Source organism: Lentibacillus halophilus, from assembly GCF_039522485.1.
GTDB classification, from domain to species: Bacteria; Bacillota; Bacilli; order Bacillales; family Amphibacillaceae; genus Lentibacillus; species Lentibacillus halophilus.
This window is the reverse complement of record NZ_BAAADM010000020.1, coordinates 1-57,671: the sequence shown is the minus strand read 5'-3', so window position 1 is coordinate 57,671 and position 57,671 is coordinate 1. Positions and strand designations below refer to the sequence as shown.

Here is a 57,671-nt window from a genome sequence, read left to right as displayed (position 1 = left end):
GGCCAAGCAATAGCGCCGACATCGAAATGAACATGGTTGTTGGTGTGCATGGACCAGTTAAAGCTGTTCATATTATCGTGTTAGACGCGTAATCGTACCAGTGCCTGGCACTCAAACAATTCTGAATAGTTTATGTGCCAGGCACCTTGTTAATTGAAATTGTTTGAAAATTATAATACAATAGACATAGAAAAGAATCTCGTTACAGGGGCGGTAGAGAAAATGTGAAACCAAAAATCGCCATGCATGAAAACCGGTAAAGATAGATAAAAATGTCATATTTTTAACGCTTTCATTATATACCTTTAGTAGCACATGTTAGCGTGTTCATTTTAGCGTTATATCGTTGATTTTAAAAAAGGGGTAATTTGTATGAAGACTGATATTGAAATCGCTCAGCAGGCGACGTTAAAGCCGATTGAGGCCATTGCGCAACAGCTGGATTTGACCACGGATCAATGGGAACCATACGGCCACACGAAAGCGAAATTATCCGATTCCCTTTTGAAGGATTTGGATGACACGTCAGATGGAAAAATTATCTTAGTAACCTCGATTAATCCAACGCCTGCTGGGGAAGGAAAATCAACGGTAGCAGTAGGACTGGGGCAAGCCTTTGATAAAATTGGAAAAAACGCCGCTATCGCATTACGGGAGCCTTCGATGGGGCCGGTTATGGGCTTGAAAGGTGGCGCAGCAGGTGGGGGTTACTCGCAGTTGCTGCCAATGGAAGATATCAACTTGCACTTTACTGGTGATTTGCATGCGATTACGACGGCAAATAATGCATTATCGGCCATGATCGACAACCATATACACCGCGGTAATTCATTGAATATCGATCCAAGAAGGGTCGAGTGGAAACGTGTCATGGATATGAATGATCGGGCGTTGCGTCAAATGGTTGTGGGACTTGGCGGCCCGACACGCGGTGTGCCAAGGGAAGATGGATTTAACATTACCGTTGCTTCAGAGGTCATGGCTATCCTTTGTTTGGCAACAAGCCTGGACGATTTAAAACAACGGCTTGCTCGTATTGTTATCGGCTATACACGTGAGGAGGAGCCGGTAACGGTAAACGATTTAAACATGGAAGGGGCTTTAACGCTATTACTGAAAGATGCCTTGAAGCCTAATTTGGTACAAACCACTGAAAATACGCCGGCCATTATTCATGGCGGGCCTTTTGCTAATATTGCTCATGGTTGTAATAGTATGATGGCGACAAAAACAGCTGCTAAACTGGCTGATTATGTTGTAACAGAAGCGGGATTTGGCGCCGATCTTGGGGCGGAAAAGTTTTTGGATATTAAGTCCCGTGTTGGTGGGTTTGATACCTCGACCGTCGTCATTGTAGCGACTGTCCGTGCATTAAAAATGCATGGCGGCGTGTCTCAGGACGATTTAAAGCAGGAAAATGTCGATGCTTTAAATGGCGGCATGGCCAATTTGCAAAAACATATCGAAACGATCGAACAGTTTGGTCTATCATATGTTGTCGCCATTAATAAATTCCCGACAGATACCGATGCGGAAACGGAATTTATTACAACATGGTGTCAAGCACGGGGCGTTGATGTCGCATTGACCGATGTGTTTGCCAGTGGCGGTGCAGGAGGAACGGAATTGGCTGAAAAGGTTGTCCAAAAAGCCGAAGAAACGCCTGAAAACGTTCAATATGTTTATGACACAAATGATTCGATTGAAAATAAAGTCCGTAAAGTCGCCCAGAACGTATACGGTGCTGACGATATTGCGTTATCGGCTAAAGCACAAAAACAATTACACTTTTATGAGAAACAGGGATGGGGGCATTTGCCGGTATGTATAGCAAAAACACAATACTCGTTATCGGATGATCCATCGCTCTTGGGCAGACCTGAGGGATTTACCATCACCATCCGTGAGTTGCGCCCGTCTATTGGTGCTGGTTTCATTGTTGTGTTGACCGGTGATATGCTGACAATGCCCGGTTTGCCAAAAGAACCGGCCGCTTTAAAAATGGATATAACGGAGGAAGGAAACGTTACCGGGTTGTTTTAATGGTTAGTCAATGGAAGGCATTCATGTGTTCGTTTGAATCGTATAAAATTAATCATCTCGTACCAAAATTTTATGGTATGAGATGATTAGTGTGGTCAGAGACATAAAAGGAATAACCCACATAACGTTTGAGCGCTGGAAATGAGTTGGATAACCGCAGCGTTTTAAAAGCGGCCCGGCTTGTACGTCATAGGTGGTATGGTTAGTCACCTCCCACGTTTTTAAGGGTGTCCAGTTCGTTAAACGTGTACGTGTGAAAGCCCGCGATACCATAATCTGATTCGTTTAAGTACGGGGTGTAGGCGTTCACCAAATCGCTGGGATCATAGCCGCGCAACAGTTTCCTCGACAATTTCAGGTTTTTTCTGAGGAAGCGGAGTGAATCCGTGACACCAATACGGGGTGCGATCCAAAGCAATTTGTCCAATTTCACGGGACCGGGAATGCCCAGATAGCACGGAAGTTTCAGACCGGATGCGCGCTGCTGTTGCAGCCAGGCGAGAACCTGATCGGGATCAAAGCACATTTGCGTCACGGCATAATCGGCAAGCGAGGCTTTTGTTGCCAAATCCTGATTAAGTGTGTCGGTATCGATATGCGGGTGGCCTTCGGGATACGCAGGGATACCGATGCGCTGCGGCCTGTTGTCGCTTGCAGCCAACGACTGCACTAATTCTGAGCCATGGTGATATGGCCCCAGCGGTTTTTCCTGATCGCCACCAATGATAAATACGTCGTTGATATCATGCTCAGCAAGGCGATCAAGTACTGTGTTAAGGTGGTCGTCACTCCGGATCATCCGCGCTGCCAAATGAGGAATAACATGATCGAAATGAGGCGCTAATGCGATTGCCTTGTCGATCGTAGCGTCAATCCCATTTGTCGGTGAGCAGGTGATGGTCAACGTGGCATGAGAAGGAAGCGCCGCCGTGGCCCGTTCAACGATGTTGTCAGCGGGTATGATTTCAAAGCGGGGGCCACCGGTTTGGTTGAACAGAGTCGCTGACGATGACTGATCCATCATAGTCATCCCTTCTTTCTTATAAATATGATTATGGCACTGACATCTGTCATAGGTGTCATGATTGTGTCAATGCTTCTGACAATCAATGGCCAAAACGTCTAAAACATGATTCTATTATCAGACAGCGATATAACCGTGCAGCGAGCCTGTCTGCCAACAGACCCGCTGCCTCGCGTATGATTACGTCTCAAGCTTTCGGCCGGTCCGGCTATATCCCGTCCCAGGGTTTTCGGAAGCCTTGAATGGCGTCTGCGCAACCTCCGCCGGAACAAGCCCGCCGGCATATGGTTCGGGCAGGTATATTTCGAGCTCGGTTCCAACTGTCGTGAACGCGTTGGGCAACATGGCGTACCCAATGTTGCAACCCTGATTTGGCGAGTAGAAGGCTGAGGTGACATAGCCCACTGGTTTCGTACCGTTTTCCGCGTAGGCCATGTAGAAATCGGCCGGGTACCAGTCAATCATCTTGCCGCCAAATTTCATCCCGACAAGCTTTTCAGAGACGCCGTCGTTCTTGATGCGGGTCAGGGCTTCTTTGCCGATAAATTCGGATTTACTCAAGTCCACTTGCCAGCCTAAGCCGACTTGGTATGGGTTGGTTTCCTGGTCCATATCCTGCCCGTAGGAAAGGATTCCTGCTTCGAGCCGCCGAATATGGCCCGGTGCGATTACTTTTAGATTGTATGGTTCCCCTTCATCGAGGAGATAATACCAGAGCTTTTCGGCATTGGCGCTGGCATTGTATAGATAGATTTCAAAGCCATCTTCGCCTGAGAAACCTGTGCGGGACACGATGACGGGACAACCGTTCACGTCTCCCTCCATCAGCCCGTAGTAAGGAACGTCATTAATGCGTTCGCCGAATAAATGGATCATGAATTTTTTGGATTTTGGCCCTTGAATTTGCACGGGCGCCACATCGATTTCGCTTACTGTGCAATCAAAGTTTTTCATCATTTTAAGCGCCTGAAGCCACAGCGATGTGTCACTGTCGGATAACGAGAACCAAAATTCATCCTCATGCGGACGAAGGAGAACCGGATCATTGATGATACCGCCTTCCTCATTGCATAAAATAACGTAGCGGCCTTTTCCGGTCTTGACTTTTTCGACGGAGCGTGTGATCACCAAGTCCACTAGCTTTGGAGCGTCGGGGCCTTTCACCTGGATCTGCCTTTCTACCGCGACATTCCAAAGCGTGACGTGTTCGGTGAGATATTCGTATTCTTTGAGGAGACCGCCTTCCTCCATCGGGACATAAGCGCGCGGGTGGTACATATTGTTATAAACCGAATAGCACCATGCCCCGGATTCTTCAGAAAGGTGCCAGTATGGGGACTTGCGTACGCGTTGCGATATCAGCATGCGTGAGCCATTATCCCCGCTTTGACGCAGATTGACCGGAACGTGTCGTTGCACGTTCATTGCCTCGAGATCGTTAGACGTTTTAAACTCTGATAGAGGTTTTCCTTCCATAGTCATACCGATTGCCTCCTTAATGTTATAAAGGGATATGATTCCCATTGTCGTTAAAGGCACTTGACTGTTGATGATCGGCATTTGAATCCAGCCCTTGCTGCCGGAAGCCCAAACGTTCGATCTATCAGAGCGTTCGTAACAACCCGGACCACCCGCAATCGCCTCGTGTAAAACGTTATCAATGTTGATGAGAAGACGTCCGCTTCAATGTGTGAAGGGCAATGTCTAAACATAAGTGGGGGGGTAGATCGCTTGGCGGTTACGCTGGTGTTCACCGGAATCCGCCACTTAAGCGTTACGTCAGCTAAGTGGTGGGCCGTTTAATGATTTAACCCCTTATTATCAATGACTTCACGTATCATACCCCCTTTATTGGCTCATTTATTTTTGACGGACCAATCAACGGTTTAATAAAGCGCTTACATTATATCGTATGAAAATCAATACTCGTTGTGAGTATATCGACTAAGGATTTTGAATGCTTATAGGGTGTGTTCCAAGGCTGGATCGCACCATATAAACGTTTGCTCATGTTTATATGGTGCTGCATCGTCTGCAAGGCTCGTCGGAAGAGCTAGTCATTATTAAAATGGAGGCATCGGTGCGAAGCTGCTTCAAAGTAGTTCCGTATTGTTTTTGTTCTACTTTCATTTTATCGTAATAATGGTTGCGTTGTAAAAGGTTGTTTTTAGTTTTTTCTAAAAAATTTCAGTTATGGAACGTTGGACAAAGGCTTTTGCCAGCGTCATCGTCTTGATAACGGGAGATAGTTATGCATCACACAGGTATCACTAGAGGTTGCTGCCAATCCGGACGCCCTCGGCAATGGCATCGCTTAGACGTCTGGGTGCAATCGTGTCTCCGATCATTTGAACGTCAAGGTGCGGATCTGCTTGTTTCAATTGCTCGTAAAGCGCATCTTCTGCCGTTTGATAACCAACGAATATCGCCAGATCAGCCTCATCGACACGGCGTTCGTTTCCGGACCACACGTCTTTTAACAGGAGATAACCATCTCTTTGTCCTGCAAGCTGTTGGTTTGGTGAGAGAATGACCTGATTTTCCCCAAGCAGTCGATACAGCTCAGGCTTTTGCATGGCGTCGAGATCTTCACAGACAGACCACAACGGTGTGACCAGCTCAACCTGAGAAGCACCGGCATTTGCGGCGACATTGGCTATACTGGCTCCGCGGAACTTTCCTTCACGATCATAGACAATAACCCGCTCGCCTTGTTTAATGGATACGTCGTTTTCAAGAATGGCAATATCTGTCACACAACGCGTTGTGACGTCGCCGGTTTCAGCGTGAATGTCCGGGTAGGATCCTGTTGCGAGCACAACCGTATCGGGATCCGGGTTGATGAGGGCCTCAGACGTCGCTTCCGTTTTGAGCCGTACATCAACATCTAATCGCTCGAGTTCGCGTTTAAGCCATTCGATATGTCTGCCATAGTGCGGTCGTTCGGGAGCAGATACAGCGGCTGTCATTTGTCCCCCGAGCTGATCGCCACGCTCCAAAAGCGTGACGTCATGCCCGCGTTCAGCAGCCACACGTGCAGCTTCCATCCCTGCAGGTCCACCGCCAACGATGAGGATGCGCCGACTATGATCGGCCGGCTTGATATGGTCTAAAGAATCGTCACCAACGGCAGGGTTCACGGTGCAAATGATCGGCATGCCACTATACAATCGGCCAATGCATCCTTCCGTACACGCATTGCACGGGCGGATGTGAGACAGGTCTCCGTCTATCGTTTTTTGAGGCAAATCCGGGTCGGCGATAATGGCCCGGGTCATACCTACCAGATCACAATCATCATTGACTAGGGCATCTTCTGCTTGTTGGGGGTCAAGGATTCGTCCGGCAACCAATACCGGAGCGGAGAGATGTTTTTTCATTCGATGCGACGCGTGGTTATACGTCCCACGCGCAAACGTATCACCTGGCACAACCGCTGATTGGGCCGCATAGGTTGCAGCGTTTCCACCGGAGATATGAAATAGGTCAATGTGGCCCAGCGAATCAAGTCTCTCGGCTATATCGAGCATATCGTCCTGATCAAGCCCCAAGTCATCCGTCACAGGATCGCCTGTCATGCGAAACCCAATAATAAAATCATCGGATACGGCTTCAGCGACAGCTTCAATCACCTCTTCAGAAAAACGCATGCGTCCGTCAAAATCGCCACCATAGCGGTCGGTGCGCTTGTTGATGGTAGGGCTCCAGAACTGTTCAATCAAATGTCCTGAAAATGAGGTGATCTCAATCCCATCCCAGCCGCATCGTTCCAGCCGTGCCGCCGCATCAGCAAAGGCATCGATGATCGGCGATATGTCCTCAATGCGCAACACATGTGGTGTTTCACGGTGGATCCCTTCTGAAATAGCGGATGGAGCCTGCAGGGGACGACCGCTGATGGCTGAATCTCCACGCCGGCCCATGTGGGTGGCTTGCGACATGATCAACCCACCGTGGGCATGCACTCTATCCGCGAGATCCGTTAATAAGGGTTCATTATCAGAATTCCACAAACTGATGGATCCATATGAGGCTGAGGAATATTTGTACACACTTGCGGAGCCAAAGGTCATGATTAAACCAGCGCCGCCAGCTGCCTTGCGTACAAGGTAGTTAACATGGCGTTCGTTTAACAAACCCGAATCAAATCCCGACGCATGAGCCGTTGAGACGATCCGGTTTTTCACGTCGCGGCGACCAATCCGGAAGGGGCTGAACAACGTTTTAAAATCCCTTCCTACGTTTGCTGAGTGATCCGTAGCCATCGATTTTACCTCCCTTGAAAAGTTGGTTCCGGCCAAATACGGACCTGATACATTGACGAAACGGTAAGCGATGACATACTCTTTGAAACGGAATTGGTGTTACATGTTATGCTGCCATTTATCATAATGTTTTAAAAATTAGCATTTTATGTAATGAAAGCGTATTATAAACCTTTATGGATGTCAAGATAGGATTGATGGTTGAGGATCGGTCATTTAAGCACGATCTCATACAGAGCGAATGGTGTCTATTCGTCCCATATGAGCATATGTTGCGAAACGGCTGTCTTACCAAGCTATTTTTGTCAATTGACCCAGTAAGATACACCGGTTATGATAGTCATATGTTAGATGTTATTATTCTATGAAATCGCATTCATTTATCGTGTCATACGATGAAAAAATGGACCCATTTTGCAGCTCACAGCGAATCTGGACGGATATATCTGCTTAAAAGTTGTCCGGTTTGAGCAGGAGGCTAAACAAACGGTCATCCAATTTTCAAATAATGAGGGGGAGCGGGTCATGAAAACCGATTATGATGTTATTATCGTTGGCGCGGGCTCAATGGGAATGGCAGCGGGATATTACCTGGCACGGCAGGGAGTCCATCCATTGCTTGTGGATGCATTCGATCCGCCGCATGAAAATGGCAGCCACAGCGGGAACACACGGCTGATCCGCCATGCATGTGGCGAGGGTATCGCGTATGTCCCACTCGCTATAAAGGCTCAGGAACTGTGGGATGAGCTGCAGGACAAAACGAGTGATCCTATCTTTCGGAAGACGGGTGTTGTGAATTACGCGCCAAAGGGCTCGGCGTTTATCAATCAAGTCATCACGGGAGGTAACCAATACGGGCTGCATGTCGAAGAACTTAGCGGCAACGACATTCAAGAGCGCTGGCCGGGAAATACGGTGCCGGACGACTATTACGGCTGTTACGAACCGAATGGAGGCGTTCTGTTTGCCGATAATTGCATTCGCACCTACCGGAAACTGGCTTTGCAAAGCGGTGCTGAGCTCATGCCCCACACACCAGTGGCAGACATTGATATTTCCGATGATGCTGTAAGCGTGAGAACCGGGACAGCCACATACAGCGCGGATAAACTCATCGTCAGTGCAGGCGCTTGGAATAAGACGCTGTTATCATCACTAAACCTTGATCTGCCGCTTCAGCCCAGCCGCAGACCATTTGGCTGGTTTGATGCAGATGAAGAGCTCTATTCATCCGACGCGTTCCCGGGTTTTTTCGTGGAATGCCCATCCGGTGTTTATTACGGCTTTCCGAGTATGAGTGGCAACGGACTAAAAATCGGACGTTTTGATGCGGGCCAGGATGTGAATCCAACCTATATGGACCGCGAATTTGGCGTTTTTCCGGACGATGAAGGCGATCTCCGCCAATTTTTGGACGCATTTATGCCCCAGGCGGCCGGACAATTAAATGTTGGTGGTACGTGTATGTTTACGAACACCCCAGATGAGAATTTTATCATTGATCGGCATCCCGAACATTCTCATGTCGCCATTGCTGCCGGCTTTTCCGGCCACGGATTTAAATTTTCGAGTGTGGTGGGTGAGATTCTGAGTCAGCTGACGGTATCAGGCGCGACTGAGCATGACATATCGCCCTTTTCAGCCACACGACCCGCATTGCAAGGGCGTGCGCCTAAAAGCTGATAGACGATTTTCGGCCGCCGCTGAAAATCAACTGCCTTTAACGAACTCGCGCGGTTCAGCGCTCAACTCGCGCAACTCAGAGCCTAACTCGCGCAATAATGAGAAAAGTCGCGCAGAAATCGAGTGAGGTCGCGCAGTAATCGGGTAAGGTCGCGCGATTCGGGATGAAACTCGCGCAGTTCGAGCGATAACTCGCGCGACATGAAGCAAAACTCGCGCAGCTTGGCCCGCCAACTCGCGTGACAACCACTCGCACTCGAGCGACGCGCACTCCTACTCAACCGATAACCAGCTTTTCCGACAGATCGGATCGTCGTTTTGAAAAGTAAGAATGATAGACTCCCTTTTTAATAGACGGAATTCAGTCTTTTTGCTGTGTGGAGCTATCTTTCAAACGCCTATCATAGCTAAAACAATATAACATTCCAGAAATAGACGCATATCATGCTTCTGAACCATTTTAAAGAAAAGGGGCGAGGAGCATGATATCGTTTGGATCGTTTACGGGGAGAGTTATGGGAATCCGAAATGTTGCCAGCGGGAATGTTCGGGAAGGCTGTGTGCAAATGGTTGAACTCCAAAATGATGAAGGTGATTTGGCTCACTTTATCGTAAGTCCGGATACGTATGTTCTGGGGCAGGAGATGATGTCGGCCGGTGATATCGTCACTGGCTATTACGATGCCGGCGCGCCGATGATATTGATTTATCCACCCCAATATCCGGCCCTTGTGATGGTAAAAGAGACCGCCGGCCGACACGTGAAAGTGAGTTATTTTAATAAAGACCTTGTAAGCGAGGACAATCGATTAGTATTACATCCGGATGCCTATACCCGGATAGTGACAACCAATGGGCAAGCGTTTATGGCTCGTCCCGGTGACCATCATTTGGTTGTTGTCTATGGCCCTTCAACCAAAAGCATTCCAGCCCAGACGGTGCCTTATCAAATAGTGGTGTTATGTTTGTGAACCAAATAAGCTGGTGGGTTCGTTCGGCATAGGTGTCACTCCCTCATCCTGCTTACGCAACTCAATGATATCAACAAAATAGTCCTTTATTCGGTAGTCATCAACGACCGATTGATTGTCGATGACTGCCGATCATTGTTTATCGTAGAATGACGATTCCCTTGTTATGCCATTCTTCAAAACACCGTACATTTAAACGAGTTAGCCCAGCTGACACGCTCTTTTTTTCGTAAATACGTCTTGTTCAAAAACCGCCATACCTCTACACGCAACGAGCCGTAACCCCGCCGGATGCAGCAAGAATACCCGGTGGGATCCTGTTGTTAGCGCCATTTTACCGGATCCCATCCGACTATTGCTGTTTTGATTCGCGCGTCAACAGGGATATGGGCTATTGATGACTATGTCGGTGTTGGTGGCGTGAGACTTTTGAGCGATTGCCGCATATTTTCATGGAACACCATTTACGCCGTCCGCTTTTATCCATAAATAGTAAAACACAGTCGGGATTAACACAACGATGAAGCGTCTGTAAATCACCAGTGGTATATAATTGCAACGCATCCAATGCGGCCAAGGAAACAATGGCATCCACCGACGTCGTGACAGGGATGGGTACCAGTTTATCCGTTATCCGTTTAAAGGTTAGAGGCGTTTTTTCGATGATCGATTCCAGTTGTGATAGCCATTGCTCACCGGGCGGATGGCCGTCCGCTATTGATTCAAAGCCGTCCCGTAAAAATGCACGCAGATCGAGAAGCGTATCCAGTCCGTCCGTGATCACCTGTTCCTTGTCGTATTGCTCTTCCATCAGAATCTGTGATTGATGCATTGTTTCGATCCAATGGGCGAAATGTCCGTGGAGCAAGTCGTGACGGGTTTTGTTTTTTACGACTTCTGTATTGACCAAATTCAATGATAAATGATTGGACAGGAGCGGGAATATGTTACGTTCTGCCATGGTTCGTTCCTCCTGGTGGGTGTGGGTTGCCTAGTTTTTGACTCCTCAGATAGTAATTAACCTTATTATAACGCATTGACAGGTTAGTGAAAAGGAACTATACTAACCATTAAATATTACATTAAATAGTTAATGAAAGGAGCAGATCGCAATGGCTTCATCCATTAAACCCCCTTTTACACAGGAAACCGCTCGTCAAAAGGTGAAAGCAGCACAGGATGCATGGAATACGCGAGATCCTGAAACCGTTGCACCAGCGTATACACCGGATTCAGAATGGCGAAATCGAACTGAATTTTTCACGGGCAGAGAAGCCATCAAAGATTTTCTCAGACGCAAATGGTCGAAAGAACTGGATTATCGTTTAATGAAGGAACTTTGGGCTTACACGGATAACTGTATATCCGTTCGTTTCGAATACGAATGGCGGGATGCGGACACCAATCAGCGAATGCGTACACACGGAAATGAACATTGGGAATTTGCAGAAGATGGTTTGATGAAGCGCCGCGACATGAGTGCCAATGACTATCCTATATCCGAATCAGAACGCCGATATTAGTAAAAAAACAGCCCGACACCTCGTTAAGTAAAGAGGAAGTCGGGCGGTTTAATGGGACATGCTCATTTGAACTCGCGTGACAGCAGCCCCGACCCGCGCAACTCAACGCGAAACTTGCGCAACTCAGTGCGAGACTCGCGCAGCTCAAGGTGAAACTCAAGCAACTCAGCCCCAACTCGCGCAGCACTTAATCATCCAAAGGTGATTTTCGGCCTCCGCCGAAAATCCATCATCTCAAGATATCCCATTCAAGAAACAGCTACTGGAGCGAGAATGGTCCACTTGAACAACAACCAACGATTATTTTCAGCACATTTTTTATAAGAATCAAATTTAAAGTATTTTGCGCACTGAGCGTCACTGAGCGTCACTGAGCGTCACTGAACGTCACTGAACGTCACTGACGCTACTGAATGCCCAAAATCAGATTTGTCAGGATTCAGTCGTTCTTGTATACTGGACTCAGTTCTGTCCATGTCTATTTAAAACTTAACAAAAAAATGATCAATGCTTAATATCGCAAAAATCGAGTGAACATGGAAAGGAACAACGTCACATTTTCAACACAGATATCCATGAAAGAGTGACTTATGCTGCGTTCATTCCTCATTTCGATAATTCATGAAAATGAACAATCGTTTTTTTTTTAACAACCGTTATGTTAACAATCAGTCTGTTAACAATTGCTGGAAAAAGACGACCGTCTATATGGTTCCGTACATATGGCATTGCAGGATCCACAACAGGCGTGTTCGTGCGATTGAACGGGTCGGAATGTATCCTGGAATAGCTGCTTTTAATTTGACACAAGATCGTGGGAAAATCCAAATTTTCACCCTATTTTTGTGATAAGTTCTCTGACTTGTGTTATGATTATAGATGGTTTTACGCATTCCCCAGCATTTGATGAAAGAATAGATCAGCAGGATAAGAAACGTCGTCATGACATTCTTTGGGTATAACGGATGCCGAGTCGCATCATGCTGGATCATATTCGTTTTACAACACAACCCGTTGATGTATGAGGTGAACGTATGAAAGCGATGTTTATTAATGGCGAATGGGTTAAAGCCAGTTCTGGAGATACACGGGATATTATCAATCCTTACAATCAAGATGTCATTGCAACGGTGGCGGAGGGTAACGAAAAGGAAGCTCAATTCGCAATCGCAGCCGCCCGCGAGGCTTTTGACCACGGTCAATGGGCTCATTGGCCAGCTCGCGAACGCGGCAAAAAGATTCATAGTGTTGCGGCGTTAATCGAACGTGATCGCGAAGAATTGGCCGAGCTCGAATCACTTGATACCGGTAAAACCGTTGAAGAAAGCCGCGTTGATATGGATGATATTGCCGGTGTTTTCCGTTACTTTGCTGAAATGGCGGACAAGGACGGCGGCGAGATAATCGATTCGCCAATTTCAAATTCGACAAGCCGAGTCGTTCATGAACCTGTTGGCGTTTGCGGCCAAATAACACCGTGGAACTATCCATTGCTGCAGGCTTCCTGGAAATTGGCTCCGGCACTGGCGGCAGGTAACACACTCGTTATGAAGCCAAGTGAGATTACACCGTTAACATCGGTCAAAGTGTTCGAGTTAATGGAGGAAGCCGGCATTCCGGCAGGTGTTGTCAATCTAGTGCTCGGATCCGGCGGTTCTGTTGGTGCCGAGCTCTCCGCTAATGATGATGTCGATCTCATTTCGTTCACGGGAGGCATTGAAACGGGCAAACGGATTATGCAAGCGGCGAGCTCCAATGTAAAAAATCTGGCATTGGAATTGGGAGGCAAAAATCCGACGATTGTTTTTGCCGATGCTGATTTTGACACAGCTGTTGACCAAGCGATGAATGCGGTATTTTTCCATGCCGGACAAATCTGTTCAGCAGGTACCCGCCTGATTGTAGAGGAACGTCTTCATGATCCCTTTGTCAGTGCTCTGGTTGATCGTGTGAAAGACATTACGCTTGGCAGTGGGTTTAATGAATCAACCCAAATGGGACCACTCATTTCCAAAGAACATTTAACGAAAGTCGTCAATTATGTTGAAAACGGCAAAAAAGAAGGTGCGACGGTTGCTGTCGGTGGAGAAAAACCTGACGATCCGGAACTGCAAAATGGCTTTTTCTATTTGCCGACTGTATTGACGAATTGCACGACGGATATGAGCGTCGTTCAGGATGAAGGCTTCGGTCCTGTTATTACGGTGGAAACGTTCTCGACCGAAGAGGAAGCCGTCCGCCTTGCGAATGATTCCATTTACGGTCTGGCTGGTGGTGTTTTCACCAATGATATAGCCAAAGCTGAACGCTGTGTCGCAAAAATGCGAATGGGTACTGTTTGGATCAACGACGTGAACCTATATTTCCCGCAAGCGCCATGGGGTGGCTATAAACAGTCCGGGATTGGCCGTGAACTTGGCAAAACGGGGCTGGAGGAATATCAGGAAACAAAGCATATTTTTCAAAACCTCAAACCTGAGCCAACGCATTGGTTTTAGGGATGAACAAGTAATCAATCATTAAATGAAAGGGTGATAACGATGCAACATACCGAAGACACGAATCCGACTTCAGACAATACTTATATCTATGCGTGCGCCAGTTCTGAACTTGAGGAAGGTGACCTCATTGAATGTGAAGCTGGCTCGGATAGAATCGTTGTCGGCCGAGGAGAAGACAACGTTTATGCCGTTGAGGCAATATGCACGCATGAGCATTTCGAGTTAGTAGAAGGCGCATTGGATGGAAATTGCTTAATATGTCCACTGCATTTTGCCTGTTTCGATATTCGTGACGGCTCTGTGCTGGAAGGGCCGGCTGAGAAACCATTGAAATCCTATGAAGCTATTGAAGCTGACGGCTCTGTATGGGTTAGCTATGAAGGGGGAGATTAAGATGTCAGATGTTGATATGAAGACAACAGTGATTGTTGGAGCCGGGATTGCGGGCGTTCATGCTGCTGAGAACCTGAGAAAAGAAGGGGATCAAGGTCGAATTATACTTATGGATAGCGATCAGCAGATGCCTTATGATCGTCCGCCTCTGTCAAAAAAATTAATGACCGGCGAGACTGATGACACTAGTATTCTATTACGGGACCCTTCCGTTTATGACGAATTGGACATCGATTTGAAACTCGGTGTTGAAGTAACGGACATCGATCCCGAGCGTAAGACAATCAATACGAAAGATGGTTCCTCCTACGAATGGGATAAACTGATACTCGCGACGGGGTCCAAATTACGGACCTTGTCCATCGAGGGGGATGACCTCCAAGGCATTTTTTACTTACGACGAATGACCGATGCTTTAGCCATGAAACAACATATGCAAGACGTAAAAGATGCCGTTATTATCGGAGCTGGTTTTATCGGAGCTGAACTGGCGTCGTCATTGAAACAGCTGGGAATCAACGTGACGATTGTGGAACGCTCTTCGTACCCAATGGAGCCGATTGTTGGCCGGGATGTTTCAGAACATTTCCTGGACTTGCATCGCAGTAACGGTATCGACGTGATTACAGGTGATTCGGTTGCTCAATTTAACGGAGATACGATGTTGGAAGAAGCGGTGACAGCCGAGGGACGCCGCATCCCATGCCAAGCGGCCATAATCGGTGTAGGTGTGACGGCGAATACAGCGGTATCACATCCGCAATTACAGACAGAAAACGGTTATGTCGTTAATGAATACGGTGAGACATCGCTCCCTGACATTTATGCGGCAGGGGACTGTACGTCATGGCCATACAACGGGACGCCCATTCATGTTGAACATTGGGATCATGCCGTCAACCATGGCAAGACGGTCGCCCAAAACGTCATAAATCCGCAATCGGTCCCTTATGCCTATACACCGTACTTTTGGTCGGAACAGTACGACAGCCGTTTCCAATACTTCGGTCATGCGAAAGAGTGGTCCCGGACGGTTTTACGCGGATCGTTCGAATCGAATGCGTTCACGTATTTTTATCTGGATGATCAAAATATCGTCAAAGCGGCGTTTCTTTCCAATCAAGCGAAAAACGCCTTGCCGGTGAGGCGGATGATTCAACAGCAATCATCCGTTGATCCGGAAGCTTTGGCAGACGAAAGCATCGCACTGAAAAAAGTACAGCGCGCGAAGGTATAAAAACAAATAACCATTTTTTTGGGTTGGCTATTCTCGTTTGGAATGGCCAACCCTTTTTGATAGGACGTAAACGGTAACCTATTCCGGTGAAAGTCGCGCAGCTCGGATCCAACGCGCGCAACTCAAGCCAAAAGTCGCGCAATCCCTGCCCGCCTCCACTCAAAAGACGACTATCGACGGCCGTTGAAGATCTACTATACGGAATAAGCATTATCCTCACGGTTTCGCCCGCTATCAAAAATGTGCTATGATAGACTATGAACCAATCATATAGAAAAGGATGCATTCACCATGATTAGACGGATTAAATGGCCCGGATGGGTTATAGTGCTATTGGTCATTGCTGGCGCTATTCTCGGCATTAACCAGGTTCTGGCTCAGTATTCCTCTGCTGAAACCAACGAACCGAAAGAAAAAATAACAGATTCCAGTGTTTATCCCGGTTTGAATATCCAAACCAAAACAAATAAAACAGATCTTTATACAACATCCATCAGTCAACCATATACAAAAGTCTCATCTATTAATAAACCTATTAATCAATGGATCAATAATCAAAAGGAAATGTTCACAAAAAATGTAAAGCAGAATAAGCAAACACTTAAAAAAAACGATTTCCAGGCGCATTTAAATATTCAAGTTGACACACATAACGTTGCCGAAAAATTATACACATTGGAGTTCTCAGCCTATCAAATAGCTGGTGGGGCCAACGGAACAAATACAAAAAAGGCGTTCACAATTGATTTGACCGCGAACAAAATGTTAAAGCTCGAAGACGTCCTGAATATGGACAAGAAAACCATCGAACACATCCAAACATTGGCGAAAGAAATGTTATATCGTGATAAAGATGTCAAGCCATATATCATGGATGATTTGCTCGAAGAAGCGCTGCAAGATCCGAAAGACTGGGAGTGGTCCATCAACCATAAAAACATGACCCTTTTTTTCGATCAATATGACATTGCTGCTGGGGCAGCGGGCGCCATCAGGGTAGACATTCCAATGGAAGACATAAAACCCTATTTAAACAAAACATTTGCGGAAAAACTTGATGTCACGGTCCCGGAAAAAGATCATACGCAGGATAAAGAGGAAACAGACCATCACGAGTCAGCCCTTGATCCGGATGGAAAGTATATTGCCTTAACATTTGATGATGGCCCGGACCCCAACGTAACACCACGAATACTAAAAACGTTGAACAAGCATGATGCCAAGGCAACCTTTTTTATGCTGGGGAGTCAAGTCGAATACTATCCGGAACTTGCCAATAAAGTCGAAGAGGCAGGACACGAAATCGGCAACCATACGATGCACCATCAAGATTTGACGACCGTTCAAAAATCTGCCATCAAACAGGAAGTCCAACAGTCAAGCGACATAATTCAACAATCTACCGGACAAGCACCATCCTTATTCCGTCCGCCATACGGAGCATCAGATAAAACGGTGGAGACGGTTGCCGAAAAGATGGGTACACCAATCGGCATGTGGTCTGTTGATTCGCGCGACTGGAAAAGCCGCAATGCTGATACGGTCTACAAGAAAGTAATGAACAACGCAGCATCAGAGTCTATTGTACTCATGCACGACATTCATCCGTCGACCGCCGATGCATTACCAAAAGTATTAACCTCGTTGGAAAAGAAAGGCTATCAAATGGTAACCATATCCCAGCTCATTCAATTGTGGGATGAACAAGGCATTGGCCCGTATTACGGAAAAATTGGTTAAGGGCGCTTGTGGTCCTTTCGACTTTATTAAGAACTCGAGCGGCGCACATGCCCCGTTTAAACACCGTGCAGCTGGTGTGATTCTACCCGGTACTGTTTTGTCATTGCCGTCAACCAACCAAAAACGAAAGCAGACGCTGCTGAATAACAAAAAAGCCCACTCGATTGGGGCTTTTTTTATTTGGAAACACCAAAAACCGCCTAACTCGAATGACAGACCGCGCCACGCGAACGAACACCCACCCGCGCCTCGGTTGACCGAAAAAAGAAGTGATCCGACCGAATAACGACACCATTTGACCGAATAACAGCCCCATCCGATGATTGTCGGCAGCGGGCGAAAATCGACCCAACCGACCCATTTCCGTATATTTTTTCAAAAAATGCATAAAAGTAATTGACACCGATTTCTGCCCCAAGCCGAGCGCGGTGAACAGGGTACGCAACTTGCTGAGAAAAGGACAAACGCATCCTATTGAAAATACATCCTAAATCCGATAATAATGAGCAGGACGGAGAGCATTTGCATAACCATTTTGCTGGAGAGCCGTTTTGATACGATAACGCCGATGTTGGCGCCAACAATGATACCGGTACCTCCGAAAACAACAGCCATCCAATCGATATTGCCATAATAGATTTGTGAAATGACCCCCACGGTTGAATAGAGACACAGGGACAAAAGCGATGTCGCAGTTGCCTGATGTGTGGGCACTTTAAATACGTACACAAGGATCGGTACCAACAGCCATCCGCCACCGATGCCCAAATAGCTGGACAATACTCCCATGAGAAGGCCGAGCGGAACGAACCATTTATCATAAATGGCTGGCTGTTTGTGGGTAGATGTGTCAGTAGATGCGTCCTTTCTTTTAGTCGATCCATTTTTGCTGAGCAGAAATAACCCCAGTCCGACCAGGATAGTTGCGAAAACAACGTAAAAGTATTGCGACGAGTAGACACGTAACAGCCAAACGCCCAGTAACGCACCCGGAAAGGCACTGATTCCAATGGTCAGGGCTATTTTATAGTCGATTTTTTTCTGTTTGGCGTATCCGATCACGCCGGTAAAGGAATTAATGAGTACGATAACCAACCCAGATCCCGCGGCAATGATCGGGTCCATTTGTAATAAAATAAGAAGTGCCGGAACAAAAATGAAACCGCCGCCCGCTCCGACAATCGTTCCGTATCCTCCTGCAACGATGCCAATGGCCAGCAGCAGTATTCCAGTCCATATATCCATTTCGATCGCCTCCCTGTCGTGTTCGTTCCTGCTCCATTCTCCCACGGTAGATTCAAAAAATAAAATCAGTATCTGTTATCCCCTATAACAAATAAGAATGAACGTCGGACATGTGATAGAATAACAGGCAGAGGCAAAAACAACGTGCGTTTTATGAAAGAGGTGGGACCGTTGAATATCGATCATTATTTGATGTTTTGCCGCGTGGTGGAGGAGGGCAGTATTACCCGGGCCGCCGAGCTTGGTTATGTCACCCAGCCTGCTGTAACGAGACAAATCCGCCAACTTGAGGACAGCTACGGCACCGCCCTGTTTGACAGGGAGGAAGGGACATTAAAATTAACAGAAGCCGGACGACTGCTTTACCCATATGCTAAAGAATTTTCCGCCATTTACCGTGAGGCGCACGAACGCATTCAACAACATCTCGGCGAACAGGAAACAGCATTGCATATCGGCGCCAGTTTAACGATTGGGGAGTATTTGTTGCCTGCGCTCATTCGCCGGTTTAAAAAGCTGCACCCCGACGTTCAATTTCATCTATCCATTGGCAATACACCGCTGATGCTTGAAAAATTGGATAAAAACGATATTGACATGGCGTTAGTGGAAGGCGTTGTTCCGGAGAATGTCTACAAAACACAAAAGTTTGATGATGATGAATTGATTCTTGTGACAGCGTCCGACCATCGATGGGGCGATCGGGAGACGATTCAAATAAACGACATCCCGAATGAAAAGATGATTTGGCGCGAAAAAGAATCAGGAACAAGGGAAATTGTGGAAAATGCAATGAGTGATCACCACATTTTGGATAAAATGGAAAATGCTATGGAACTTGGCAGTATGCAAGCGATCAAAAGTGCCGTAGAAGAGGGGCTTGGCACAAGCATTCTACCGAAACTCACCGTTCAGAATGAATTAACGTACAACACACTGCTTGAAATTCCGGTTGAGAACTTTCATTTGACAAGGGACCTCTGGATGGTTCGGAAAAACAGGCGGTATGAAAAGGGTATCGTCCTGGCCTTTGCCGGATTTTTGCTGACGTGACCTGAGCAACTCGAGACGGAACTTGCGCAGTTCAGGATGAAACTCGTGCGGCGCGGGCCCAACTCGCAAAAGAGGATTTTCGGCCGCCGCCGAAAATCCATCATTCATTCGGGCACCTGCACTCCGGCGAGCAACTGTCCGCGCCTCAATTAGCCGAAAAAGTACCCAATCCGACCGAAAATTGCCCAAATCTGACCGAAAACGTGCCCAACTCGACCGAATTCTGACCGAATCCAACTGAAAAAGCGCACAAACCGACCGAATCCTCCCTCGTGAAACCACTCCTTGCGCAGAAATCGCCCCCCCAAAAGCTAAACCAACGCAACCCCAAAACACGCCGCTCCCTGCTCTCAAAACCGCTGGCACGCCCTCTTCACTCATCCGATGATTTTCGGCGGCTGCCGAAAATCGACCCTTCGTCGACTCATTTCAGTATATTTTTTCAAAAAATGCGTAAAAGTAATTGACAGCATTTTCTGCCCAATATAGAATCAAAGTTGTAGAGAGGTCATACCTCTAGGAACCACACCATTGAAATGAGAGAAGGGGTGATGAATGTGAGCGATCATGTTGAGCGAATGCCGACCACCCGAGTTCCGGTTAATGGCATTTCGCCGTTGGTGATTGTTTGCGGCAATCCATTTCGTGCGGAAGCGATTGCCGGTAAATTGGATGATGCGGAAGAAATTGCTTACTCCAGGGAGTATCGCACATTTAATGGAACGTATAAAGGGACAAAGGTTACTGTATCGAGTCACGGTATTGGTACGCCGGGGGCTGCTGTCAGTTTTGAAGAATTGATCAGGGCCGGCGCGAATGTGATTATCCGCGTTGGGACGGCCGGATCCTATACAGAGGATTTGCAGCCGGGAAGCATCATTGTTGCTGACTCAGCTGTCCGCACGGATGGGCTGACCAAGCAAATGGTTCCTGACGGCGTCCCTGCAGTAGGCGATTTCCAGGTTGTCCAAGCTTTAAATAAAGCTGCTGACGATAAGGGCGTCACATTTGGCACCGGCATGGTGGTCACCCTTGATGCGTTTTATGCGGGGCCGGTTGAATTTCCTCATAAATTGTATAAGGATTCAGGGGCCCTCGGAGCGGAAATGGAAATATCAGCATTGTATACGATTGCCCGGTTACGGGGTGTCCAGGCCGGCGGAATAGTGGCATTGGACGGATTTGCTTATGACGATATGACGCATTATAACCCTCATAAAGATTTTGTTTCAAAAGCGATTGACGACGAAATTCATATTGCCCTTGAAGCTCTTGTGTCGATAGCGGAATAATATCTGTCAATATTTAACGGGGAGGAGCCCGATATGAGTTTTACGAATATTATTTGGGGACTGTTTGGTGTTTTGGTTATATGCGGCATTGCATATTTGTTCTCCAATAACCGAAAAAAAGTGCATTTCCGATTAATCCTGAGTGCGCTCGCTTTTGAAATTGTTTTTGCCTGGTTCGTGCTGTCGACCGGAATTGGGCAGACCATCCTGCAACAAATAACGGATGTTGTCAATGCTATTATCAATTATGGCGAAGAGGGCATTGACTTTGTTTTCGGCGGGTTGTACACCGAAGAGTCCGGCATTTCGTTCGTTGTAGCATTTAATGTGTTGCCAATGATTATCTTCTTTGCATCACTCGTGGCGATTGCGTATTACTTGAAGATTATGCCGCTCATTTTCAAATATGTCGGTGGCTTGTTTTCCAAGTTGTTTCGATCAAGCAAACGGGAATCTGTTGTAGCATCCGCTAATATTTTTCTTGGGCAGACGGAATCCCCGCTTGTTGTAAAACCGCACCTCCATAAGATGACCGTTTCGGAAGTATTTTCAGTCATGACGTGCGGCCTGGCGTCAGTTGCCGGAACGATGCTCGCATCCTACGCCCTGTTGGGTGTGGAATTGCAATATTTATTACCGGCGACCTTTATGGCGGCTCCGTCCGGATTGATCATAGCGAAATTATTTCATCCGGAAGTGGAGGAGGTTCATGAAAACAAGGAAATTGAAATCACCAATGATGATGACGCCTCCAACATTATTGATGCTGCCTCCAAAGGGGCCGGAAACGGATTGCAGATTGCTTTGATCGTTGGTGCGACGCTGGTTGCATTTGTTGCGCTGATTTATATGGTGAATGGATTCATCGGTTATCTCGGTGGGTTGGTTGGTGTTGATACAACCATCCAGGAGATATTGGGCTATATCATTTCGCCATTGGCTTTTGCGATCGGAATTCCGTGGGATCAGGCTGTTGCGGCCGCATCGTTAATCGGTGAAAAACTGGTGCTGACGGAATTTATCGCGTTCACCAATTTCATGGATAGCGCTAAGCAATTCAGTGACAAGTCGGCCATGATCATTACATTTGCGCTATGTGGTTTTGCCAACTTTTCTTCCATGGCAACGATGGCCAACACGTTGAGCACCATCAATCCGAAACGACAGGGCTTATTTATGAAATTATCCTTAAAAAGTTTATTTGCCGGGGCATTGGCGTCCATGCTCAGTGCAACGATAGCCGGAATGTTCTTCATGTCTTAATGAATCAGCCGATGAAAGGAGACATCACCTATGAATACAGACTATGAAACCAATACGCCGTTACTGGCTTACATTAATAACACGGTGAGATACGACGATCACCAGGTTATTCTATTAAACCGCCGTCTTTACCCGGATGAAACAACATACGTATCGTGTCACACGTATGAGGATGTGGCCGTTGCCATAGAAGATATGACGATACAGGGAGCGATTGTCATTGCGTATGCGGCAGGCTATGGATTCGGGCTGGCTTTTGAACAAAAACCCGATGCTAAGGGAGACGATCTGAAAACGTATGCGAAAACCGTCTATAACCGATTGTTGAGCACACGTCCGACCGGCCAGCGATTGAAGGTTATTTTGGATCAATGTATGAACGAAGTCGAAGCAGGAATTGACAACGGTAAGACGGGCGACGAACTGGCCAATGAGGTGATCACGTTCATGGATCAGGAGGTGGCACACGCCGATAACGTTGCCGCTGAATGTGGCAGGAATACAGCCCACATGCTGGAGGATGGCGATAAAGTATTGACGCATTGTTTTGCTGATTCCGCTTTGATTCATATGCTAATGGAAGCGAAACGTCAAAATAAGCACATCGAAATGTATTGCACCGAAACCCGCCCGTATTTACAAGGCGCACGGTTGACCGCCCATTCCATTCAGGAGACGGGGACGAAGGTAACATTGGTGACAGATAATATGCCAGGGTTTCTGATGGAACAAGGTATGGTTACGAAAATGGTAACCGCCGCTGACAAGATCACGTTGGATGGTCACGTATGCAATAAAATCGGGACCTACCAATATGCGGTGGTGGCCCAGCATCATAATATCCCGTTCTTTGTATTGGGCTATGAAGGACCGGATGAGAATTCTCCGGATACGAGTCAGATTGAAATTGAATACCGGAATCCGGATGAAGTATTTTTCGCCAGAGGAGTCCGGACAGCTGTGGAAGGCATTGAAGGGTTGTACCCATCGTTTGACATTGTCACTCCCAACTTTGTCGATGCCATCGTCACCAACAAAGATATATTTGCAGCCAGAAATATCCGTGCCCACTTGACCTAGTTTTCCAAGTGGAAACGGATGAGATGGCAACGATGAAGGCATTATGCACAGCTTTAGGGGGAGGTCGTTATATGCATATTGAAAAAAACCCTTCCTTGCCAGACGTCATTTATAAAAAAATACTTGATATGATTAAACGTGGTGATTTCGAGATCGGCGAAAAACTGGCAGGCGAAAAGGAATTGGCGAAAATGCTGAATGTCAGCCGGACGGCATTACGGGAAGCGTTGCAACAATTGGAAATGGACGGCTGTGTTGATCGCCGGCATGGTGTTGGAACATTCGTCATTTCCGCTATGCCCCAAATGACAGCCGGCCTGGAAAAACTCGAAAGTATTACAGATTTTATTCGAATGAACGAGTTGGAACCCGGCACCATTAAAATAACCATTAAAGAAGGTCAGGCGACGAAACAAATTGCGGATTCCCTGGGTCTGAATGAAGGCGACGACGTTATCCATTTCGAGCGGGTTCGAACGGCTGACCAACAGCCATTTGCGTTTGACATTGCCATTGGCTCGCCGGCGATGATCGGTAAAAACTTCACTAAAGACGATCAAGGAGAATCGATATTTAACCACTTGGAAAACGATAGACATATGGATTTGACGCATTCCTATTGCAATATTTGGGCTGAAAATGCAACCCCAATGCTCGCGGACACATTAAATATCGAAACGGGGAAAGCATTGCAGGTGTTGGAGCAAGTCTATTACACGAAAGGGAACAAGCCGGTCTATTATGGGAAAAGTTATATCCGTAATGATGTATTGAATTTCCATTTGATACGACGACGATAAGAAGGGTGCTTGGGCAACATGGAAACGTTGTTAATAAAAAATGTCACAATTGTACCGATGACAGGTGTGGAAACATGGTTCACCAATGGGTATATTTATGTCGAATCGGATCGGATCAAGGATGTGGGCCGTGGCTCGCCCCCCGATTCCCGTTATTCCGCCGATACGGTGATTGATGGGGACGGAATGGTCGCGATTCCCGGGCTGATAAATGGGCACACCCATACACCCATGAGCCTGTTGCGCGGATATGCTGATGATCTTCCACTGATGGAATGGTTGGAACAGATGTGGGCGGTTGAAGGCCAACTGTCGGAAGAAGACATGTATTGGGCCTCCATGCTGAGCATGATCGAAATGATTAAGTCGGGAACAACAACCTTTTCGGATATGTATTATGGGATGAACCGGATAGCAGCCGGTGTTGAACAGGTTGGTCTGCGCGCATTGCTCACACAAGGCATTATCGAAGGCAATGACGGTGGTGACGAGCAGTTGGATGCGTCCGTTTCTTTTGTGAAGAATTGGGATCAAGCGGCCAACCGTCGTATCCACGCATTATTATCGCCGCATGCGCCATACACGTGCTCGCCCGCACTGATTGAAAAAATAGTTGATCGTGCACACGAATTGGACTGTTCCATTCATACGCATTTAGCGGAAACACGGGATGAAATACGCATGGTCCGCGACTCGCATGGGACAACCCCGATTGCCTTAATGGAAAACATCGGACTGTTCACACGGCATGTTATCGCAGCCCACGGTGTTTATCTGACGGATGAGGACCGTCATATTTTAAGCAGCCGGAACGTTGGAGTGATCCATAATCCAAAAAGCAATATGAAGCTTGCCAGCGGTATTGCTCCCGTTGCCACCATGCTAAACGACGGTATAACGGTTGGGTTGGGAACAGACGGTGCTGCAAGCAACAATAGCCTTGATATGTTTGAGGAAATGCGCTTTGCCAATTTGCTTCAAAAAGGGAATCTCGAGAATCCCACAGCGTTATCAGCCTATGACACATTGGCTATGGGAACGGCCGGTGGTGCCCGAGCATTAGGGATTGACGATCAGGCCGGTACCATTGAACCCGGAAAAAAAGCCGATATAACGCTTGTTGACTTTACACAGGCTCATGTGTTGCCAGTCAATGATGTGATATCCCATTTAATTTATTCCGCTAAAGCGGAAGACGTCGCTTACACCATTGTGGACGGTCGCCTATTAATGGCGAACCGGGAGCTGACAACGATTGATGAGGACGAGGTATTTTGGCATATTGCGGCTATAAAAGATAAATTATTATAACTTTATAGAACCAGGAGAGAGAACGGTGGGGAAGGCATGCCTTTTCAAACAGACACACGCAAGGTGACAACCAACAATTGGAAGACAGATGTGACCGCCGGAATCATTGGGTATTTGACGACCGTCTATATTGTTGTCGTCAATGGATCCATTTTGAGCGAAGCCGGTATCACACTCGGAGAAGGCATGATGGTAACGATCATGGCTTGCTTTGCGGCTACATTGATCATGGGGGGCTATGCCAATCTTCCCTTGATTCTCATTCCCGGAATGGGGATTAATGCGTTATTCGCCTACTCAATAATCAGCCAAACGGGTCTTGATTTTCGCGAAGGGCTTGCGGTTGTGTTCATCGCCGCCTTGCTGTTCCTTGTGATCGCTTTTTCCCCGCTCGGTCATGTGTTAAAAGACGCCATTTCGGACTCGTTAAAACACGCCATTACAGCAGGCCTTGGATGCTTTCTTATATTAATCGGGCTAGAAAAAAGTGGTCTCGTAATCAACGGGGAAAATACGCTGATTGCCCTCGGTGATTTTACGTCGCCGCGGGTGATCGTCAGCGTCATCACGTTATTCGTTGCGATATATTTATTTATTAAAAATGTACCGGGGCATTTTTTGATCACGATGGTGGCCGGGACGATTCTTGCTTATATGGCCGGTGTGTTGGATACAGGGTCGAGCCAACCATCCGCCCAGGTTGATCATTTTCTATTTATTCCATCGTTTTCGGCCATGAATGATGTGTCGTTCTGGATGGCGATTTTTCCACTGACGATGATCCTTGTTTTTGAAAATATGGGCTTGCTGCATGGACAGTTGTACATGCTGGAACGAGAGGAAAGCTTCCATAAAGCGTATCAGGTGACGGCGTTATCCTCGCTCATGTGTGCCTTTCTGGGCACGTCACCAACCGTATCCGCAGCGGAAAATGCGGCCGTCATTGCGTCAAAAGGAAAAACGAAAATAGCGGCCTTCACAGCAAGTGCGTTGTTTTTGGCCACCATGGTCTTACTTCCATGGATATCCATGATCCCGAATACAGCAATAAGTGCTATATTGATCATTGTCGGGGTGATCATGGCGCAAACTATAAAAGAGATCCCTCTTGATGATATGTCGGAAGCATTACCGGCTGTTTTCATTATCGTCATGATTCCGTTCACCTATAGTATAGCGGATGGGATGGCGTTTGGATTTATAGCATATGCCATTGGAAAAGCAGCCATGGGGCGATATAGAGATCTTTCACTGCCTTTTCTTATCATCGCGATGCTGTTTCTGATTATTTTAGGTTTAAAGGCGATTGGTTTTTAAACAAGCACAAGGAGTTGAACCCATCATGGATATAAAAAAAGACGTACTGGACCATGCGAAAAAGTGTTACGACAATGGTCTGACGATTGGTACTTCAGGAAACGTCAGCCTGAAGGACGGTCACGTTATGTATATTACACCGTCCGCTCTTCCTTATAATGAGATGATCGAAAGCGACATATTAAAAGTGGATATCGAAACAGGCGACGTATTGGAAGGGGAACGTAAAGCGTCTTCGGAAACGTCGATGCACCGTTATATTTATATGAAAGACACCGATATAAAGGCAATTGTTCATACCCACTCCACGTACGCAACGGTTTTTGCGTGCGCCCAGATCCCTATTCCTCCTGTGCACTACACGATAGCGGATATAGGCAGAGAGGTCCCGGTTGCCCCCTACGCCTTATTCGGTTCGGAAAAGCTTGCTGAAAATGCCGTCAACACCCTCGGCGACAATAACGGGGTGCTGCTCGCCAATCATGGCGTCGTTTCTGTCGGGTCATCGCTAAAGGATGCTTATCGACGTGCGGAAACGATTGAGGAAGTCGCTCATCTTTCGTTTGGTAGTTACGTACTAAACAGTGTCCAACCCTTGTCCAATGAAGAGTTGGATGACGTAGAGAAAGGATTTGAATCCTACGTAAGCGGATAAGCTGTTGGGCTCGGTCGAGAAACGGGAGGTGATCGCCGAAAAAAGGTACGATTTGACCGAAACACGGCGCCTTTTGACCGAATAAGCGTCCCATTCGACTGAATAACGTAGCGCCGGTCGAAACAGATCGCGCCCCGATCGAGCTCACACATCCGATCGACAAATGCATTCCCAAACGACATTCGCCATGGAAGATCTTTAAAGCCTTCCATGGCGAATGTTTTTTAGAGGGGGTTGATTCTGTTGTTTAAAACTTATTTGAGATTTTTAAACCATTTGTTGACCACGTCTTTATTTTTGTCTGTCCATTCCTGAGCAGCTTTTGCTGGATCCATGCCTTCATTAATCTTAACCATGACACTTGCGAGCTGGTCCTTGGTCATAGAGAATTGATCGAGAATTTCGTACGCTCTTGGTGCATCTTCTTCCAATCCTTGACGTGCGATTGTATTAATATCATCCGAATCGCCGTATGAATTTTGCGGATCATCCAGGTACTTCAAGTCCCATTTTGAAAAGGACCAATGAGGGGACCAGAGCGTTACAACGATTGGTTCTTCATTCTCGACGGCTTCACCGAGTGATGTGGCCATGGCTGCTGAGGAACTGGGCTGTAACGTCCACTTGTCTAAGCCGTAATCTTTCATAACCTGCTGCTTAGTCACTTCCATTTGGCCGGAGCCTGGCTCAATACCAGTAATGGTGAATTCTGTTTCATCGCCCACCGAATTGGTGTTTTTAGCCAGATCCTTGATGGAGTTCACGTCTTCCATATACTTTGGAACGACCAGTCCGAGCGGGGTTCCTTCCACATTGGGACCAAGCATTTCAATGTCTTCTTTATATTTCTTCCAATATTCCTTGTCTGTATTTGGCAGCCATATGCAGACGGAGGAATCAGCGGATTTATCAGCAATGCCTGTATACATAGCGCCGGAGTTGACTTGTTTTAAATTGACATCATAGCCTTTCTCCTCAAGCGCCACTTTAATCACATTCGAACTCGCAATAGCAGATGGCCAGGAGACGTAGGGAATCGTGATGGTTTCCTGACCGAGCTTGAGTTTATCACCGTTGTCGCCACTGTTATTATTCTCCTTATCGCCTGATCCATTTCCTGCTGACTCATCGCTGCCACCACATGCTGACAATACCATAGTAAGCATGAATAAAATTGATAATACCAGATATTTAGTGTTCTTCATCATTATGGTTATCCTCCTTTAGATTGTTCATTTAATAAAGCGGTTGTGTGTGCTGGTTGAGACGGGCAAAAACGTCCCGCATTGTTTCCGGTGTAAATGGCAACTGATCCGGATACGACGCTTGCCACGATGTATAGGCTTGTCCGGAAAGGTATTTAATCATTTCGGATGCATCAAAAATGGCAAGGTTATAAATCCAATTGGCCATGGTTAAAATGGAGCTCATGTGCGCGCCCTCATTCGATGCGCCGCAAATGTCTTTAACAAGGTTGACTTGATAATCCCGAAAATAGGCATCAAAAACGGATGTCATCACACAGCCATCGGTAACGACGCCGCCCAGAATAATGTGTTCGATGCCCATGCTCCGTAGCATTAAATCCAGATCTGTCTGATAAAAACCGCTCCAGCGATATTTGTCAATCACGATATCCTGGCTTTCAGGCTGAATAGCGTCGATGATGTCGATCGCGTCTGTGTTACTATGATAAAATACCGGTTCACCATTGTGATTCAACGGTTCTTCTTTCGATAATCCAACGTTATCATGGCGGTTAATTTGCCGCGTGTAAATAACAGGAATATCGTGTTTGCGGCATTCAGCAATTACGTTACTGGTGGCGTCGACGATGGTATCAACGCCTTGAATGCCAAATTGGCTTTCTTTCTGCATGTCAATTATAATGAGAGCTGTTTTTGTTAAGTCCAGTGCCATCACCTTCTTGATTGTGTTTTGGAATATAATTAAATATATCGCCGGATTCCATCGTATTAGCCAACCTCAGCGTCCAATCAAAATAAATGTTGGTCTGCTCAATGTCAGCCAAATCTTTTTGAGCCATCTTCCTTGCTTCATCCGATTCGGAATTGTTTATTATGTCCTGCAACGTGCCGACCACTTGTTCATTGGCTCGTGAAATAATATGTCTCTCTTGCCTTAACATTTTCACAAAAAAGGCGAAAAAATTCCTGAAAAAATCTTTTTCCGCAATAAAATAATCCTTACGATCGCCTTTTTTCCAAACTTTGATGACCATTTCCGTATCAAGCAACTCACGCAACCCTGTACTGACGCTTCCTTTGCTCATCGCTACTTCATCCTTGATTTCATCGAGGTTAAGTGGTTTATCCGTGAAATAGAGCGTCCCGTAAATACGTCCCACGGATGGGGTAACCCCATATATGACCATGGTTTGGGCGATAGCACTGCCTAAAATGTCCCGCGATGATTCAATACGCTCAAAATCATCACAGTTTTTGTCCATTCATCATGCCCCCTTTTTAAGACTGATGATGTTCAATGTGTATTAAATATATTGAACAATTTAGTTATTATTATATAAAACGAACAAAAATTTGTCAAACTATTATTTAAAAAAATGGGGGAGGACGGGGTAACTTGAGTGAGCGGCGGTTGAACCCGGGCGACAAAGCGGGGCGAACCCGCACTCGACCAATGTGCTCTTTGACTCGATCGACACGGTCGCCATTTGGGAACGTGTCTGCTCGCGGCCTGTTTGACCGAAAAAAAGAGCAATCCGACCGAAAAACGAACGAATCCAACCGAAATGCAGCCCAATCCGACCGAATAACGACCCAATCCGACCGAAAAAGGGCGCCATCCAACTGAATCCGCTCCCCGCTCCCCGTCCGCACTCGAACGACGTGCACCTCGACCCGAGTGACAGCTGATCTCTATATCCAAACGACGATTTTCGGCGGCGGCCGAAAATCAACGTTATCAAACCATAAAAAACAGCAGTTCCATATGAGGAAATGCTGTTTCAGGTCGTTTTATATATGATATTATCTGCTTATGCGATCCGGTCAATTTCTTCTTTCATTCGTTTATTCGCATGGTCCGTGCCGTATTTGGCCATGGAAACTTTGTACAGTACGATGCCGAGTATGGTCCATAGTCCAATGATGGCCCATTCGTATGGCCAGACAAGTGCTGATGGCATGCCCGGCATATAAAGAACACCCACCCCGATGGACATAATAACGGCGATCCAGCCAATGGAAGTGCCGCCGGAAAGTCGGAATGGACGTTTCATCCCGGGGTCTTTTTTACGAAGAATAATAAATGAGATCGCAACCATCATCCATGCCACAACCAAACCAAGTCCACCCGCATTAACGAACCACTCAAGAGCCGGGCGTCCCAATAGTGGCGCTGCCGTTGATAAAATAGCAATCGATAAAATCGCTTTGTGAGGTGTCTTATACGTTGGATGTAATTCGCCCAATGATTTGGGAAGCATACCGGCTCGCGCAAGTGCATAAATCGCCCTGCTGCCGCCAACATAAAAGCCGAGCCAGCTCGTCAGAATACCACCAATGCCGCCCAGAACGAGAAAGTTCCCCATTAGTCGACTGTCGCTGAAGGCTTTTGCCATGGCATCAGCCGTTACCAGATTGGATTCGTTCAGTTCGGCTGGGCTGAGCATCCGGGAGACACCAAATATAACAGCCACATACCACACGACAGCAAGCAGCACGGAGAAAACCAGCAGTTGCCCAATCCGTTTTTGAGGTATATTAATTTCTTCGGCTGCCTGCGGAATGACGTCAAACCCGACAAACATAAATGGCGTCATAATAACGACGGTCATAATACCGGCAGAGCCCGCAGCAAAAAATGGTTGCATCGTGTCAACGCTGCCGCTTGCCGTGCCGCCGGTGATAAGCAAAACCCCCGCCATAAGAATCAACCCGGTCAAAATAGCTGTTATCGATGATGTCAACTTAATTCCTCGGTAATTGACCCATGCCACTATAATGGAGCCGATGATGCCAATCCCGGCCCATGTCACCGTCACATCCCATCCGGCCAGCGTGTACAAATGTCCTTGACTGTAATTAGGGATCAGGTATTCAAACACGGTCGGTAGTGCAACAGCTTCAAATGCTATAACGGATACATAACCGAGGACGACCGCCCAAGTCGCAATGAATGAAGCGGTTCGTCCCATTGCTTTAAATGAATAAACGAGTTCACCACCGGCGAGAGGCAATGCGGCCGACAATTCTGCATATGTCAGACCGATCAGGACGACGAGCAAGCCCCCGAGCAAAAATGCCAGTATAGCACCGAGGGATCCTGCTTCTGTCACCCATAATCCAGCTGTGACAACCCATCCCCAACCAATCATGGCACCAAAAGCGAGAGCGATAACTTCTTTATTCCCTAAAACTTTCAACAATTTTTGGTCATTCAATTTTATTCCTCCTCATGGTTGGTCCGTCTGTATTTCGTTTCATGCTAAATGCTATGACATGGTACTCTCTCCTTTCTCAAGTAATCGCTTTCAAATCATTGTAATACCACTGCTTATTTAGGAATATCTTTTAAACTAGTATAAGAGATGATTCGTATAATGAAAAGTACAGAATTATAAAAATTATGGTACTAGATGAGAAGGGGGCGTATGTATCAACGTTAGAGGGGGTGGCGCATAAGGTTGCAGCAGGGCGGAGCAACTTGAGTGAACGTCTGCTCGCAACCTGTTTGACCGATAAAAGAAGCAATCTGACCGAAAAAAGATCGAATCCAACCGAAATGCAACCCAATCCAACCGAATATCGACACAAACCGACCGAAAAAGGGCACAATCCAATCGAAACCGTTCCGGATCCGCACTTGAGCAACGTGCCTCTCGACTCGAGCCACAGCTGATCTCCATATCCAATAGACGATTTTCGGCGGCGGCCGAAAATCAACGGTATGCGACCTGTTGTTCCATAACAACTCGGTTCACATAGCATGTTTTATGCCTGTTTTGACGAGCCACCAATTGACGGGGTAACTGGTGCAGAAGCCTACCATCATCGCGAGTTGCATCATAAACCAAAACAGTGCTGTGTCCGGATCTGGCACATTGGTGACGAAGAACACATAATGGACAAGAGCCATCCAACCAAACATGCCAACTTCAAACGCAATAAGCGACCACGTGTCTGCCTTGATGGCATTTTTCAACGCTTTTCCCGGATTTTCATGTTTTTTGAATCCCATTCCGTAATATTGAAAAGCAATGCCAAACAGATAAGCCAGGACAAATTCGACAGCATAATCCGCAAACAACGTGATGCCTGCTATGGTAAAGCCTGTGACGTATACAAGGGGAGCGCCGATCATATCACCGAGTGAGCAGCCGCTGCTGCAGTGCGTGGTCGACACAAACACACTTTGCCAAAACGGCTTTTCCTTATGATCGTGGTGATCCCCGTTCTTTTTATCACCTTTTTTTTCGTCCGTGCTCACAGCCTTGGCTCTCCCCAGGCCATAGTAGGCCCATATTCCGGCGATAGGGAAATACAGGCCGGTCAATGGCCAAACGACGGTCATGACCGGCATCATTCTTTGCGGATGTCTGATCACATCAATAGCAATGATGATGGCCTGTAAAAACCCAATGCCAATCGCGATCCATGAAACGACTTCCAACCATGTCACTCAATTACCCTCCTGATTCAAACGATTGCTTTCATCGCATTTTGCCTGCGGGGAGTTCAACGACCTATTTGTAACGCCCGCTAGTTTGACATATAACCAACGACCATATGTATTAAACGTTATTTATTTCCTTTCACCGTTTATTTATACATGTGAGATGGCCATTGCTTTTGGAGCTTGTCATTCTTTCGTTCCCCGGGGTGTTTGATATAATGAATGCAGGAGGGTCCGCATCATGTAACCCGTTTGTCCCGCATCAGTAGCGAAAGAAGCCCTATTGAGACATTTCATTTTATAACCGAGAAACGCATTGGAGGTGGGTTCGATGAGGATGGCGATTATCGGCGGCGGTATTGGCGGGCTTGCGTTAGCGGCTGGGTTGCATAAAAAGGGGATCGACGCGCACGTATTTGAGAGGGCCCGTTCGTTCAAACCGATCGGGGCCGGTCTTGGAATCGGAAGCAATGCGATGCTTGCCCTGCATCGAATCGGGGTAGCACATGATGTGGTCCAAGCCGGTATGCCGCTTCGGGAACAGCGGTTTTTAAATGGCGCGTTCAACGTCATGAATCGCATTGACTTTTCCTTATTAAAGAAACGATTCGGGGAAGAGACGGTGACGATCCACCGGGCCCATTTGCACGAAGCGTTGCATCGTGCGGTCGATCCGGCTCATTTTCATTTTGACAAAGAAGTGGTTGATTTTGTACAGCACAACGATCACGTGAATCTGACATTCCGGGATGGCGACACACAGCATGTTGATTACGTCGTCGCAGCAGATGGGATGCAGTCGATTTTTCGCCAGACGCTTAAGCCTGACAGCGAGCCGCGTTATGCCGGGTATACATGTTGGCGCGGGATTACGTTCAACAAGGGGGATGTCAGGCCTCATATATCATCCGAAGCGTGGTCAAAACACGGGCGATTTGGCTGGGCACCGCTTCAGGACGGGCGTGTGTACTGGTTTGCTTGCATTAACGCGCATGAGGGCGATCCGACTTATGCGCGTTTGGATAAACATGAGGTTGCTCGGTTGTTTGCACATTTTTCGCCGGTGGTGGAACGATTGATCCGTGAAACCGATGATGCGTACTTTTTGCATCGTGATATATATGATATTAAGCCAATGCATTCCTTTGTCGATGAGCGCATTGGTTTACTAGGCGATGCGGCTCATGCGGCAACCCCGAACATGGGCCAGGGTGCCGGCCAGGCGATTGAAGATGCTTATGAACTCATGCGCGCCATCGACGAGGAACCATCCATGGAAGCTGCTTTGTCGCGTTATGACAGACGACGTGTGACGAAAACCAAAAAAGTTATCACACTCTCCAGACAAATAGGGCGGGCCGCTCAATGGCAGCATCCGTTATTGATCGGATTCCGGAATACTGTTTTTCCGCTGGTACCGAAATCATGGCTCTTTCGCAGGCTGACGTTTTTGTTTAAATAGACAAGGCTGGTCGGTTACGGGAAACCACCGCCCGTTTGGTTGTTAGCCTCATTTGAATGGTGGACTGGAAATTGTCTCGGCGGTCCCCATCTGGTATAATAGAGCTTTCATGAACGGAAACGGTCGTCATCAATGGGGGTGCATTATGTCAGACGTTAAGGATACGTTCGAGCAATTAATCCAACGCCTGCCCGATAAACAGAACCGGACATTTGAATTAACGATAACCGATTACATCATTGACCAAAAAGATGAGAACATCGTTGAATTAAAGCAGTTTTTGCACAATATGGTTCAATCCGGTTCATACTATTTTCATAGATACATTGCGTTTATTTCGTTGGCGACCTTGTATCGACGCCTGGAAGAGGTCTCCTACTTAAATATCCTGTTTGATGATTATCAAGAGGCGTTTAAAGACGAACCGCTGTTTTTGCATTATCGTGCGTTAAAACATACGTCGAATGGAAATCTGGCCAGAAGTATCGCTGATTCGCTCAAAGCCCTCAGAAATCCGGAATTGGCGGACCATAGCGGCATTTTACATAGCTATGCGGAATGTGTGATTACGTTGATCGAAAACAATGAACAGGTGTCGTTCGATGATATGAATCAATTGGAAGAGCGGGCATTCCGTGATTTGGAAAGGGCTATTGAAGAAAATCAGCATTACGCTAAATTTTACGCGACCAAAGCACGGTTCTTTGCCCACCGACAGCAGTTTAAAGACGCGAAGCATGCACTTCGGACGGCCATCGACTTGGAAAAGAAAGGGAATGACTATCAGTTACGCATCGCCAGATATTATCAGCTGCTGAGCAACGTCCAGGTGCAAGAGGAGTTAGCTGATCAAAAAACGGAACAGCATGATTATATTGCCAAGGTTGAAGCAAAGCTGAATGCCGCCAATGAAACGATTGATCACAAGTTGGCGGAACAGGAAGCGGCCAACCAAAAAAGCCATGAGCGGATTCAGGAAATGATCGATGGCATGCGACAGCAAAATTTGCAAATGCTTGGGTTTTTTACAGCTATTATTTCCTTTACGGTGGGCTCCATCCAGATCATCAAGGGGCAATCGTTTACAGCAGCTGTTCTGTTATTGCTGGTATTGGGTGGTATTCTGCTCGTCGCCTATGCAGGTTTCAGTTTTTTAATGTTTACCAATGATAAAGCGGGACATTCCGGCAAAACTATGATTGTTATCAGCCTCGGAATAGGGCTGATTGTGTGTTCGTTAATCACATATCAACAAGGTTGGCTTTAGAGGGGTGGAATCTTGCGCATAAATACAGTGTATAAACAAGGCGGTACAGGTAGTAATGACGATGCCTATGTCATCAATGAACAGGCTGGTGTGCTTGCTGCCATTGATGGCGCGACCGGATTGGATGGGATCCCCGGTCACTTGGCTTCGCATACAGTGCAAACGCATTTACAAGCGATGACGCCATCACATGGATTATGGGAGAGCATTGCAGATGCCAATAAAGCTGTCAACGGTGAAACGATAGGCTATTATCAGACCCATATTCGTGAATCGATTGCACGTTTGGATGACATCCCCAAAAACCAAAGAAGTTCCACTGGGTTGGCAGCCATTCAATTGCACCCGGATCATCATCATTTTCATTATATTCACGCAGGCGATTGCATGTTGTTTTTAAAATATGAAAATGGGGACATACGCCCCGTTACATACGATTTGATCCAATACCTCGATCAACAGGCCATTACTGAGCTGGTTAAGCAGAGGCAAAAGAACAACGATCATAACCTTGACATCACGGAACTGAGAAACGAAATTAATCCTATATTACTGCACAATCGAAATCAATTGAACACGATGAACGGGTATGGCGTGATTGATGGCAGTGATGAGGCGATGGATCATCTGGAATATGGGAGGCTGTCGCTTAAACGGGTTACACACATGCTTCTATTGAGTGACGGGTTGCTTTTGCCGACCGAGCTGAATGACGATAATGCATGGTTGCAATCGGCCAGCATCGCATTTGATTACGGAATCGACGGGTTATTGCATGCCGTAGAAGAGCGGGAAATGGCCGATGAGCAGTGCCGAATCTATCCGCGACTAAAGCCAAGCGATGATAAGACCGGCCTTTTAGTAACGTTTTGAAGAAGATCGGTTCATGCTGAATGGAGCGACATACGGCGTGTCGTTTGCTGTTTTAGATGGCTGGTGAAGGGTTTGTAGGAGGTGAGCGGAATAATGCCAACGAATCTTACCCGTTTTCATAGATATCTCATTGTGGGCATTACATTGTCGGCAGCATTTTTGTCCGTTCTGACACAATTTCTGCTCATTACAGCCTTTCCAAAAATCATGCAGGAGTTTGCGATTAACTCGACGGATGTGCAATGGCTGACAACAACCTATATGCTAACGATGGCCGTTCTTATTCCCATAACAGCTTATTTCATTGATGCCTTTCCAACAAGGAAATTAATGATGACCGCGATGGTGTTATTTTTGGCAGGGACGTTCATCGGTTTGGTTGCGCCTTCTTTTCCCATTTTGCTGGTGGGCCGCGTTTTTCAGGGGATGGGCTCCGGCATTATGATCCCATTGATGCAAACGATATTATTTCTGATGTATCCCAAAGAAAAACGAGGATTTGCGCTAGGATTGGCCGGGCTGGTGATTAATGTGGCGCCTGCGATTGGCCCGCCAATATCCGGGGCGCTCACCCAGTATTTCGGATGGCGTGCGTTGTTTCTGCTGATTATTCCCATTGCAGCATGTATTTTGCTTTTGGTTTTTCTGTACATGCGCAATGTGACCGAGCAGCGCGAAACGGTCATTGACACGTTATCCATACTATGGTCAACGGTTGGGTTTGGTGGTATGCTGTTTGCCTTCAATCAATTGGAAGATGGTGGGCTGACGGAACCAGCAACACTTATCGGTCTGATAGCAGGCGGGGTGGCATTGGTTTTATTTATCAGTCGACAATTGCGGCTTTCCACGCCTATTTTGGAGCTCCGTGTGCTTAAAGTACCCGTTTTTGCTCTTGTAGCCATTATTTCGATTTTATCGTTCAGTTTACTTATATCAACGGAGACGATTTTGCCGTTGTATGTCCAGAACGCACAACGGTATTCGGCTTTTTTTGGTGGCATAATCGTGATGCCCGGCGCTTTAACGCTTGCCTTCATGTCCCTGTATGCAGGCCGATTGTTCGATAAATACGGGGGCAAAGTCATTGCGATTATCGGTTTTGTTTTGCTCAGTGTCAGCACCATCGGTTTTTATGTCATCCTTGATCTCAATACGCCATTTGTCATAACCATGGCTTTATTCATTGTAGCCATGGCTGGTGTCGGGTTGATTAATATGCCGATTATGACAGCGGGCATCAATGCGTTGCCGGACCATTTGATTCCACATGGGACAGCTGTTATTAACACAGCCCGCCAATTCGGGGGATCACTCGGCTTAACGTTTATTATTTCGTTTATTAGTAGCGTTCAAGCCGGCTCAGCAACTATGGATCCCGATACGTATTTGAACGGCGTGAAAACAAGCTTTTTCGTTGCGTTTTTATTTGCGGTGACCGGTTTGTTTCTTGCTCTTTTTTTGGAACGACGGGGACAGCCTGCAAAACGAAGACAGTGATTTTTTGTTGAAGTGTGGAAAAATGTATTGATTTCATATGGATTTTTTCCTATAATATAGAGTGGACATTTTAACGGGATGTAGCTCAGTTTGGTAGAGCACTAGCATGGGGTGCTAGGGGTCGTAGGTTCAAATCCTGTCATCCCGATATAGGAAATATAAAAAAGCTTGAATCCGCAACGGGGTTCAAGTTTTTTTATATGTATCTGCCATAGACGACGTGCACCAGTAAAGACCTCCGTAAATCCGACAGCCGGTGACCATATCCAATCGGTGATTTTCAGCGGTGGCCAAATTCCACTTTCCCCCTTGTACCAAACAAATTGGTAAACCGCGTAAACATTCCGCTGACTCAGTGCCCTCTTTGATAAACCAATAAACGAAATCCAACCGTATCAATCAATCGACCAGCAGACATTTTTCTTAAACTCATAATCCCTGTGTGTCTACGTTTTTTGATAGAACGCATATCTAAATCCGTTGACATTTTGCCTTAAGTGATATATATTTACCTTATGCAAAAATATTAGTGTAAGTGAATTGTTTCTGTTGTATGAAACAATTCGCTTACACTAATGGTAGTTCTTTTCAAATGGGTTGCCATGCTCCCGGGTGCTTGCTCGGGAGTGATTTTTAAACTCATGAACGTCCACAGATTCAAGTTTCGCTTGATATAATGATTGATTATGAGGAGGTAAAGGAATGATGAAGTTGATTCGTTCATCGATTCCGTGGAGCAGCAAAATCGTGTTGACCACATTTATCATGGCACTGTTTTTTTCATTTATGTCCTCATGGTTTCGGGGAGGAGCCGGACTTGTTCTCAGTCTTGCTATTGTATTGGTTTTTATTTTGATTGGAATTATTGGCGACACCATCGGCCTGGCATCAGCCACTGCTAAAGAAGCGCATTTCCATGCGATGGCATCCAAAAAAATCAAAGGCGCCAAAGAGGCAACGTATATTACAAAAAACGCCCCATTGTTCTCCAGTTTTTTTAACGATGTCGTCGGTGATATTGCAGGCATTGTCAGCGGGGCAGCGTCGACATCGGTCGTTTTTCAATTAGGTCGGATGATCAATACGTCAGAAGGATCACTAGTGTTTATTGCCGTTTCCGTTGTGTTAACGAGCTTGATTGCAGCGGCTACCGTTGGGGGAAAAGCGGTTTGCAAAACGATCGCGATCTATAAATCAACTCCGATTATCTTATTTACTGGAAAAATCCTTTACGTGTTCAAAATTATGCGCCATGTGATGACACTGCAATCGTTCCGCCTTTCCAAACGAAAATCGTAATATTGTGGTGAGCATGGGCCATCCTGAGAACTCGCATGACAGCTGACGACCATACCAATAGACGATTTTCGGTGGTAGCCGAAAATCAACTGCCTTCGACGACCTCACGCAATAATCGCATGAGGTCGCGCCGTTCGTGCAGTCGCGCGGCCTACCCCGGTCCCATTCGAACGACACTTTTTTTCTCGAGTTCCAACATTTGAAAGTCTCATGAGAAATCATTACACTAGAACTTGATGATTTTTTTGAATTGTTCATCAAATCTCTTGAAAGAAGAAAGGATGGAAATGACATGAAAGCGATTGTGATGCAGCAATACGGGCATGCAGATGTATTGAATTATACTGAGATTGACGAGCCAGAGCTGAAGCCAAACGATATATTGATTGAAATCAAGGCGACGTCGGTCAACCCGGTCGACTGGCAAATACGAGAAGGCTATCTGCAGCAAATGATTCCTTATGAATTTCCATTGATTATCGGCTGGGATGCAGCAGGTGTCGTGAAAAAGATTGGATCGAATGTCAGCAAATTCTCAGTTGGCGATGACGTGTATTCAAGTCCGGATATGATGCGCAATGGCACCTACGCGGAATATGTAGCGGTGAATGAAGATATGGTAGCGAAAAAGCCGCACAACCTGACCTACGAAGAAGCCGCTTCCATTCCGCTCGCCGGTCTGACGGCGTGGACATGTCTTGTGGATGTTGCGAAAATAACAGAAGGTGAGCGTGTCTTGATTCAAGGAGGTGCTGGCGGTGTCGGCAGTTTCGCCATTCAATTGGCCAAAGCTTACGGTTGCTGGGTCGCAACAACGGGCAGCAGCAAAAACACTGATTTCTTAAAGCAGCTTGGCGCTGATCAAGTCATTAATTATGAAGAGGAGAATTTTGAGGATGTTCTTTCCCCCGTGGATGTCGTTCTGGAAACCATAGGAGGTGACGTTCAAAACCGTAGTTTCAAGGTAATGAAAAAGGGCGGGCGCCTCACATCCACAACAACGGCACCGGATGAACAATTGGCGAAAGACTATGGTGTGAACGCCTATCAAGTATCCATGGGACGGGACGGCGAGACCCTGCAAAAAATGGCTGAACTGATCGAAGCCGAAAAAATTAAGCCAGTCGTCGAACACGTGATGAACCTGTCAGACGTGAAAGAGGGTCATCGCATCAGCGCCACCGGCCACGCTCGTGGAAAGATTGTGCTGAAGGTTCAATAGGGATATAGTTTAGATGAGAAGGTCCGCATAGATATCGAATGCTCAAATTAATATAAATCATATTTGATCATGGATCCAGCCAATCAAATTGTCGAAGTTTATCTGTTAAATAACCATTCGCTGAAACTATCTAATGTATATGACAAGGAAGACGTTGTACCTGTCCATGTATTAGATGGCTTAACAATCGATTTGAATAGTATTTTCCCTGAAGTCGTCCTGAACGGAAGGCGAGAGCTTCTCATACCGAAGCCACTCGCCTTTTTGGCATTCTTTTAAAGGATAGGGTGACCAACAGAGACTTTTCACCCTGGTTTTTATGGTCACTTTTAATAATTTTTTGTCAATTGTATTGAATTTTCATATTAAAGATATTATACTGTTAATTACTATCCGGTCCTACCAGTTGCCTCGGAATAAATTCATTATGAAATGAGGTGAAAAACAAGTGTATCAATTGCTTTATGAAGATATTGCACAAAAAATTGAAGATCAAATTCATCAAAGCGTATATAAAGAGGGAGATAAACTCCCTTCAGAAAGAGAGTTGGCTGAGGAATATGGTGTCAGTCGAAATGTCATTCGTGAAGTTATTGGTACTTTACGTGAACATGGTTATGCGATTGTCAAACCTGGTAAAGGTGCATATATAACCAAATTGAATAATATTGTTGTGACAGAAACTTTAAAACGGATGCTTCAATCCGATGATCCGACCGGCGAGGAAATTTTGGAAGTTCGGGAAGACCTTGAAATAGCGATTATCCGCAAAGCTGTACAAAAAAGAGAAGTCCAGGATATTCAAGCATTGAAAAACATCTATAACAAAATGGAAAAAAATAGATCATTTGTTAACCAGTTTATCAAAGACGATTCTTATTTTCATATTACATTGGCAAAGGCAACACAAAATAATATTTATCCGTTATTAATACAATCGTTGTTTGATATTACTGAAGGTTCCATTTTTACGTTGACACGGTTGTTACCGTATAGTGTTGATGATGCTCAAAACCATCATAGCGATTTAATCCAAGCAATAGAGACGATGGATGAGCGTCTTGGTGTAAGTGTAATCAAAAATCATATGGATTTACTCAGAAATGAAGTTACTTTGCTGAAAAAACAAAATCTGCTTTAAATGTATGTATAGGTAAAGGAGCATGCTATGAATTCAACCATTTACATTCCGTTGGATATTGAAAAGGAAGGGAAAGACTATTTAGAAAAAAATGGATACCGTTTAAAGTTTGCTGAAGATGTTCATAAAAGCACATTAATAAAAGATGTGGAAAACTGTGATGCTATTTTGACAAGGTCTAATGCCATAATCGATGAAGATGTAATTAAGGCCGGGAAAAATTTAAAAATTATTTCGAAATACGGTGTTGGGATTAATAACATCAATGTCGATATCGCGACAGACCAAGGTATATATGTTACCAGCACACCGGAAGCCAATGCAAATGTCGTTGCAGAACATGTATTAGCATTTATGCTAGCGCTTTCAAAGAGGATTACAATTATGGATGAAGCATTGAAGGCCGGGAATTTCGACATTCGTCAAAAGGTGTATAGTGATGATCTGGAAGGAAAAAATGTTGGCGTGATTGGTTTGGGGAGAATTGGGAAGCTCGTTGCTGAAAAAGCGCATTATGGCTTTAATATGAATGTGCTGGGGTACGATCCATATGTTACACAGGTACCAGAGTTTGTTGCACATAAGAATGAGTTAGAAGATATATTACAAGAATCAGACTTTATTAGTTTACATTTGCCTAAACTGACGTCTACCAAACATATTATCAGCTCTGAACAATTTAATATTATGAAAAAAAATGCATTTTTCATTAATGCTTCTCGTGGTGGGACGGTAGATGAGTCAGCTCTATTGTCTGCATTGAAAAACAAAACCATTGCAGGTGCAGGTATTGATGTCTTTGAACAAGAGCCACCAAATACAAACAATGAGCTATTTTCTTTGGAGAATATTATTGTTACTCCTCATAGTGCTGCTTTATCCAAAGAAGGGGCTAGAAAAATGTCTTTGCATGCTGCGAAACAGATCGATCAAGTTTTGAAAGGATATACTCCCTCTTGGCCGGTGAATACCATTAATTAATTTATTTAAAATTTTTTATTTAAAAAATTAACACATTATATTGAAAATTACATTACTTTGTAGTAAATTAATTGTAACAGGTCCTACCGGTTGAACATATTGTAATGACTTAGAATATGACCGGTGAAAGAAAGTTATAATTGTCTTTAATGGTAAATGAATACAATAACGATTATATTAATAATTTGTATACAAAAATAAATTCGTGACCTTATATTCATATTCTATTACCAATAAATTGTTGGAAGGGAGGGATAACATGAACATTGAAAAGGAAATGGAAGCGTTAACAGTAGAGCTTGTTAATATTGCAAGTGTTAATGGGACAGAAGGTGAGGTACGGATGGCTGAAGCTGTGGAAAGCAAGCTTCGTTCTTTTTCATACTTTCAACATCACCCTGAACTCATCTGGTCAAAACAAGTTGAAAATGATCATTTAGGCAGAAAAAGTGTGTTTGCACTTTTAAGAGGAAAGGGTGGTCATTCAAACAAAACGATAATTCTTCATAGTCATACGGATACCGTACCCACAGATGATTATGGTCAACTTGAGGCGTATGCTGTCCAACCTTATGAATTAATGGAGAAGTTAAAAGAAGTTGAATTGCCCTCGGGAGTTGAAGATGATCTTCATTCGGGCGACTGGTTGTTCGGCAGAGGATCAGTCGATATGAAAAGCGGATTGGCAGCACAATTATGGACCATACAATACTTTTGCGAACACCCTCATGAACTTGATGGAAATCTTTTATTCATGACTAATCCGATTGAAGAGACAACACATGGCGGTATTATTGATGCTTTAACAGAATTAGAACGTTTACAAACAGAAGAGCATCTTGATTTCGTGACGGCCATTAACAGCGACTTTGTCGGTCCATTATTTTCTGGTGACCATAGTCGTTACATTTACTTGGGATCAGTTGGTAAGTTGCTTCCAAGTTTTTATATAAAAGGCAGTGAAACTCATGTTGGTCAAATGTTTGAAGGGTTGAATCCGAATTTAATAACGTCTGAACTCGTCCGTCGTATTGATCATCAGACCATACTGGCAGATGAAGAACATGGTGAAATACCGCAACCGCCCTCTGTTTTAAAGGCAAAAGACTTAAAGCCTAGCTATAATGTCCAAACACCTCTAGCGTCCTTCGTGTATTTTAATTATTTCGTTCACGGTATGTCACCGGATCGGGTAATGGAACAACTAAAGGGGATTACCGAAGAAGCTTTTCAACAAGTGATCAACGATCTGAATCACCAATATCGTTTGTTTTGTGATCGAACCGATTTCAATTTTCAGCCATTGCCGTGGGAGTCGAAAGTTCTGACATATGAACAGCTTTACCAATCAGTCTACGATTTATATGGAGAAAAGGTGAATGAACATCTGAATCAGGTGGTTAAAAAGAATGAAGAATCAGATCTGAGGGAAATCGGTGCCCGTATTGTTGAGGAGTTGCTTTATATGCAAGGGGGAATAGAGCCTGTTGTTGTTATATTTTTTGCTCCTCCTTTCGTTCCACATAATTATGTAAAAGGCGAAACAAACAATGAAAAAAAAATCATTGACAATTTGCAGGAAATAACCAATGGATTTGACGATGATTTCCCCATTAAATACTTTTTCCCGTCATTGACGGACAGCAGCTATCTCGCACTGGATGATTCGGACGAAGAGATCATAGGTTTGGAGAAAAACTTCCCTGAAATGGATAAATTGTATCCTGTGCCTATCGACAAAATTCGTACATTGAACATACCGGCGATTAACATTGGTACTTGGGGAAAGGACGCACATAAAATGACTGAGCGTGTCTATAAACCCTACACCTTTAACACGTTACCTTTGTTTATCAAACGTTTTTGTAAAAAGATGATTTATTAAAATAGGGGGATATATATGCTCGTAATGACTATTGATGAATTTTCAAAGGACCAAATTCAATATTTACAGGATATTTGCTCACCGATGCCGGTCCATCTTGAACCTGATATAAAAAATAATTCAACATTGCTTAATCATGTTGAAGTTTTAATCACATTTGGGTTTGATCTGACAAAAGAAACGTTGGAGCAGATGCCTTCTTTGAAATGGGTTCAAGTCTTTCAAACAGGGGTAGAACATATTCCGATTGAAGAATTGGAAGAAAGGGGGATTTTATTAACAAATGTGAAGGGGATCTATAGCACTCCAATGTCAGAATATGTCATGAGTATGATTTTGTATTATACAAGGCAATTAAGAAGGTTTATTCAAGAGCAACAACAGCATATATGGAATCGAGAGGAGTTGGTTGATGAGGCTGGTGGAAAGACAATAGCTATTTTTGGTGCTGGTACGATTGGGACGGCAATTGCTGAAAAAGCAAGAATGTTCGGTATGCACGTTTTAGGTGTGAATACAAGCGGGCAGTTACGACCTCATTTTGATGAAATGGTTACATTAGATAATAAAGAAAAAGCTTTAAAGGAGGGAGATTTCATTGTATTACTGTTGCCTGAAACGAAAAAAACGTTTCACTGTATCGGTCGAAATGAGCTTCGGTTAATGAAAGAGAGTGCTTATCTGATTAATATTGGCCGCGGTGGACTTGTTGATACGAACGCTCTTGTTAACGAACTTAATCAAAAAACAATTCAAGGTGCTGCACTTGATGTATTTGAAGAGGATCCGTTACCGAAAGATCACCCATTATGGGATATGAATAATGTATTTATCACACCACATCTTTCTGCAAAGACTATCCATTTTTATGATCGTTGCATTGAAAAGTTCAAAATGAATTTTAGTCGCTATCAAAAGGGAGAAACAATGATTGATAAGGTGGATCTGGATAAAGGCTATTAATCTATGAGGGAGGCAGAAAAATGAAAGCGCATACGAAATCTATGTTACTTTTAATCTTTTGTGCTGGATTTATTGTGATATTGTCAGCATGCTCGTCAAATGAAAACACGAGTGCAACCAATGACGAAAATGGATCCGATGGCGGAGATGGCGATGGTAAAACATACGAGTTACGAATAACACACGTTTTACCCGAAGATCATGCTTCTAATATTGCTTTAGAAGAATGGAAAGAAACATTAGCAGAAGAGTCGAATGGCCGAATTGACTTACAAATTTATCCGAATGGTCAACTGTATGGTTCGGATGCAGAGGCTACAGAAGCTGTGCAGTTGGGAAATATAGAAATGACGATGATTGGCACATTTACGTTAGCTAGTTTTAATGAAAAATTTATGGTTTTTGATTTGCCATTTTTATTTAAGTCTAGGGAAACAGCACATAAGGCCATGGATGGAAAGCTTGGGGAAACACTATTGAAGGAATTACCTGATATGGACATGGTTGGACTCGGGTACGGCGAAAATGGATTTCGCCAGTTCATGAACAGTGAACATCCTATTGAGTCAATTGAAGATTTCAAAGGTTTGAAAACGCGGGTTGTTGAAAATGAATTGTATCAAGATACATTTGATGAATTAGGGGCCAATCCTTCGCCACATGCTTTTGGGGAACTGTATTCCGCATTGCAACAAGGAACGTTTGATGGGGGAGATATGCCCATTTCCATAATTACCTCCAATAAATTCTATGAAGTCCAGGATTATCTTACAATGACGGATCAATTTTACGCTCCTGTTATAACGCTCATTAACAAAGAAAAATTTCAAAGTATGCCTGATGACCTACAAACACTTTTAAAAGAAACGGGTAAGGAAATGTCAAAAAGACAAAGAGAACTGGCGAAGAAACAGGATACTGAAAATATAGAACTTCTAAAGGAAAAAGGGATGGAAATCAATGAACTGACTGCTGAACAAAAGGAAAAACTAAGAGAAAAGGTACAGCCAGTATATGACAAGTATAAAGATGTTATAGGTGAAGATCTCATTAAACTTGCAAAACCCGAATGATTTGAAATGATACGGCTAATAAATCGGATGTTCTCAGCTTTTCTCGAAATCATTGTACGAATGAAGCAGGGAGCTGAGAACTATCTGGATCTTTCGTGAAGCTGGGGGTTCCAAATGAATTTCAAGAAGATAATAGATGAAAAACTGGAAGAGTGGGTTATAGCTTCGGGCTTTATTTTCATTGTCCTTTTAGTTTTCGCCCAAGTTGTATTCAGATATGTATTTAATTCATCCCTTGGCTGGAGTGCTGAGCTTTCCCGATATGTATTAATCTGGTTGGCTTGGATAAGTGTTAGTCTAGCCATTCGGAAAAATGCACATATTCGGGTTGAAGTTGTAAAAAAGCTTTTTTCAGATAGATTTAAATTAATAATTGAATTTATCGTTCTGGTGCTATGGGTCACTTTTTCTGTATTTTTGGCCTATTTAGGATTTCAGTTTGTTAAGCAAGTTCAACTGACCGGACAAACAAGTCCCTCGATTGGTATTCCTATGTGGATTGTTTATTTGGTCGTTCCAATAAGTGGAGCATTAATGATCATGCGTCTAATTCAACAGTTCTATTTTGTATTTAAAACAGATCCGAGTGAGCAAAAGGGGGGATAAATTGGCATCAGCAGTTCTTTTCGGAAGCCTGTTTATACTTATTTTTATTAGTGTTCCAATTGGTATCTCAATTGGTTTGTCCACTTTAATAACTATTATTTTTGTAAGTGATAATATACCACTCCTCACAGTGGCTCAAAAAGCTTTTACATCTTTAGACTCCTTTCCCTTAATGGCTATTCCGTTTTTTATGTTTGCAGGATTGTTAATGGGAAAGGGTGGGGTTTCCAAAAGACTATTAGAATTTGCTGGAGCTCTTGTCGGCTTTCTAGTCGGTGGTTTGGCAATGGTCACAGTACTTACGTGTATGTTTTTTGCAGCAATCTCAGGGTCCGGTCCCGCTACTGTGGCCGCAATTGGGTCTTTTATGATTCCTGCTATGGAGAAGAAAAATTATGGGGAAGGTTTTTCTTCAGCGATTACAGCGACTGCTGGCTCTATCGGAGTCATTATCCCCCCAAGTATACCATTAGTATTATTTGGTGTTGTGGGAAGTGTATCAATAGGAAGTTTATTTATGGCTGGAATTTTACCCGGCATTCTCATCGGTATCATTTTAATGATTACATCTTATCTTCTTCTGAGGAAAAAAGGTATAGAAGTAGATCCGACCACACAGAAAATTGATATTAAACATGTGCTGAAAACATTTTATGATGCCAAATGGGCACTATTGGCCCCCGTGATTATTCTTGGTGGAATTTATGGCAGTATCTTTACCCCGACGGAAGCTGCGGCTGTCGCAATCATTTATGCATACATTGTCGGTGCATTTATCCACAAAGAGCTGAAATGGAAAGATATATATAGTTGCATCATGGAAACGTCTTCTATTATGGGATCGACCTTATATATGATTGGGTTATCCATAGCTTTTGCTTATATATTGAATTTGGAACAGATCCCACAAACAATCGCTAACTTTATTATCGGTTTTTCCGGCAGTGATATTGTTGTTCTATTGCTCATTAATCTTTTTTTAATCATTGTTGGAGCATTTGTGGATACGATTGCTGCATTGGTAATTTTAACTCCGATATTGTTGCCGATTGCAACACAAATTGGAATGGAGCCGGTGCAGTTTGGAGTTGTCATGATATTGAATTTAGCAATCGGTTACATTACTCCGCCGCTCGGTGTCAACTTGTTTGTTGCCTCTGCAATTAGCAAGAGGCCTATCGAGTCAATTGCGAAAGCAGCTATTCCTTTATTCTTAGCAATGCTTTTATCTTTGTTGATCGTTAGTTACGTTTCACCACTAACGATGTTTCTACCTAATCTTATGAATTAATTTACGAGGGAGGAATATTGATGGAAGCGGAAACGATTTTGCAAAACGGTGTCATCGTTTCAATGGATGATGATCATCATTATTTCAAAGCGATAGCCATTAAAAATGGGAGAATCATTGCTCTTGGAGATAATTCTGATGTCCAACAGTATACTGGAAAGGACACGAAAGTTATTGATCTTGAAGGAAAGACGGTTGTCCCCGGTTTAATTGATGCTCATCAACACATGTTTTCAACTGGATTTAATTTACAAAACGTTGACTGCCGGGTGACATCTATTAAAGAGATGGTTGAAAGAGTAAAAGAACGTGCCCAATTTTGTGATCCGGAAGAATGGATTATAGGTTGGGGATTTGATGAATCTAGTCTTACAGAAAAACGTCTCCCAACTAAAGATGATTTTGTTGACATTAACAACCCGATTTTTATTTCCCGTTACTGTTTACATGCAGCTGTGGTGAATGATACTGCATTAAAAACAGCAGGTGTAACAAAAGAGTCAACAGTGGACACGGGGGAATTGAAAAAAGATAACAATGGAGAATTGACGGGTGTTTTAAAAGAAGAAGCAATGGATTTGGTAACAGCTAAAATGCCACCGTATTCAACAGAACAAATGAAACAGGCACTTCGTCTCGCTGATAAATACTATGTTCAACACGGTATTACAGCGGTTCATGAAGCTGGGTTTGGTTTCATAACAGGTTCATTTAAAGAATATACAGTGTTTAATGATATGGTTGAAAACCAATCGTTAAATGTGCGTATGAACGGAATGATTTTAAATCGGTTTTATAAAAATGCACGTGACATGAATTTAAAACCCGGTTCAGGAAGTCATCGTCTAAAAATAGGTCCGATAAAAATGTTTGCTGATGGAACAATTAGTGGGATGACAGCATCGGTGACAAAGGCATACCGGGATAACAACGGTTATGGTCAACTGGTGCATTCGTACGAAGACCTTGCCCGAAGTGTTCTTGAGGTGCATAAAGCAGGTTGGCAAATAGCTATTCATGCCATAGGGGATCATGCTGTGAAACAAGTGTTGGATGCTTATGAAAATGCCTTGGAAAAATTCCCACGTTCTGATTGTCGTCACAGAATAGAACATGCCAGTATTGCAAATAAAAACCTTCTTCAGAGAATGAGCAGACTAGGAATCATTTCTGTTCCACAACCGTCGCTTATTCATTTAGCCGGCGACGTATACATGGAGAACCTGCAAGATGATGTCATTAATCACGTTTTTGCTATTAATAGCTTTTGTAAGTATGGATTGACACCTGCGGGAAGCTCGGACTCTCCTGCAACTCCGTGTTCACCAATGCTTGGCATATATACGGCTGTAAGTCGCGAAACCAAAAATGGAAAATGTTTTATTCCGGAAGAAAGGGTGAGTTTATATGAAGCATTAAAAATGTACACCAAACATGCAGCTTATGCATCATTTGAAGAGACCGAAAAAGGGACACTCGAGGTGGGAAAATTGGGAGACTTAACTATTCTGCCGAAGGGCTTTCTTAATTTTTCACCGCAACAGATAAAAAATACTGAAATAGATATGACCATTATTGGCGGTGAGATTATCTATGAAAAGGAGAGGGATTTTAATGAGAAACAACGTGAAAAAGAGTTTAACTGAATTGGACCAAAGACATTTTATTCATCCAACATCTTCTATTAAGCAACAACAAGAACACGGCCCGGCGTTTATTTTTACGGAAGGTGATGGTATATACCTCAAAGACAACAATGGCAGGGAATTAATTGATGCGATGTCCTCACTATGGAATGTCAATATTGGTTATGGAAGAAAAGAATTGGGGAAAGCGGCACAACAGCAAATGGATACATTGGCATTCAGTTCAGCGTTTTCCACTTTTAGTCATGAACCAGCCATTCGCCTATCAGAAAAGCTGGCAGAATTGGCTCCGGATGGACTAAACGCAGTCTTTTTAACATCCGGTGGATCAGAATCTAATGATTCCGCCTTTAAATTGGCACGTCACTATTGGAAATTGAGAGATCAGCCTGAACGTAAGAAAATCATTTCACGGCAAAGAGCCTACCATGGCGTTTCTTCTGGTTCTACCAGTGCTACTGGAATTCCGCAGTTTTGGGAAATGGCTGGTTTATTGTCAACGGACTTCATACATGCGGATACGCCTTATGAATTAGGAACTGCGCAGGCAATTGCTTCGATTCGTAACCTCATTGAAAATGAAGGTCCCGAAACGATTGCTGCTTTTGTGGCAGAACCGGTACAAGGAGCAGGCGGTATTATTATTCCACCTGATGATTATTTCCAGGAGATTCGTAAACTTTGTGATGAATACGGTATTTTATTTATTGCAGATGAAGTTATTACGGGATTCGGTCGAACAGGAACCATGTTTGGCTTGGAGCACTGGGGTGTTGTGCCTGATATGATGACGTTGGCTAAAGGTATCACAAGTGGTTACATCCCACAGGGTGGTGTCATGGTTTCCGATGAGATTCATGAAACTTTAAAGGAAAAGTCAGAAGGAACGTTGTTTCATGGTTTTACGTACAGCGGACATCCGACAGCCTGTGCAGTAGCATTGAAGAATATTGAAATCATTGAAAATGAAAATCTCGTGGAAAATTCAAAAGAGATGGGGGATGAAATGTTAAATGGATTCCGTTCAATAAAAGATAAGATCGATATTATTGGAAATGTCCGCTCATTAGGGTTGTTAGGTGCTGTTGAATTAGTCGAAGATCCATCTACTAATAAACGATTTTCACCTTCATTAAAAGTAGCACCCAGAGTCGTTGAAATATTGGCTGAACGAGGAATGATTTGTCGTTCGGTCACTTATGATAGTACAGATATCATTACGTTTGCTCCACCGTTAATTATTAATAAAGAACAAATTGATAACATGATTGAAATTCTTTATGATTCTATACTCGAAGTACGAAGAGAAAAGAATATATAAACCAACTCCCCCTTCCATGATGAAGGGGGGACGAGTATCATGGATGCTTTTTCGAATGTAGATAAAGAACAATATAAAAGGGTTAAATAATTTAAAAATATATTGAAAATTTAATCAATTAGTAGTAAACTATACATTAGCTGGTGATACCGGTTGAACAATTATAACATTAGGTTTTTATATAGAGTTTCACTTTAAGACAATGTCAAGGGGGAAGCAGACATATGATTGATACAGTAAACAAAAGCAGCATGGTGAGTGGAGAGGAAAATAACTTTCCCCAGAGACACAAAAACTTTTTCCACGCCTTTTTATTTTTTTATGAACCATAGTTTTAAAAAAGGCAGTTGCGATTGGTAAAAAGTGTTTAGGACAATTTTTATAAAGGAGATGTTTTGGTGTTTATTAATGGGAAGTGGCTTAGCGGGAAAAAAGAGATGGAAGTAAAAAATCCAGCCAATGGGGACATTGTAGGGACAGTTCCCCGTGTTGAAAAAGAAGACGTTAATGAAGCAATTGACTCGGCACACGAAGCTTTTAATACATGGTCTGGACTATCCAGTAAAGAGCGAGCTTCCTATATGTACAAAGTAGCAGAATTAATGAGAGGCAGAAAAGAAGAACTTGCGCGTACGGCGACGTTGGAAATGGGTAAATCATTGAAGGATATGAATGGTGAAGTCCAAATGGCAATCGATTATATTCAATGGTTTGCAGAGGAAGCACAACGCGTTTATGGGGAAACGGTCCCATCGAAAGCGAATAAAGTCGTAAATGTTATCAAACAGCCAGTTGGTGTGGTTGGAGCAATAACGCCCTGGAATTTTCCTGTTGCTATGATTGCTCGAAAAATCGCACCGGCCATTGCTGTCGGGTGTACTGTTGTTTTAAAACCGTCATCCAATTCACCGTTGTCAGCCAAACTCATTTTTGAAATGTTTGAAGAAGCAGGAATGCCATCGGGTGTCGTTAATTTGGTTTCGGGAAGTGCTGGGGAAATTTCTGATACGTTGTTAAACAGCTCAAAAGTTAAAAAAATAAGTTTTACCGGTTCTACTGAAGTAGGCAAAGAATTAATGGCAGAGTCAGCCAAAACAGTGAAAAAATTATCGCTGGAATTAGGAGGTCATGCCCCGTATATTGTATTTGAAGACGCGGACCTTGACTTGGCTGTTGATCAATTGGTGGCAGGTAAGTTTCGCTGCGCAGGACAAACGTGTGTGAGTATGAACCGTGTTTATGTTCAGGAATCTGTTAAAGATGAATTTGTTCAAAAACTTGAAGAAAAAGTGAAGGATGTAAAAATGGGGGATGGACTGGATCCCGAAACCTTTGTTGGTCCTTTAGTCAATGAGAGTGGTGTCAAAAAAGTTGAAGAGCAAGTCACTGATGCGGTTCAAAAAGGAGCAAAAGTTGTTGTTGGTGGACAACGGCCGCAAAGTGAGACCTTTCAAAAAGGGAGTTTCTATGAACCTACTGTTTTAACAGAGGTTGATGAAACCATGCTCATATCTTACGAGGAAACGTTTGGACCGGTAGCTCCGATTTTTTCATTTAAAACAGAAGAAGAAGTGATATCGAAAGCCAATAGCACGCCTTTTGGCTTGGCATCCTATTTCTATACAAATGATTTATCCAGAGGCCATAGAGTGGCACAGCAGTTGGATTTCGGCATTGTAGGATTAAACGATTCTCTTCCCATCACAGCTTCCGTTCCATTTGGAGGAATTAAAGAAAGCGGGTTTGGAAAGGAAGGCGGACACCAGGGGATTGATGAATATGTTGTTGAAAAGTTATTTTCAACGCAAATCAAACAATAGCATGTTACGGTACCATTTAGTTTAAGATTTTTATCTATCTCATTGTCTGACCATGTCAAGTTAAATAGTTGACGTGTCAGGCAATGAAAGGAATTACAATCCTTGTTATAGGAGTCAAGGAGGGATAAAAAGTTTGAAAGTTGCAATTATTTATGAAGGGCATGAGCATATTCCAAAAGAAGGAATAAAATTGTTGGAAAGTTCAAATTATGATTTACTCAAAGTGAGTAATCCTAATGATATATTAGAAAATTCCCGTTTACAAGAATGTAACGCAATTATGGTAAGAGGGGCCACAATTAATAAAAAAATTATTGATTCATTGCCATATCTTAAAATTATTGCGAGGTGTGGTGTAGGCGTTGATAATATTGACATTCAAGCTGCTTCAGATAACGATGTATATGTTTGTAATGTTCCGGATGCAAACTTTGTATCAGTCTCAGAGCATGTCACAGGTTTAATAATGAATTTATCTCGCAGGTTCTTGACAATGGATCGGGGTGTTCGAACAGGAAATTTTAATATTAGAAATACATCGATTGGTAGAGAGTTGAGAGGGAAAACGATTGGCATTATAGGTTACGGTCGAATTGGTCAGTTGGTAGCAAAAAAGTGTATTTATGGGTTTGATATGGAAGCTCTTGTTTTTGACCCGTATGTCGATTCAAGTCTGACTGAAGATCTTACGATGGTACAAACGATGGACGATATTTTAATACATTCTGATTTTGTTACCCTTCATTTGCCCTATAACCAAAAGTTACACCATTTAATTGATAAGTCTTCTTTAGAAAAAATGAAAACGACAGCATGCTTAATTAATTGTGCGAGAGGGGGGTTGGTTGATGAAGAAGCATTAGCTGAAGCTGTTAAATATGGGGATATTGCTGGAGCGGGTATTGATGTATATGAGGTAGAGCCGCCTTCAAGTCACAGCGACCTATTGCATTTAGAAAATGTGATCCTGACACCACATATAGGAGCAACTACGGAAGAGGCATTATTCTTCATGGCTACTGGTGCTGCTGAAGAAATTAAACATGTTTTGGAAGGCAATGGTCCCAGCAACTGTATTAATCAGGAAATTATTGAGGTATAAAATCACTCTGATAAACAAAATGAAGATTTCATTCGTCCGGTATTTATAACAAGATAAGTCTTAAAATTGTGTTAATTAAATATTATTGTAAAGGAGGGATGTTTGGTTATGTTGAAAGATTTAATAAATAACAGTGTACAACATTTAAAAAATTCAGGCATACGAGACTTTGCTGAGGCTGCACAACAATTAGATGATGGTATCAATTTGACGCTTGGCCAACCTGATTTTGCCACACCTGAACACGTTAAACATGCCGGAAAAGCTGCGATTGATGCAAATCAAACAGGCTATACCAATAAAGCTGGTACACCTGAACTTCGTCAAGTGGCATGTCAATTTGTACAAAAGAAGCATGGATTAACGTACTCGTGGGAAACTGAAACGATGGTAATGAACGGAGCTACACAAGCTTTGGATACCGTTTTCCGGACGATATTGGAAGAAGGGAGTGAAGTTATTCTTGCAGGTCCGGCTTTTCCGGGTTATTATCCATTGATTGAGATGTGCGGAGCTAAGGCTGTATTTGTTGACACGACAAAAAATAATTTTAAAATGACCGCCGATTTAATTAAGCAGCATATAACTGAAAGAACACGATGTGTCCTTCTTTCTTATCCATCAAATCCAGTTGGTACGCTTCTTACAAAAGAAGAACTAGCAAGCATAGCAACACTTTTAAAACAAAAAGATATATTTATCGTTTCAGATGAGATTTACAGTGAATTAATTTTTGACGGGGACCATTCCTCTATCGGATCTTTCCCAGAAGTGAGAAACCAAACAGTAGTAATTAATGGATTATCAAAGTCTCATTCAATGACAGGCTGGAGAATTGGGTTGTTATTCGCACCATCATTTCTAATAGATGAATTGTTAAAAGTCCATTTGTTTAATACAACGTGTGCTTGCTCGATCAGTCAAGAGGCTGCAATAGAAGCTTTAACGAATGGTTTAGATGATCCTATTGCTATGAGGAAAGAATATGAAAGAAGAATGAATTATGTTTATGAACGATTAACCTCGATGGGGATTGAGGCCATAAAACCTCAGGCGGCGTTTTATATTTTTCCCTCTATTCAAAAATTTAGAATGACATCGTTAGAATTTGCAAATAAGCTTTTGAGAGAAAAACATGTCGCAGTTGTACCGGGTTCCTCTTTTTCATCAATCGGAGAAAATTATATTCGTATATCATTTACAAGTTCAATGGATGTTCTTGAGGAAGGCATGAATCGAATGGAGCAATTTGTAAGCGCTTTAAATTGAAATATTTATTAGAGAAGAGTGAAGGAATACATTAAGATGAAGCAATATAGCAATCTATCGTTAAAAGGGTTTAGTAATATTCTTGAAGGTTAATATGGTTAAGCTGATCAAAGGGTTTTTGTATGCATGAAACGTCGAAGGACACAGGAGGTGGCTGTAAACTAACCGAAGTCTATTGGATTAATTTTCATGGTTATGCTCTAACGATGTCAGTCCCAATTGATTCAACCCATCACAATTCTATTTAAATGAAAGGGGAACGTAAAAAATGAGCGGAACTAAATTTGTCGCTTTGCTTATAACGATGATTTTAATGGTTTTTTTGGTTGCCTGTGGTTCCGATGATGGATCTGAAAAATCGAGTGGAACGAAAAATAATGATAAAGACGAGTTGGATCTCGTTAATTCCGGTGAATTTACATTTGCCGCTTCCGGAGAACTTGAGCCATTTAGCTTTATGAAAGATGGGAAAATGGTTGGATTTGATATAGATGTCGGTAAAGCTATTGCAAAAGAACTTGGATTAGAACCAAATCCACAAAAAGCAAAGTTCTCCGGCATCATAACTGGTGTAAAACAAAATCGTTATGATGCTGCTGTGGCTAATCATACCATTACAGAAAAACGTAAAAAACAAGTTAATTTTACTGACCCTTACTACTATAATGGACCAGTTATTTTTACTAGACCCGATAGCAATATAAAGAAGGCTGAAGATTTAGATGGTAAGGAGGTTTCAGTCGCAAGAGGCACAACGTATGTAAACATGGTTAAAGAGTACACGGATAATATTCCACAGGTTGACAGTGATGTCGTTGCGCTTCAGTCTCTAGCAAAAGGGCATCATGATGCTGTTGTTACAGATGCTACCACAGGACAAACGGCTATTAAAGAAGGTCTGGATATAGAAGCTAAGAAGCAATTGAAAATCTCAAAATTAGGAATTCCAGTTGCCAAAGAACATGACAATTTATTAAAAAAGATCAATCAAGCTTTAGATGAATTGAGAGAGAAAGGGAAATTAAAGGAAATCAGCGAGAAATGGATAGGTGAAGATGTTACAGAACCACCTGAGGAATTAAATAATTAAGTTATACAGATTCAGATGTGCACATTTAAATGTGCACATCTGAATATAAGGGGTTGAACATTTTGCAATCTATATTTCATTTTTTCGATGTCCTCACTGGAAGCTTTGATTTATTTTTAAATGGATTATTATTAACAGTTGAACTCACATTCGTTTCGCTCGTTGTTGCTCTTGTCATTGGGCTTTTTTTCTCTTTACTGAAAATTTCAAACTCGAAAATTCTGGAGTGGATAGCAGATATATATATATGGGCAGTACGTGGAACCCCACTCATTGTACAAATCTTCATTCTATATTATGGTCTGACAGCTTTTGTTGAGCTATCTGCATTTACTGCAGGAACTGCAGCCTTAGCTTTTCATAACGGAGCTTACATTGCTGAGATATTCCGCGGTTCTATTCAGTCAATCGACAATGGGCAATCTGAAGCCGGAAATTCATTGGGTATGAGCAGAATGCTTACCATGCGTCGAATTATTTTGCCACAGGCATTTCGTCGTGCGGTACCTCCACTTGGAAATCAATTTATTATAGCTTTGAAAGATTCTTCACTTATTTCCTTCATAGGAATGCAGGAGCTTTTCGGTGTGGCTAACACTCAAGGGTCTAATAATTTTGACTTTTTAACTTTTTACGTTGTGGTAGCCATTTATTATCTGTTTGTTGTGTTAATACTAACTCTTATTGTTAATAGAATTGAGAAAAAAATGTCTACAGGTGATTAATTGGATATAGGAGCATTCCTGTAATGAAAAAATTTGATGTGAAATCGACGAAAACGCCAAATGCATAAAAAAGTCCCC

The 57,671-nt window shown here is 44.0% G+C and carries 51 protein-coding genes and 1 tRNA gene (1 of these 52 running past the window's edge); 42 read left to right on the top strand and 10 right to left on the bottom strand.

All coding sequences use genetic code 11. From position 1 onward, the window contains the following. Positions 1–92, top strand: the end of a protein-coding gene (locus ABDZ72_RS04285; RefSeq protein ID WP_343751376.1) for a LutC/YkgG family protein. The gene continues 610 nt to the left of window position 1, outside the view; the window shows 92 of its 702 coding nt (coding positions 611–702); the start codon falls outside the window, past its left edge; it ends in the stop codon at positions 90–92. A 280-nt stretch (positions 93–372) separates the two neighbouring features. Continuing rightward, positions 373–2,043 carry a formate--tetrahydrofolate ligase gene (locus ABDZ72_RS04280; RefSeq protein WP_343751375.1) on the top strand — a complete coding sequence of 557 codons (1,671 nt, stop codon included), beginning with the start codon at positions 373–375 and terminating at the stop codon, positions 2,041–2,043. Between the two features lie 202 nt (positions 2,044–2,245). On the opposite strand, the gene ABDZ72_RS04275 is transcribed toward ABDZ72_RS04280, so the two are convergent. The 3 genes from ABDZ72_RS04275 to ABDZ72_RS04265 all read right to left on the bottom strand — a co-directional run bounded on the left by ABDZ72_RS04275 (position 2,246) and on the right by ABDZ72_RS04265 (position 7,332). Beyond that, positions 2,246–3,067: a methylenetetrahydrofolate reductase gene (locus tag ABDZ72_RS04275; protein ID WP_343751374.1), complete on the bottom strand. Its 822-nt coding sequence runs from the start codon at positions 3,065–3,067 to the stop codon at positions 2,246–2,248. A gap of 180 nt (positions 3,068–3,247) precedes the next feature. Beyond that, on the bottom strand, positions 3,248–4,549 hold the full coding sequence (locus ABDZ72_RS04270) for a glycine cleavage T C-terminal barrel domain-containing protein (protein ID WP_343751372.1): 1,302 nt from the start codon (positions 4,547–4,549) through the stop codon (positions 3,248–3,250). A gap of 788 nt (positions 4,550–5,337) precedes the next feature. Continuing rightward, the gene (locus ABDZ72_RS04265) at positions 5,338–7,332 is read right to left on the bottom strand and encodes an FAD-dependent oxidoreductase (RefSeq protein WP_343751371.1); all 1,995 of its coding nucleotides are present in this window, start codon (positions 7,330–7,332) and stop codon (positions 5,338–5,340) included. Between the two features lie 525 nt (positions 7,333–7,857). Between ABDZ72_RS04265 and solA the strand changes: the two genes are divergently transcribed. Beyond that, positions 7,858–9,018 carry an N-methyl-L-tryptophan oxidase gene (gene solA / locus ABDZ72_RS04260; protein WP_343751370.1) on the top strand — a complete coding sequence of 387 codons (1,161 nt, stop codon included), beginning with the start codon at positions 7,858–7,860 and terminating at the stop codon, positions 9,016–9,018. Between the two features lie 482 nt (positions 9,019–9,500). Beyond that, positions 9,501–9,989: a hypothetical protein gene (locus tag ABDZ72_RS04255; RefSeq protein WP_343751369.1), complete on the top strand. Its 489-nt coding sequence runs from the start codon at positions 9,501–9,503 to the stop codon at positions 9,987–9,989. A gap of 391 nt (positions 9,990–10,380) precedes the next feature. Here the strand turns inward: ABDZ72_RS04255 and ABDZ72_RS04250 are convergent, their stop codons facing one another. Beyond that, positions 10,381–10,950: a CGNR zinc finger domain-containing protein gene (locus ABDZ72_RS04250; RefSeq protein WP_343751368.1), complete on the bottom strand. Its 570-nt coding sequence runs from the start codon at positions 10,948–10,950 to the stop codon at positions 10,381–10,383. Between the two features lie 151 nt (positions 10,951–11,101). On the opposite strand from ABDZ72_RS04250, the gene ABDZ72_RS04245 reads away from it, so the two are divergent. The 6 genes from ABDZ72_RS04245 to ABDZ72_RS04220 all read left to right on the top strand — a co-directional run bounded on the left by ABDZ72_RS04245 (position 11,102) and on the right by ABDZ72_RS04220 (position 17,669). Beyond that, positions 11,102–11,512: a nuclear transport factor 2 family protein gene (locus ABDZ72_RS04245; RefSeq protein ID WP_343751367.1), complete on the top strand. Its 411-nt coding sequence runs from the start codon at positions 11,102–11,104 to the stop codon at positions 11,510–11,512. A gap of 1,034 nt (positions 11,513–12,546) precedes the next feature. After that, positions 12,547–14,010: a betaine-aldehyde dehydrogenase gene (betB, locus tag ABDZ72_RS04240; protein WP_343751366.1), complete on the top strand. Its 1,464-nt coding sequence runs from the start codon at positions 12,547–12,549 to the stop codon at positions 14,008–14,010. 42 nt (positions 14,011–14,052) lie between these two features. After that, positions 14,053–14,406 (top strand): Rieske (2Fe-2S) protein, encoded by a 354-nt coding sequence (locus ABDZ72_RS04235; protein ID WP_343751365.1) that lies wholly within the window; start codon positions 14,053–14,055, stop codon positions 14,404–14,406. A gap of 1 nt (position 14,407) precedes the next feature. Next, positions 14,408–15,643 carry an NAD(P)/FAD-dependent oxidoreductase gene (locus ABDZ72_RS04230; protein WP_343751364.1) on the top strand — a complete coding sequence of 412 codons (1,236 nt, stop codon included), beginning with the start codon at positions 14,408–14,410 and terminating at the stop codon, positions 15,641–15,643. Between the two features lie 291 nt (positions 15,644–15,934). After that, positions 15,935–17,383: a polysaccharide deacetylase family protein gene (locus tag ABDZ72_RS04225; RefSeq protein ID WP_343751363.1), complete on the top strand. Its 1,449-nt coding sequence runs from the start codon at positions 15,935–15,937 to the stop codon at positions 17,381–17,383. Next, on the top strand, positions 17,355–17,669 hold the full coding sequence (locus tag ABDZ72_RS04220; RefSeq protein WP_343751362.1) for a hypothetical protein: 315 nt from the start codon (positions 17,355–17,357) through the stop codon (positions 17,667–17,669). The genes ABDZ72_RS04225 and ABDZ72_RS04220 overlap by 29 nt, the downstream gene beginning before the upstream one ends. 185 nt (positions 17,670–17,854) lie before the next feature. Here ABDZ72_RS04220 and ABDZ72_RS04215 read toward each other — a convergent pair whose 3' ends face one another. After that, positions 17,855–18,628, bottom strand: coding sequence for a sulfite exporter TauE/SafE family protein (locus ABDZ72_RS04215; RefSeq protein ID WP_343751360.1), 774 nt, complete (start codon positions 18,626–18,628; stop codon positions 17,855–17,857). 171 nt (positions 18,629–18,799) lie between these two features. On the opposite strand from ABDZ72_RS04215, the gene ABDZ72_RS04210 reads away from it, so the two are divergent. The 8 genes from ABDZ72_RS04210 to ABDZ72_RS04175 all read left to right on the top strand — a co-directional run bounded on the left by ABDZ72_RS04210 (position 18,800) and on the right by ABDZ72_RS04175 (position 27,399). Next, positions 18,800–19,681 carry a LysR family transcriptional regulator gene (locus tag ABDZ72_RS04210; RefSeq protein ID WP_343751359.1) on the top strand — a complete coding sequence of 294 codons (882 nt, stop codon included), beginning with the start codon at positions 18,800–18,802 and terminating at the stop codon, positions 19,679–19,681. Between the two features lie 557 nt (positions 19,682–20,238). Continuing rightward, positions 20,239–20,973, top strand: coding sequence for a nucleoside phosphorylase (locus tag ABDZ72_RS04205; RefSeq protein WP_425542344.1), 735 nt, complete (start codon positions 20,239–20,241; stop codon positions 20,971–20,973). Between the two features lie 33 nt (positions 20,974–21,006). Beyond that, the gene (locus ABDZ72_RS04200) at positions 21,007–22,236 is read left to right on the top strand and encodes a NupC/NupG family nucleoside CNT transporter (RefSeq protein ID WP_343751358.1); all 1,230 of its coding nucleotides are present in this window, start codon (positions 21,007–21,009) and stop codon (positions 22,234–22,236) included. A gap of 30 nt (positions 22,237–22,266) precedes the next feature. Next, complete coding sequence (locus tag ABDZ72_RS04195) at positions 22,267–23,316, top strand: s-methyl-5-thioribose-1-phosphate isomerase (RefSeq protein ID WP_343751357.1); 1,050 nt, start codon at positions 22,267–22,269, stop codon at positions 23,314–23,316. A 71-nt stretch (positions 23,317–23,387) separates the two neighbouring features. Next, positions 23,388–24,116 (top strand): GntR family transcriptional regulator, encoded by a 729-nt coding sequence (locus ABDZ72_RS04190; protein ID WP_343751356.1) that lies wholly within the window; start codon positions 23,388–23,390, stop codon positions 24,114–24,116. Between the two features lie 18 nt (positions 24,117–24,134). After that, positions 24,135–25,427: an amidohydrolase gene (locus ABDZ72_RS04185; RefSeq protein ID WP_343751354.1), complete on the top strand. Its 1,293-nt coding sequence runs from the start codon at positions 24,135–24,137 to the stop codon at positions 25,425–25,427. 36 nt (positions 25,428–25,463) lie between these two features. Next, positions 25,464–26,744 carry an NCS2 family permease gene (locus ABDZ72_RS04180; RefSeq protein ID WP_343751353.1) on the top strand — a complete coding sequence of 427 codons (1,281 nt, stop codon included), beginning with the start codon at positions 25,464–25,466 and terminating at the stop codon, positions 26,742–26,744. A gap of 25 nt (positions 26,745–26,769) precedes the next feature. Beyond that, positions 26,770–27,399, top strand: a complete 630-nt coding sequence (locus ABDZ72_RS04175) for a class II aldolase/adducin family protein (protein ID WP_343751352.1) — start codon at positions 26,770–26,772, stop codon at positions 27,397–27,399. A 254-nt stretch (positions 27,400–27,653) separates the two neighbouring features. On the opposite strand, the gene ABDZ72_RS04170 is transcribed toward ABDZ72_RS04175, so the two are convergent. From ABDZ72_RS04170 to ABDZ72_RS04160, 3 genes are read right to left on the bottom strand one after another with little or no spacing between them, the layout of a single operon-like run. Further along, on the bottom strand, positions 27,654–28,607 hold the full coding sequence (locus ABDZ72_RS04170) for a glycine betaine ABC transporter substrate-binding protein (protein ID WP_343751350.1): 954 nt from the start codon (positions 28,605–28,607) through the stop codon (positions 27,654–27,656). 28 nt (positions 28,608–28,635) lie between these two features. Continuing rightward, the gene (locus tag ABDZ72_RS04165; RefSeq protein WP_343751349.1) at positions 28,636–29,319 is read right to left on the bottom strand and encodes a cysteine hydrolase family protein; all 684 of its coding nucleotides are present in this window, start codon (positions 29,317–29,319) and stop codon (positions 28,636–28,638) included. After that, positions 29,279–29,869: a GbsR/MarR family transcriptional regulator gene (locus ABDZ72_RS04160; RefSeq protein ID WP_343751347.1), complete on the bottom strand. Its 591-nt coding sequence runs from the start codon at positions 29,867–29,869 to the stop codon at positions 29,279–29,281. The genes ABDZ72_RS04165 and ABDZ72_RS04160 overlap by 41 nt, the downstream gene beginning before the upstream one ends. 134 nt (positions 29,870–30,003) lie before the next feature. Between ABDZ72_RS04160 and ABDZ72_RS04155 the strand changes: the two genes are divergently transcribed. Then, positions 30,004–30,234 (top strand): hypothetical protein, encoded by a 231-nt coding sequence (locus tag ABDZ72_RS04155; RefSeq protein ID WP_343751345.1) that lies wholly within the window; start codon positions 30,004–30,006, stop codon positions 30,232–30,234. 184 nt (positions 30,235–30,418) lie between these two features. On the opposite strand, the gene ABDZ72_RS04150 is transcribed toward ABDZ72_RS04155, so the two are convergent. After that, on the bottom strand, positions 30,419–31,825 hold the full coding sequence (locus tag ABDZ72_RS04150) for an APC family permease (RefSeq protein ID WP_343751344.1): 1,407 nt from the start codon (positions 31,823–31,825) through the stop codon (positions 30,419–30,421). Positions 31,826–32,088: 263 nt separating this feature from the next. Here ABDZ72_RS04150 and ABDZ72_RS04145 point away from each other — a divergent pair, with 263 nt between their 5' ends. After that, positions 32,089–32,283, top strand: a complete 195-nt coding sequence (locus tag ABDZ72_RS04145; protein ID WP_343751343.1) for a hypothetical protein — start codon at positions 32,089–32,091, stop codon at positions 32,281–32,283. A gap of 78 nt (positions 32,284–32,361) precedes the next feature. Here ABDZ72_RS04145 and ABDZ72_RS04140 read toward each other — a convergent pair whose 3' ends face one another. Next, entirely contained in the window at positions 32,362–33,063 is a 702-nt protein-coding gene (locus ABDZ72_RS04140) for a DUF4396 domain-containing protein (RefSeq protein WP_343751342.1), read from the bottom strand. Between the two features lie 325 nt (positions 33,064–33,388). Between ABDZ72_RS04140 and ABDZ72_RS04135 the strand changes: the two genes are divergently transcribed. From ABDZ72_RS04135 to ABDZ72_RS04030, 22 genes are all read left to right on the top strand, one after another. After that, on the top strand, positions 33,389–34,519 hold the full coding sequence (locus ABDZ72_RS04135; RefSeq protein ID WP_343751340.1) for an FAD-dependent monooxygenase: 1,131 nt from the start codon (positions 33,389–33,391) through the stop codon (positions 34,517–34,519). Positions 34,520–34,664: 145 nt separating this feature from the next. After that, on the top strand, positions 34,665–35,786 hold the full coding sequence (locus ABDZ72_RS04130) for a hypothetical protein (RefSeq protein WP_343751339.1): 1,122 nt from the start codon (positions 34,665–34,667) through the stop codon (positions 35,784–35,786). A gap of 12 nt (positions 35,787–35,798) precedes the next feature. Then, positions 35,799–36,659, top strand: a complete 861-nt coding sequence (locus ABDZ72_RS04125) for a hypothetical protein (RefSeq protein WP_343751337.1) — start codon at positions 35,799–35,801, stop codon at positions 36,657–36,659. A 93-nt stretch (positions 36,660–36,752) separates the two neighbouring features. Further along, the gene (locus ABDZ72_RS04120) at positions 36,753–38,159 is read left to right on the top strand and encodes an MDR family MFS transporter (protein ID WP_343751336.1); all 1,407 of its coding nucleotides are present in this window, start codon (positions 36,753–36,755) and stop codon (positions 38,157–38,159) included. A gap of 74 nt (positions 38,160–38,233) precedes the next feature. Continuing rightward, positions 38,234–38,307: transfer RNA gene (locus ABDZ72_RS04115), tRNA-Pro, on the top strand. Positions 38,308–38,861: 554 nt separating this feature from the next. Beyond that, positions 38,862–39,458: a hypothetical protein gene (locus ABDZ72_RS04110; protein ID WP_343751335.1), complete on the top strand. Its 597-nt coding sequence runs from the start codon at positions 38,862–38,864 to the stop codon at positions 39,456–39,458. A gap of 292 nt (positions 39,459–39,750) precedes the next feature. Next, positions 39,751–40,680 (top strand): NADP-dependent oxidoreductase, encoded by a 930-nt coding sequence (locus ABDZ72_RS04105; RefSeq protein WP_343751334.1) that lies wholly within the window; start codon positions 39,751–39,753, stop codon positions 40,678–40,680. 69 nt (positions 40,681–40,749) lie between these two features. Next, entirely contained in the window at positions 40,750–40,959 is a 210-nt protein-coding gene (locus tag ABDZ72_RS04100) for a hypothetical protein (protein WP_343751333.1), read from the top strand. Between the two features lie 169 nt (positions 40,960–41,128). Continuing rightward, positions 41,129–41,821: a FadR/GntR family transcriptional regulator gene (locus ABDZ72_RS04095; protein ID WP_343751332.1), complete on the top strand. Its 693-nt coding sequence runs from the start codon at positions 41,129–41,131 to the stop codon at positions 41,819–41,821. A 27-nt stretch (positions 41,822–41,848) separates the two neighbouring features. Continuing rightward, complete coding sequence (locus ABDZ72_RS04090) at positions 41,849–42,802, top strand: hydroxyacid dehydrogenase (RefSeq protein ID WP_343751331.1); 954 nt, start codon at positions 41,849–41,851, stop codon at positions 42,800–42,802. 259 nt (positions 42,803–43,061) lie between these two features. Beyond that, entirely contained in the window at positions 43,062–44,687 is a 1,626-nt protein-coding gene (locus tag ABDZ72_RS04085; protein WP_343751330.1) for a M20/M25/M40 family metallo-hydrolase, read from the top strand. A gap of 15 nt (positions 44,688–44,702) precedes the next feature. Then, a complete protein-coding gene (locus tag ABDZ72_RS04080) occupies positions 44,703–45,650 on the top strand; it encodes a D-2-hydroxyacid dehydrogenase (RefSeq protein WP_343751329.1) in 948 nt (315 codons plus the stop codon). A gap of 20 nt (positions 45,651–45,670) precedes the next feature. After that, on the top strand, positions 45,671–46,723 hold the full coding sequence (locus tag ABDZ72_RS04075) for a TRAP transporter substrate-binding protein (protein ID WP_343751328.1): 1,053 nt from the start codon (positions 45,671–45,673) through the stop codon (positions 46,721–46,723). 114 nt (positions 46,724–46,837) lie between these two features. After that, positions 46,838–47,329 carry a TRAP transporter small permease gene (locus tag ABDZ72_RS04070; protein ID WP_343751326.1) on the top strand — a complete coding sequence of 164 codons (492 nt, stop codon included), beginning with the start codon at positions 46,838–46,840 and terminating at the stop codon, positions 47,327–47,329. A 1-nt stretch (position 47,330) separates the two neighbouring features. Beyond that, the gene (locus ABDZ72_RS04065) at positions 47,331–48,620 is read left to right on the top strand and encodes a TRAP transporter large permease (protein WP_343751325.1); all 1,290 of its coding nucleotides are present in this window, start codon (positions 47,331–47,333) and stop codon (positions 48,618–48,620) included. 20 nt (positions 48,621–48,640) lie between these two features. After that, positions 48,641–50,266 carry an amidohydrolase gene (locus tag ABDZ72_RS04060; protein WP_343751324.1) on the top strand — a complete coding sequence of 542 codons (1,626 nt, stop codon included), beginning with the start codon at positions 48,641–48,643 and terminating at the stop codon, positions 50,264–50,266. Further along, positions 50,235–51,587 carry an aminotransferase family protein gene (locus tag ABDZ72_RS04055; protein WP_343751323.1) on the top strand — a complete coding sequence of 451 codons (1,353 nt, stop codon included), beginning with the start codon at positions 50,235–50,237 and terminating at the stop codon, positions 51,585–51,587. The genes ABDZ72_RS04060 and ABDZ72_RS04055 overlap by 32 nt, the downstream gene beginning before the upstream one ends. A 398-nt stretch (positions 51,588–51,985) precedes the next feature. Continuing rightward, the gene (locus ABDZ72_RS04050) at positions 51,986–53,407 is read left to right on the top strand and encodes an NAD-dependent succinate-semialdehyde dehydrogenase (protein WP_343751322.1); all 1,422 of its coding nucleotides are present in this window, start codon (positions 51,986–51,988) and stop codon (positions 53,405–53,407) included. Between the two features lie 133 nt (positions 53,408–53,540). Continuing rightward, entirely contained in the window at positions 53,541–54,509 is a 969-nt protein-coding gene (locus ABDZ72_RS04045; protein ID WP_343751321.1) for a hydroxyacid dehydrogenase, read from the top strand. A 111-nt stretch (positions 54,510–54,620) separates the two neighbouring features. After that, the gene (locus tag ABDZ72_RS04040; RefSeq protein ID WP_343751381.1) at positions 54,621–55,778 is read left to right on the top strand and encodes an aminotransferase A; all 1,158 of its coding nucleotides are present in this window, start codon (positions 54,621–54,623) and stop codon (positions 55,776–55,778) included. A 268-nt stretch (positions 55,779–56,046) separates the two neighbouring features. Next, the gene (locus ABDZ72_RS04035; RefSeq protein WP_343751320.1) at positions 56,047–56,868 is read left to right on the top strand and encodes a transporter substrate-binding domain-containing protein; all 822 of its coding nucleotides are present in this window, start codon (positions 56,047–56,049) and stop codon (positions 56,866–56,868) included. A gap of 29 nt (positions 56,869–56,897) precedes the next feature. Further along, positions 56,898–57,593, top strand: a complete 696-nt coding sequence (locus ABDZ72_RS04030) for an amino acid ABC transporter permease (protein WP_425542343.1) — start codon at positions 56,898–56,900, stop codon at positions 57,591–57,593. The last annotated feature ends 78 nt before the right edge of the window (positions 57,594–57,671 follow it).

Bases quoted from the DNA above. Each gene is read 5' to 3' on its own strand.
- ABDZ72_RS04085 (WP_343751330.1), top strand. From the start codon at position 43,062: ATGAACATTGAAAAGGAAATGGAAGCGTTAACAGTAGAGCTTGTTAAT.
- ABDZ72_RS04180 (WP_343751353.1), top strand. From the start codon at position 25,464: ATGCCTTTTCAAACAGACACACGCAAGGTGACAACCAACAATTGGAAG.
- ABDZ72_RS04215 (WP_343751360.1), bottom strand. From the start codon at position 18,628: ATGGATATATGGACTGGAATACTGCTGCTGGCCATTGGCATCGTTGCA.
- ABDZ72_RS04055 (WP_343751323.1), top strand. From the start codon at position 50,235: ATGAGAAACAACGTGAAAAAGAGTTTAACTGAATTGGACCAAAGACAT.
- ABDZ72_RS04250 (WP_343751368.1), bottom strand. From the start codon at position 10,950: ATGGCAGAACGTAACATATTCCCGCTCCTGTCCAATCATTTATCATTG.
- ABDZ72_RS04200 (WP_343751358.1), top strand. From the start codon at position 21,007: ATGAGTTTTACGAATATTATTTGGGGACTGTTTGGTGTTTTGGTTATA.
- ABDZ72_RS04165 (WP_343751349.1), bottom strand. From the start codon at position 29,319: ATGGCACTGGACTTAACAAAAACAGCTCTCATTATAATTGACATGCAG.
- ABDZ72_RS04275 (WP_343751374.1), bottom strand. From the start codon at position 3,067: ATGATGGATCAGTCATCGTCAGCGACTCTGTTCAACCAAACCGGTGGC.
- ABDZ72_RS04235 (WP_343751365.1), top strand. From the start codon at position 14,053: ATGCAACATACCGAAGACACGAATCCGACTTCAGACAATACTTATATC.
- ABDZ72_RS04105 (WP_343751334.1), top strand. From the start codon at position 39,751: ATGAAAGCGATTGTGATGCAGCAATACGGGCATGCAGATGTATTGAAT.
- ABDZ72_RS04120 (WP_343751336.1), top strand. From the start codon at position 36,753: ATGCCAACGAATCTTACCCGTTTTCATAGATATCTCATTGTGGGCATT.
- ABDZ72_RS04110 (WP_343751335.1), top strand. From the start codon at position 38,862: ATGATGAAGTTGATTCGTTCATCGATTCCGTGGAGCAGCAAAATCGTG.
- ABDZ72_RS04280 (WP_343751375.1), top strand. From the start codon at position 373: ATGAAGACTGATATTGAAATCGCTCAGCAGGCGACGTTAAAGCCGATT.
- betB (WP_343751366.1), top strand. From the start codon at position 12,547: ATGAAAGCGATGTTTATTAATGGCGAATGGGTTAAAGCCAGTTCTGGA.
- ABDZ72_RS04190 (WP_343751356.1), top strand. From the start codon at position 23,388: ATGCATATTGAAAAAAACCCTTCCTTGCCAGACGTCATTTATAAAAAA.
- ABDZ72_RS04030 (WP_425542343.1), top strand. From the start codon at position 56,898: ATGTGCACATCTGAATATAAGGGGTTGAACATTTTGCAATCTATATTT.
- ABDZ72_RS04160 (WP_343751347.1), bottom strand. From the start codon at position 29,869: ATGGACAAAAACTGTGATGATTTTGAGCGTATTGAATCATCGCGGGAC.
- ABDZ72_RS04185 (WP_343751354.1), top strand. From the start codon at position 24,135: ATGGAAACGTTGTTAATAAAAAATGTCACAATTGTACCGATGACAGGT.
- ABDZ72_RS04100 (WP_343751333.1), top strand. From the start codon at position 40,750: ATGGATCCAGCCAATCAAATTGTCGAAGTTTATCTGTTAAATAACCAT.
- ABDZ72_RS04080 (WP_343751329.1), top strand. From the start codon at position 44,703: ATGCTCGTAATGACTATTGATGAATTTTCAAAGGACCAAATTCAATAT.
- ABDZ72_RS04230 (WP_343751364.1), top strand. From the start codon at position 14,408: ATGTCAGATGTTGATATGAAGACAACAGTGATTGTTGGAGCCGGGATT.
- ABDZ72_RS04265 (WP_343751371.1), bottom strand. From the start codon at position 7,332: ATGGCTACGGATCACTCAGCAAACGTAGGAAGGGATTTTAAAACGTTG.
- ABDZ72_RS04195 (WP_343751357.1), top strand. From the start codon at position 22,267: ATGAATACAGACTATGAAACCAATACGCCGTTACTGGCTTACATTAAT.
- ABDZ72_RS04130 (WP_343751339.1), top strand. From the start codon at position 34,665: ATGTCAGACGTTAAGGATACGTTCGAGCAATTAATCCAACGCCTGCCC.
- ABDZ72_RS04135 (WP_343751340.1), top strand. From the start codon at position 33,389: ATGAGGATGGCGATTATCGGCGGCGGTATTGGCGGGCTTGCGTTAGCG.
- ABDZ72_RS04175 (WP_343751352.1), top strand. From the start codon at position 26,770: ATGGATATAAAAAAAGACGTACTGGACCATGCGAAAAAGTGTTACGAC.
- ABDZ72_RS04035 (WP_343751320.1), top strand. From the start codon at position 56,047: ATGAGCGGAACTAAATTTGTCGCTTTGCTTATAACGATGATTTTAATG.
- ABDZ72_RS04090 (WP_343751331.1), top strand. From the start codon at position 41,849: ATGAATTCAACCATTTACATTCCGTTGGATATTGAAAAGGAAGGGAAA.
- ABDZ72_RS04245 (WP_343751367.1), top strand. From the start codon at position 11,102: ATGGCTTCATCCATTAAACCCCCTTTTACACAGGAAACCGCTCGTCAA.
- ABDZ72_RS04270 (WP_343751372.1), bottom strand. From the start codon at position 4,549: ATGACTATGGAAGGAAAACCTCTATCAGAGTTTAAAACGTCTAACGAT.
- ABDZ72_RS04170 (WP_343751350.1), bottom strand. From the start codon at position 28,607: ATGATGAAGAACACTAAATATCTGGTATTATCAATTTTATTCATGCTT.
- ABDZ72_RS04070 (WP_343751326.1), top strand. From the start codon at position 46,838: ATGAATTTCAAGAAGATAATAGATGAAAAACTGGAAGAGTGGGTTATA.
- ABDZ72_RS04255 (WP_343751369.1), top strand. From the start codon at position 9,501: ATGATATCGTTTGGATCGTTTACGGGGAGAGTTATGGGAATCCGAAAT.
- solA (WP_343751370.1), top strand. From the start codon at position 7,858: ATGAAAACCGATTATGATGTTATTATCGTTGGCGCGGGCTCAATGGGA.
- ABDZ72_RS04225 (WP_343751363.1), top strand. From the start codon at position 15,935: ATGATTAGACGGATTAAATGGCCCGGATGGGTTATAGTGCTATTGGTC.
- ABDZ72_RS04075 (WP_343751328.1), top strand. From the start codon at position 45,671: ATGAAAGCGCATACGAAATCTATGTTACTTTTAATCTTTTGTGCTGGA.
- ABDZ72_RS04060 (WP_343751324.1), top strand. From the start codon at position 48,641: ATGGAAGCGGAAACGATTTTGCAAAACGGTGTCATCGTTTCAATGGAT.